Genomic DNA, 57671 nt, shown 5'->3' with positions numbered 1-57671 from the left:
TCAGTGGCAGCTGATAACCTGCGCGAACTCTGAGGCCGCCTGAGGCCCCAGGGTCCCCCGTAATGGACGCGACGAGATGTCGCTTCATCGCTTCGGACCGCCCCGAGGCGGCCGGTATCGGCCTCCGGGCCGAAGCCCGGCGGGCCTGGCGAAGGCCGGTTCTTCCGGGGGCAGCTTCGAAGGCGCAAAGAAAGTGGACGAATGGAAAAGACCCCGATAACGGGCGCCGGGCCGACGCCCGGCGCCCGTGCGCGCAGACGCCGTTCCCGATGGCTCAGCGGGAAGTTCCTGGCGACCTTCCTCGCCGGGGCCACGCTGCTGGGCGGCGGCGCCCTGGTGCTCCCGCAGTTGCAGAAGGCCGACGCCTCCCAGGACGATGCCCCCAGCCGTGGGATGCGGTCGAATCGTCCGGAGATCGACCTCAAGCGCGCCCACCAGGCGGCGGTCGACTACCTGGTTCGCTCCGGCATGACGCGCAGTGCCGCAGAGACGCGGCTGAAGAACCAGGAACGGTCCCGGCAGGTCGCCCGCAAGCTGCGGGCCGAGGCGCCGGGTGACTTCCAGTCGCTGTACATCAACCGCGCCGGCCGGCTGGTGGCGAACGTGGTGACCGAAAGGGGCGCTGCGCTGGCACGCGCTGCCGGAGTGACGCCACACAAGGTGGCTGCCGGCTGGAAAGAGCTGACGGGCATCAAGGAGCAGCTGCTGGCGTCGGTGAAGAACAGCGATGGCCTGAGTGTCGGTATCGATCCGAAGAGCGGCACCGTCAACGTCACCTACTCCTCCGGCTTCTCCGCGAAGGACCTTGCCTCGCTGCGGGCCAAGGCCAAGCAGTACGGCGATCTGGTGACGGTCACCAAGGGCGCGGGCACGCTCCGCACCACCGCAGACGCCAATCCCGGAAGCGGCTTCACCACTGCTTCGGGGGGAAGTTGTACGGTCGGGTGGGGAATCGACATCTCCGCTCTCGACCCAGGAGCCGAGGGAGGATCAGCACACGCCGACGGCTTCATGTCCGCCGGCCACTGCCTCCAGAACAACAAGGGTATTCAGATCAACGGCCAGGACGCCGGTACCGCGTTCAACGTCCACCTCGGGCCGGAGGGCGACTTCGGCATGGTCAGGCTGAATGCCCAGTTCTCCAGCCAGCCAGAACTCGCATTCATCGAGGACCCGGTCACCGGGGTGGACCGTAATCCGATCGTGGGCACCGCCGTCTGCAAGCTCGGAATGACAACCGACTACACGTGCGGAGAGATCACGGAGCTCAGCGCAAGCAGCAGATCCCGGATGGCCGACGGCACTATCGCATCCATCAATGGGCTGATCAGGACAAACCTCTGCGCTCAGGGCGGCGACAGCGGCGGCCCGGTCTTCACGGAAAGCGGCGATTCGGTCATTGCCATCGGAATCGTCCAGGGGGGCCGGGCAGACAAAGATGGCAACTGCGGGGAGAAGCAGAACCCGCCGGTACCGAACAGCACCAATGTCCAGCCGATCGACCCCATCGTTCCGGAAGGCAGCCCGTACCAGCTGAAGCTTGCCGATGACGGGTCACAGGGCGGCAACGGCCGACCGCCGGAGCGCCAGCCCCGGGACCTCGAGCCCGGCCGACCGCCGGAGCGCCAGCCCCGGGACGTCGCCGGCATGCTGGACAACCGACTGGATTACGTCGCCCTCGGCGACTCCTTCTCGGCCGGCACCGGCGCCGGGCCGTACCTGCCCAACGACAAAACGATCACGCCGGTCGGCGGCCTGGAAGTGAACAACCCGCCCGCCTCGGTCAACCACAACAACAACTGCCAGCGCAGTGAGCAGGCCTACGGCCCCCTGACCGCCAAGCTGGACACACTCTACGGAAATGTCACCGTCGGCAACTTCACCTTCGCCGCGTGCGCCGGGGCGATCACACAGAACGTCGTGAACGGGCAGCTGGACGCGCTGAGCCCGGAGACGGAGCTGGTGACGCTCACCATCGGCGGCAACGACATCAGGTTCGCCGACGCGATGAGGGAGTGCGCCAAGCCCGTGGGGTTGTTCTCGGAGAAAGCCTGCTCGGACGCGCTGAACATATCCGAGACGCTCATGATGAACCTGGAGGGGCGGCTGACGGAGACCTACCAAAAGGTCCTGGCCGCCGCACCGAATGCCCGTCTCATCGTCCTCGGATACCCCAAGCTGTTCGATGAGCAAGGCTCGTGCACGCTCACGCAGAACCGCATCAACCCCTTCCCGAACGTGCGCAAGCGCATGAACCATTCCGCCGAGACTCTCAGCCAGGTGGTCCAGAACGCGGTGAAGCAGGCTGGGCGACGAGTCCAGTTCGTGGATCCCCAGCCGGCCTTCGACGGACACGGCGTCTGCTCAGCGGACCCCTTCATAACCGACCCGGGCACCATTGGCCTGCTCCACACCGAAGACTCGTACCACCCCAACGCCAAGGGACATCAAGCGTACGCGTCCCTGCTCAAGGAAGCGGCGGACGACCCCGTCCCGGCGAACACCTACAACCGGGGCTGCTCGGCGATCAATCGCTGCCGCAGCTGAGCCGGTGACCCCGGGCGCAGGGCTCCGCGAGGGGCTCAAGGGCGGCCCGCACCGGGACTGCCCAGGCCGTCGGTATCAACCGGCGGACCGGAAAGCGATGGCGTAACGGGCGCAGCGCGTCCGGGCGGTACACGGCGGCGCCACCGATCTCCGCGGTGGTGCCGCCCGTCGTCTATGGCCCAGGTCATGCGCAGTTCGTGAGGCGCGGGCGGGTCACACGCGGTGGAGAGCCTGCCGCACGATGTCCAGGTTGTACTCGTCGATGTCGACGCTGCTCAGCTCGGCCGGGCTCAGCCAGGCGTACGCCTGGTCGGGCTCGGGCAGCGTGATGTGCCGGGAGAGGGGCCTGACCAGGAAGTTGTCCTGCCAGTTCTTGACCTCGCGCCCGCGATACTCACTCACGAACGACGATTCGCCGACCTTCCGGACGACCTCGCCGAGAAGCCCGGTCTCTTCCTTCAACTCCCGCAGAACGCCGTCCTGGGGGCTCTCCCCCGGTTCGAGCTTCCCGCAGGGCACCCCCCACACACAGGGCAGAAACCGCTCGGTCTCACTACGCCGCACCAGCAGCACACGCCCTTTGCGCATCACTACGGCGGCGGCCAGTCGCTTGTCGCCGGGGATGTCCATGTCCATGGTTCCTCGGTCCCTTGCCGGTCGGAGTCCAAAGGGTTCAGTACCCGCGAAAGTCTCAACCGTACCAGGCTTACGCCCCCCAGTGCGGGCTCAGCGCCTCCACTCGTGGTATAGGAGGCGTTGCCGCTGGGCGTGCTCAATTGCACGGCAACCTCCACCCCGCCGGCGGCGACTCGGAGGCATGACACGCGCAACATCCGTAACGCCCACAACAAGACACCGCCGTCGCCGAATCGCCCGCAAGCCCGTGGTGGGCTCGCTCGCGGCGGGCGTCCTGCTGACCGGTGCGTGGTACGCGACCGCCACGGCGACGCCCGCCGCGAAGGCCGCCGACGACCTCGCCGTCACGAACACCACGGTGAACCTCGCGGCCAAGTTCCCCTATCTGTCGGCGGGTTACAACAACACCCGCGAGTGGACGCGCACAGCGACCGCCGTGGCTCCGAATGGCACCCTCCGGGTGGCCTGGCCCGCGTCCGACGGGATTCACGTCACGCCGCTCACGAAGGCCGGGAAGCGCTCCGGCTCCGACACGGTCGTCAAGGGCGCCAAGGAGGTCGGCGGGCTGGTCGCGCACAACGACGGGTTCGCGCTGGTGACCCGCGTCGCCGACAGCAACAAGTGGAAGGAGACGGCCGCCGCGCTCGTCCGCTACAAGAACGGCAAGCAGGCGTTCCGTACGAAGCTCACGGGCACCGCCTCGAACGACACGGCCCCGCTGCTCGACGGGCAGCTCGCCTGGAACGGGAAGAAGTACGGCGCGTACTTCGTCGTCCACGGCGCGGGCGGCTTCGCCGACGGCCACTTCGGGGACAAGCTGGCGTACGTCAGCGCCAAGGGCGCGAAACTCAACGGCGGTTGGGGCTGGGGCTGCAGCCACAACGAGGGGATCGCGCTGCACGCCGAGCCCACCGGAGCCTTCACCTCCCTCTGCTTCGACGACTGGCGTTCGGGCCTGTTCGTGTCGACCGGCATCGGGGCTCCCGACAACGCGCCGGTCGTGCAGCGCGAGCAGTGCTGGGCGGGCTACTGCGGCGGCACGTTCCCGGGCCGTACCGGCGACCTCGTGAAGTCGTCCACCGGCCGCTATGCCACCGCCTTCGCCTCCCGCGGCGCCGCCTCCGCCGCCAAGAACCCGGACGACGCGAGCGGCCGCGGCTGGACGGTGAAGCCGAAGACGAAGACCCACCAGGTCGCCGTCGCCTTCCTCAAGAACCGCAACTCCCCTGCGGGCAAGCCGACTTACCTCACGAACGCCCCCGGCACCGAGCACGTCAACGTCCGCATCGCCCCGTACGGGAAAGACCGGCTGCTCGTCTCCTGGGAGTCCCTGAAGAACGCCAAGTGCGCGAACGGCACCTGCACGGGCACCTTCACCGGCACGCACCTGCGCCTGATCGACTGGAACGGCAAGTTCAAGACGCCGGACAAGGTCGTCAAGGCCCGTATCACCGGTGACATCGCGACCCTCGCGGACGGCTCCCTCACCTGGGCGTACGCACCCGTCACGCCGTCCTACTCGACGGCGCTCACAGGGGCGTCACCGACCACGAAGACGCTGCGGATCGCCCGTCTGGAGCGCTGAACCGAAAACGCGTGCCGGGGCCGTCGGCCCAGCGGACGCGCACCTCATACGCCCCCTCCACCTCCACGGACACCAGGGCCTGGAGCGGGAGGGGGTCCGGTTCGGCGGTGAGGCGGGCGAGGGCTACGAACAACGTGGGCTCTTCGGTCGTTACGCCCGTCAGGGTGGCTGTGCCCGACAGGCCGAAGGCCGGGACGAGTTCAGCCCGTAGGCCCTCCTCGCCGTCCTGCCGCTCCTCCCCCGTCGACCAACCCGTGACCCGCACCGGGGTTCCGGGAGGCGCGCCCGCCACCAGGTGCGCGCGCACCTCCACCGCGCCGGACGCCACGACCAGACTCGTAACCCGCGCAGAGCCCGCAGCCTCGTGCCGCGAAGCCACCCACCCGTCGCCGACTCCCAACGGCTCGATGCCCGTTCGGCTCGCGTCCTCGTCGACGATCACGCTGTTGTCGTACGTCTCCGAAGGCGCCGTCACCGTCGAGTACGCGAGCCGCGTGTAGTACGGGTCGTAGCGGACGTCCTCACTGCCGTGGTTGTGGAGTCGGACCAGGCCGTCCGAACTGGTCGACTGGAGAAGCCAGTTGGGCGGGCCGACCGGCCGCACCTCGTCCTGCCGTTCCACCGGACCCGGTTCCTCGGGCGCCGTCCACACCTCGTGGTCCGCGGGGAGGAGCAGGCCGAGGAAGCCCTTGCTCGCCCAGTACGGGGACGCCGGGCCCGAATAGCCCTGTAGAACAGTGGAGTTGGGGCCGTGCCAACCGAGGGTGAGCAGGCCCTGGTCGTTCACGGCTCCCCGGTCGAGGAAGTACTTCAGCGCGCCGGAGGCCAGGCGGCGCGTCTCCCCCGGCGGCAGCGGCGTACACCCGGTGAGCGCGCCCAGCCACAGCGGTGCGGTCGTCGCGAAGCGGTAGGTGAGCGAGCGGCCCTGGTGCATGGGGGCGCCGTCGGCGCCGAACAGGCGGGCGTAGTCGGCGAGATGGGTCGACAGCCGGCCGCCGTACAGATCGAGCAGGCGCGTGTCGTCCGCGAGCCAGGCGTGCAGCACCGGGTACAGGTGCATCGCCCAGCCGTTGTAGTAGTCGAACTTGCGGCCGTCGCCGTCGGTGTACCAGCCGTCGCCGACGTACCACTGCTCGATGCGGTCAAGCCCTCGGTCGATCGCCGCCCGCGACGACTCGGCCTCGTAGCCGATCTCCGCCAGGAAGCCGCCGACGGTGACCGGGAACAACTCCCAGTTGCAGGGCCAGGCTTCGGCGGTCAGCGCGTCGCCGAGCCAGGCCGCCGCCCGCTGCCGTACGCCGTCGTCGAGGCGGTCCCACAGGAGCGGGCGGGTCAGGCGCAGGGCGAGAGCGATCGAGGCGGCCTCGACGAGGGGCTGACTGCGGTCCTCGATGCGCGGCCAGACGCCGCCGGTTCCGGCGGCGAGCCCGTCGGCGTACCGCGCGAGGGCCTTCTCGTCGCGCCGGAAGGCCGCCAGCAGGAGCGTACGGGCGTATCCCTCCAGACCGTCGGACAGGCGCCCCGACCAACTCGTGTGCTCGCCGGGCAGGTGGTACAGCGCGCGGTCCTCGGAGGCGTAGGGCTCCACGGCCGCGAGCAGGGAGTCGGCGGCGGCCTCCCAGTGGGCGCGCGTGTAGCCGGTGTACGGGCTGAGGGGGCGGTCGTCGTCGGGGACGCCTGCGATCATGGGTGGTGCTTTCTGTCTAGGCGGGCTTTGGTGAAGTCCGGGTGCAGTATCGCGCCCCTATTGAGGGCCGCAGGCCCCTCAATAGGGGCGCGGGGCTGTATCGATTTGCGGCTCCGCCGCGCGGGCGCGACCAGCCCCAACGCACCCGCAGCCGCGACCCGATCCCAACACCCCACCCCGTGGCGGGGGCCTGGGGCGCAGCCCCAGTTAAGGGCACCGAGCTGAACGCTGAGGTACCTGGGACGCCCCGGTTCCGGTCGGGACGCCCCAGGGTCTTGAGTCACCTCACCAGGCCCCTGGGGACCAGTCGCTGGGCGACCAGCTCATCGCGGACGAGGTCCGCGTAGACGGTCGCGCCGTGCGCGGAGGTGTGAGTGTTGTCCCGCTTCTCGTTGTAGAGGTAGAGCGCCTTGGAGGCCTCCACGCCGAGCGACTCCACCAGGGCCTTGGTCTTGGCGGTCATGTCGATGAGCGGTACGCCGTGCGCGGCGGCCACCGAGCGGGTGACGGCGGGGTGGTCGACGCCGAGGCCGTTGACCAGGAGCGCCGTACCGTTGTTGAGCGTGCCGTCGGCGTTGAACCACCGACGGACGATGGGCGTGAGAAGCACGGGCTTGCCACCCCGTTCGCGTACGCCGGCGACAAGCGTTTCGAGGTTCGTACGGTACGTCGCCTCGTCGGTCTGCTTGTCATTGTGGGCAAGCTGGATGAGAACCAAATCGCCCTTGCGGATCAGCGGCTGAACGGTCGCGAAGAGTGCCGGGTTGTCGAGGTAACTGACCGTACTCTCCCCGGAATCCGCGTAGTTGGCGACCGAGAGCCCCTTGCGGAGGTACTGGGGCAACTGCTGGCCCCAGCCGGAGTACGGGTCGCCGGGCTGGTCGCAGGAGGTGGAGTCGCCGACGACGAAGATCTGGCGCGCGTGCCGCGCGGGGGTGACGCGGATGCCGGCGAGCGCGGGCGCCGAGCCGCCGAGGGCGAGGTCGAGGCCGGGGGTGCCGGCGGGGCCGGTGGGTTCGCCCTCGGGGGTGCGGACGTTCACGGTGAAGCTGCGTGCCACGCGCTCGCCCGCCGCCGTGGCGGTCTCGGGGAGGAGGGTGCGGCGGGTCTCGCCGGTGATGCCGGTACTCGCCTCGGCGTCACCGCCGAGCAGGACGTGTACGTCGTACGTGCCGGGCGCGACGTCGAAGTGACAGGCCGTCGCGGTGCAGTTCTCGAGGCCCCGGCCGTGGGCGCCCGCAGGCGCCGGTGTGGCGGACGAAGCCGGGGTGGCGGACAGAGCGGTGGCTGCGGTCAGCGTGGCCAGCACGGCGATCAGGGTGCGTCTGCGGCGTCTCAACGCGGCTCCTCCAACAGGGCGGCTTCTCCTGGTCGCTGGACGGTACCCCGCGATGGCAAGCGCTTTCTAGAGGTGTGCGGCATCTCGGTTCCGTACCACCGGAGAGAAACCGGCCATGGCTGGAAGGCGCCCTGGCCGGCCCACGTTTCGAAGTGATCGAATCGGGGCCATAAGCGGCACGACAAAAAGGAAGTCATCATGAATTCCACCTCATACCTGGACCTGTACCGGCAGTTCTCCTCGAATATCGACGCAGAGCTGAAAACCAGCATCGAACGGCTCGGCCCCTCCTCGACCGCCATCAAGAATGCGGTCACCGAACTCCTGCAGCACCAGAAGTTCAAGTACCCCCTGCAAGTGCTGCCGCTCCTGGTGCACGGAGCCGAGACAGGAGATCCCGGACCTGCCGTTCCACTGTCCGCGATCCATGTGCTGGGGTGGACTTCCGCGTGCTATCTCGACGACTTGGCGGACGGGCAAGCCGCGAGCGTTTCCGGTGCGCTCGGCAAAAATGAGGCACTGCTCGCCTCGATCATCAGCGGAAACACCCTTCCCCTTCACATCATCCAGGCCCAACAGATTCCCGACTCGGTGCGCGGCGCCCTGACAGCCGAGCTCTTGACCTGCGCAATCGTCTGCACCGAGGGTCAGCTGAGCGATCTGCGCCGAGATGCCGGCGACGCCACACGGGACTCGGTGATCACGACGTACCGAGGTAAATCAGGGGCACCCTTCGCCATGATCACGGCAATGGGCGCGATATTGGCCGGCGCGGAACACGAACGAATAAGGATATGGCGTGAGTTCGGCTATGTCTTCGGCATCCTGTTGCAGCTTCTCAACGACCAGGAGGACATCCTCTCCGGCCGCAATGAAGACCTGCGGAACGGCACCATCACCTATCTCTTCGCCTGCACCCTCGAGAACGCGTCACCTCGATCCAGGAACCGCCTCCTGGACCTGCACGCAGCCGCAAAAAGTTCCGAGGAAGCGAGGTCAGAGCTCACAGCTCTCCTTCTCGCGCCCACCAGTCTTCAGCAGTACGAAGCAGACCTGCGCAGGTTCCGCGACGAAGCCCAGCACCTCCTGACCGAACTGGGTGGCGACGGAAACTACGTACCGGTGCTGCGCCGTCTGGTGGAGGAGTCGGCCGAACTCCTCCTCCACCAGACGGAGTGAGGGCCTACGTCAACTGGCCCGAGTCCACTGCTGGTTCGTCGCCCCGTTGCAGGCGTACGTGATGATCGCGGCGGAGTCGGCGGTCGACGCGCCGTTCACGTCCAGGCACTCGCCGCTGGCGCGGGACTTCAGCGTGACGTAGCCGCCCGACGTGGTCACCGACCACTGCTGAGCGGTGGCGGAGGTGGAGCAGGCCTCCTGGGTGACGTTGGAGGCGTTCTCCCGCAGGCACAGCGAGCTGTGACGGGCCATCAGCTGGACATAGCCGTTGCCGAGGTCCTTGAACCAGAACCGCTGGTTGCCGCCGCCGTTGCAGGTCCACTGCTTGATCTGGGCGCCCGCGAGGATCGACTGGTCGGGGACGTCGGCGCACTTGCCGCTGTGCCGGGCGGCCAGCGTCTCGTACGGGCCGCCCCGACCGGTGATCGTCCCGGCGGCCGTGTCGATGGTGACCTCCGGATACCAGGACATGGACATCGTGGTGGAGTTCGAGAAGGTCAGCGGCAGCCAGACGTACCGCGAGTCGTTGACCGTGCCGCCGAAGGAGTTGCCCCAGCGGTCTCCCATGTAGAGGTAGGAGGTGCCCGAACTGCCCTGCACGGGAAGGACGTACGTGGTCTGCGAGCCGTACGTCGTCGAGTCGCCGATGTTGCGCATCGCCGTCCAGGGACCGGCGAGCGAGGTGGCCGTCGCGTACTGCTGCTGGTTGGGGTTCCAGCCCGTGGCGCCCGAAGTCAGCATGAAATAGACGCCGTTGCGCTTGAAGAGGGCCGGGGCCTCGCGGTGGCCGCCGTGCCAGGGGTCGGCGACCAGGGCGGCGATGCCGGTGTAGTCGCTGGTCAGCCGGTAGATGTGCAGGTCGTAGTTCTCGCGGGCGGCGGACACCATGTAGCCGGTGCCGTCGGTGTCGGTGAAGACCGTGATGTCACGGGACATGTGCTGGTCCAGCGGCCGGAAGCTGCCCTGCCACTCGTAGTCGCCGTCGACGGTGTCCGAGACGGCGACGGCGGCGCGCGCCTCGCTGTAGTCGACGCCGTTCTCCTTGTGCATCCACATCACGTACTTGCCGGTGGCGGCGTTGTACATGACCTTCGGCCGCTCGATGTTGGCGGTCGCCAGCTCCGGGTCGGTGGCCTCGGTCAGGACGTGGTTGCGGAACTCCCAGTTCTTCAGGTCCGTGGAGCGGTAGGCCGACACGTACCGGAAGGTGTTGTCGGAGTTCCGGTTCTCGCCGAACCAGTAGTAGTACGAGCCGACCTTGAGGACTCCGCCGCCGTGCGCGTGCAACGGATTGCCCGAAGTGTCGGTGAACTGCGTGCCGTTGGTGATGGTCTGGGGCGCCGCCTGTGCGGGGCCCGCGGTCGCGAGTGCTCCGGCGACGGCGAGAGCGAGGGCGACGAGGACGGCGCACAGACGCCTCATCCCAGCACGCATTGGTGTGGCACGTCTTATTCCAGTTGTCCCAGCATGTGGCATCTGGACACTCTCCTTCAGGACGGTGAAGTGACGTGCGAAGCCGGTCAGTTGGGGGTCGTCGCCCTCAACCCCGGGCTGGGGTGTCGGCGACGGGGATGCCGAAGTCCGGTGTACCGTCCGGCTTCCAGCGCAGTTTCTGGATGCGGGTGTGGCGGTTGGGGTCGTTCAGCGGGTCGCCGACGATCTCCTTGTACTGGCGGGCGTGGTAGACGAGGACGTCGGTGCGGCCGTCCTCGGCGACGGTGAAGCAGTTGTGGCCCGGCCCGTACTGCTTGGTGGTGTCGTTGCTGGTGAACACCGGGGTCGGGGACTTCGACCAGTTCGCCGGGTTCATGAGGTCGGCGTCGGCGTCCACCGTGAGCAGGCCCATGCAGTAGTTGTGGTCGGTCGCGCTGGCCGAGTACGACATGAAGATGCGGCCGTTGCGCTTGATGAACGACGCGCCCTCGTTGACCTTGAAGCCGATGGTCTCCCAGTCGTACTCCGGTGTGGTGAGCCGCACTTGAGGACCCGTCAGAGTCAGCGGGTCGGCCATCTTCGAGAGCCAGATCGCGGTGTTGTTGTCCATGCCGGGCTCGTGCTGCGCCCAGGAGAGGTAGCGGGTGCCGCGGTGGGTGAAGGTGGTGGCGTCCAGGGAGAAGGTCTCCCAGGCCGTCTTCAGCTGGCCGCGCTCCACCCAGGTGCCCTTGAAGGGGTCTCTGTGGGAGTTCTCCAGGACCCAGATGCGGATCGCCCAGATGTCCTCGGCGGGCGCGGAGGCGAAGTAGATGTACCACTTGCCGTCGATGTGATGGATCTCCGGGGCCCAGATGTGCGCGCCCATGACACCGGTGGCGTGCTTGCGCCAGATGACGGCCTCGTCGGCGGTCGCGATGCCCCGCAGGGTGCGGGAGCGGCGCAGGATGATGCGGTCGTACTCCGGGGACGTGGCCGTGAAGTAGTAGCGGTGGTCGGTGTGACGGTGGATGTGCGGATCGGCGCGGTTGCGGACGAGCGGGTTGACGTACCGGGAGCTCCCGCCGGCGGCGTCCGGGGTGGCGGCCTGGGCAACCTGGGGCACGGCGGTGAGCGCGCCCGCGGCGAGGGCGCCCTTCAGGACGAGTCTGCGGCTCGGGATTTCGGGGCTCTCGTCAAGGCGGCTCATGTCGTTCCCTCACACTGGACCATTCGACATTTCGAACGGTATCTGCGATTCCGAACGCCGAAACGGTAAGGGTGTGTTACGAGGAGGTCAACGGGTCGGGAGGTTAGAAAAAGTCGGACACTTTCTGATTCGAAGTCGGACCCAAGTTTTTGTTATCGCCCCCGCTCTGCTCCCGTCTCCACAGGCGTGAACAAGAACATCCGTGGACGGGCAGCAGGAGCGGGCGCGGCGCTGGCCGTGCTCGCGACAGGGATCATGACGCCGAGCGCGACGGCGGCACCCGCCGCGGCCGACGACGTCACCGCGGCGGTACTGGCGGGCCGCGACGTGACGCTCGACGGCGACACGGTGGTGACCGTGCCGGCCGGGAAGACCACGTACAACGGGGTGTTCCGGGGCGAGGGCACGCTCACCGTGCGCGGCTCCGGCACCCTGATCCTGACCAAGGACAGCGACTTCACACTGCCCAAGTCCCGGCAGCGGCAAGCGGTGCGGACGCAGGGCGGCAACCACCCGTACGTCACCACGGCCAACCCGGACCCGCCCGCGATCACGGTCGAGCGCGGCGCGACCCTGCAGTACGGCAACGGCGGCACCACCGGGCTGATCGGCCACTTCCCGTACAACACCCCGGCGTTCCGGCTCAACCAGGACAACATCCGGGTCGACGGCACCCTGCGGCTCTCCCTGACCAGCGCCTACAACCTGGGCACCATCAGCGGCTCCGGGCTGATCACCCAGCCGAGGTTCCTCTGGGGCACCTGGGACATCTCGGGCACCCACCCCTTCTCCGGGGTGATAGACAACGGCACACAGGCGAACGCCGGACGACCGGAGTACGCGACGTCACTGCCCAACATGCGCAAGGTCCTCAACCAGGGCACCTGGACCGTCGACACCCCGCTGGGCCAGACCGTCACCCAGCGCATGGACTTCTACCAGCGCGAGTACGGCAGCGACATCAACGTCCAGTCCCGGCCGGGCAGCAAGGTCGTCCTCACCGGCCAGTACAGCTGGTCGAACCAGGGCGGCGACACCAACCCCTCTCTCAGCGACCCCGCCCTGAACTGGACGCCCGCACGCAAGAACATCAACAAGCGCGGCACCAACATCAAGGGCGCCAACGTCCAGTGGGGCGACGGCACCACGAACAAGATCTTCATGCCGGGCACCGCCGAGACCGTATACATCAACCTGCTGGCGGCCCGCTCCCGTTCACTGCTCACCTTCAACTACAACGGGCCCGTGACGCTGGGCGCGCCGATCGGCGGCGGCGTCTTCCACGACACCCTGTCCACGCCCGGCGCCGGCGACATCGTCATCAAGGGGACGCAGGGCAACGACGTCACCTTCGCCGCCGTCCAGTACTACAACGGCTCGACGACGGTCGAGAAGGGCGCGGTGCTGCGCCTGGGCAGCGGCAAGTCCGGTGGCGACGGCGGCCTGTACACCAAGGGCGACCTCTACAAGGTCGTCAACAACGGTTCGCTGGTGCTGCGCAACACGACCAAGCCGCTCTCCCTGTCCAGGATCAGCGGCAGCGGCTCCCTCACACAGTCGGGTGCCGCCACGACGACGCTGACCAGCGGCGTGACGTACTCGGGCACGACGACCGTCACGAAGGGCACGCTCGCGCTCGACGGGGCGAGCCTGGCGCGCAGCAAGGGGATCCGGCTCACTTCACCGGGGGCGCGGCTGGATGTGCGCAGGGCGTCCGGAGGGGTGCTGAACCTGAGCTCGTCCCTGTCCGGCAAGGGCAAGGTCGTCGGAGCGGTGACGAATACGGGTACGGGGAAGGTCTCCGGCGGGGTGACGGTGACCGGGGACTACACGCAGGGCGCGGGTGGTCAACTGACCGTGAAGGACCGGGCGTTGAAGGTGGGGGGTGCGCTGCGGCTGGGTGGGAGGCTCGTGGTCGAGCCGGCCTCTGCGACTGCTGCGGCTTCTTCGACTGCTGCGGCTTCTTCGAAGACGGTCACCGTCATCGACCACACCGGCAAGGCGAAGACGAAGGGCACCTTCAAGGGCCTGAAGGAAAACGCCAAGGTCAAGGTGGGCAGGACCGAGTACCGGATCAGCTACCGCGGCGGCGACGGCAACGACGTCGTCCTGACCACCGGCAAGAACACCGCGAGCCCTTCAGCGACCACCCGCGCCGCCCCCCAGGCCTCCGGCGCCGCCCCGAAGTCCGCCACCACCCAGAACGCGAGCAACGAGAGCTCCGTACCGCTCGCGTGGTGGGTGGCCGCGGCGGTTCTGGGAGGGCTGATAGCGCTGATGGTGCCGGTGAGCAGGCGCAGGCGTACGGGGAGGAAGGGTGGGCGACATGCGGCGTGATCCATCGTGGACAAGGTCCCCGCACGTCACCGATGCGACCGGGACGCGCTGTGACCGCCGCGGCCGGGCGGTTCGGCGCCCCGGGGTGCTCGGCTGCGGCCCCGTCTCCCGCTAGGACAACGTTTCGGCGACCACGGACGCCGCTTCCGCGATCAGTTTGTTGTCGTGGACGTCCTCCGCCTTCCCACGGTTCGTCAGGATCGCCATGACGATGGGGGCGGAGTCGGGGGGCCACACGACGGCGATGTCGTTGCGGGCGCCGTAGCCGCTGCCGCTTCCGGTCTTGTCGCCGACCACCCAGCCCTCGGGCACCCCTGCCCGGATGACCTCGTTCCCGGTGGTGTTGGTCTTCAGCCACGTCGCGAGCTGGGCGCGCTCGCGCTTGCGGAGGACGTCTCCGAGCACGTACGCGCGCAGGTCCTTGGCGAGCGCCCGCGGGGTGGTCGTGTCCCGGGTCTCGCCCGGCACCCAGTCGCTCAGGTGGGGCTCGATGCGCTCCATCAGGGTGACCTTGTCGCCCAGCTTCCTGAGGTCCGCCTCGAGACCCTTGGGGCCGCCGAGTGCGTCGAACAGCAGGTTGGCCGCGGTGTTGTCGCTGTAGCGGACGGCGGCGTCACACAGCTCGCGCAGGGTCATCCCGGTCTCGACGTGCTTCTCGGTGATGGGCGAGTTGGCGACCAGGTCGTCACTGGAGTACTTGATCACCTTGTTCATGCCGTTCAGGGAGTACTTCCGCAGCACGGCGCCGGCTTCGAGCGCCTTGAACGTGGAGTGGTAGCCGAACCGCTCGCCGTCCCGGTAGGCCACCTCGCGCCCGGTGCCGGTGTCGATGGCGTAGACACCGAGCCGGGCGTCGAACTTGCGCTCCAGTTCCTTCAATTCGCCGGTGAACGAGGCCGTCGCCGCGATCGAGGTCGTCGTCACGGCGGACCGCGCCGACGACGAGGGCGACGAGGCCGAGGAACCGTCCTGGCCGCAGGCGACGAGCGGGACGACGAGGGCGAGCGCGGCGAGCGCACCGCGAAGGGCGGTACGAGCATGGGCGTGTTGCGGGGTCTGCATGGTCCAACCTCCTGGGTGGTCATGAGTTCGGGGATCACCCTCACCGGCGGGCGGCCATGCGGTCCAATACGCGAACGCGCCGCTCCATGCTGATTCGGCATGAGAACGGGCCATGGATCTGGCATAAGGTTCCGGCTGTGGATCTGGTGGGAGCGTGTCGTGCGTTCGTCAGCGTGAGCGAGCACGGCAGTTTCACCGTCGGGGCGGCCGCCGCCCAGATGTCCCAGTCGGTGGCCAGCCGTCGCGTCGCCGCCCTGGAGGAACGCTTCGGTGAGCCGTTGTTCGAGCGCACGTCACGACGGGCCGTTCTCACCCCCTTCGGCCGGGACATGCTGCCGACGGCCAGGCAACTCGTGCAGGCGGCCGACGTGCTGCTGCACGAGGCGGAGGCCGCCAAGCGCAAGCCATGGCGGCTCGCGGTGCCCGGCATCTGCTCCACGGCCGGTCTCGCCCGCCTCGTCGCCGAGGCACGCGGGCACGGCGTCACCCTCGATCTGCGCGTCGCGGGACCGACGCAGCGCACGGAGCTCCTCCACGCACAGCAAGTGCGGGCCGCGCTGCTCGCGGTACCGCCGGACGACGCGAGGTGGTCCGTGCCGCTCGGGCTCGGCGGTGCCCGGAAACCAGGCGTGAAGCGCGTCTATCTCGAAACACTGCGGGTCGGAAGAGCATCCTCCGGCCCTGCCCGCCGCGTCTGGATTCAGCCGGAGGACGACGTGCCGCACATCCGCGACCCGCTGACGCGCCTGCGCGACGCGGTCGGCCTGCGGCCCGCACAACTCGTCGCCGCACCCGACCTGACGACCGCCGCGGCGGAAGTCCTGTGCTCACGCGACCTGTTGCTGTGCTCCCCCGCCCAAGCCGAGGAACTCGACCTGGCCTGGCGGCCCATCGGCGAGATCACGATCAGCCGGGGCTTCGCCCTCGCCGCCGCCGGAGACGGCAATCCACAGCTCATCGAAGCGCGCCTGGGCGACGCCGTCGCCCGCTGTCTGGGCGCGGGAACCTCAGGAAGGGAAGGGACTTGAGCACCGAGGCACTACTGCACGACCTGCGTGGACAACTGCGCGACGGCGGCCTGCACGGCTGCCTGCTCGTGCGGGACCTGCACACGGGAGAGGAGCTGGGAATCGAGCCGGACGCCCAACTGCCGTCCGCGTCCCTGGTCAAGGTTCCGCTCGCGCTGGCCACGCTCGAACGCGTCCGACGAGGCGAGCTCGACGGAGCGACGCCCCTCGACGTGCCACCCGGGCGGATCACCACAGCCGGCCCCATCGGGCTGAGCCGGTTTCGCCACCCCGCCCGGATCGCGGTCGACGACCTGCTCTACCTGAGCACCTGCCTGAGTGACAGCCACGCCGCCGACGCGCTGTTCGGCCTCACCCCGCCCGCCCGGGTCGCCGACATCCTCCACGAGCTCGGCCTGCGCGACATCACCGTCCGGCACACCATGAACGAGCTCATGGACACCCCCGTCGAGCGCTTCGACGCCGCCGACGTCCATCTCGCCCACGCCCTCGCCATCGACGCCGGCACCAGCGGCCGCGGACACCGGGTGCCGCAGCTCGACACCACCCGCGCCAACACCGGCAGCGCACGCGCCTGGGCCGAACTGCTCCAGGCCCTGTGGACACCGTCGAAGATCCACCCCGAGGTGGCCGAGCACATACGCGACCTCATGGCCCACAACGTGCTCCGGCACCGGCTCGCCCCTGACTTCAGCTCCGACGCCACCACCTGGTCCTCCAAGACCGGCACGCTCCTGAACCTCCGCCACGAGATCGGTGTCGTCGAGCACTCCGACGGCCAGGCCTTCGCCATCGCCGCCCTTACGGAATCACTCGTTCCAGCCAGTTCCCAGCCCGGTGCCGAGGCCCTCATGGCACAGGTCGCCCGCACACTCCGTGACCACCTGCGACAGCTCTAACGGCGCAGGCCGTCGTCGCCCCACTCCCCGTCTCCGGTTCGTCCGACCAGCGGAGCATTGCCTGCCGCACCGTGATGCCAGGGCGTGACCGGAGCCGCCTGACAAGAAAGTCGGCAGCTCAGACGAGTGCTGCCGTCGTGGGCATGCGTGCCTCCTGTCGTTGATGCTGCTCGGGCTGTTCTGCGTCCCGCCCGCGCCTGCGGGCGTCGGCAGGGTCTTGCGGCCCCGCTCCGGCGGGGAGCCTGCGATGTGGGGGCGGAGCGGGCGCTGTTCACCGCCAGGTGCTGGGAGCTCGGTCTCCGGCACCAGGCAGCGGCTCAAGGGGTGCCGCCGACGACGGGCGGCGGGCACTCGGGCACGCAGACCCACAGCCGGAACAGCCGACCGCGGTAGCGCGCCTCGCCCCAGACCCGGCCAACCATCCCCAACCGCCGGCTGCAGCGCGCGCAGTCGATGGCCATCTGCTGTCGCGGGTTGAGTTGGTCAACACGCGGCAGCCTGGCCGTGGGTGGCGCGCTCACCGCTCGCCCTCCGCGCGCAGTTCCGCCCACACCCGCTTCCCGCCGTGGACCAGCTCACTGCCCCACTCGTGGGCGAGGGCCTCGACGAGAAGCAGGCCGCGGCCGGTCTCGTCGTCCGGGGACGGTGTGCCGAGGGTGGGTCTGGTGCGGGAGGTGTCCGTGACGACGATCCGTGCGGACTCTTCGCCGGTGCGGGTGATGGAGGCGCCGACCAGGTCGCCGGTATGCCCGAGGTCCTGGCCTCGGGCGTGCGGGAACTCGTCGCCGAGTACGAGGCGAAGGAGTCCGCCGAGGCGATCTGCGCGCGGGACGCCGACAAGCTGGAGTGCATGATCCAGGGCATCGAGTACAAGGCCCAGGGCTACGAGAACGCACAGCGGTGGATCGACAACAGCCGCGGCCGACTCACCACGAAGTCGGCCAACGAACTCGCCGACGCGGTACTGGCGACCGGGTCCCTGGACTGGCTGCGCACCGCACTCGGCGAGAGGCAGAGCCGACCTACGCCATGACCGACAGCACCACCCGCGTCCGCGAACTCAACCTCTACCGCCAGTACTTCGACCTCGTCGCCGCGGGCACCAAGACCATCGAGGTACGTGTCCCGCCTCAAACGATCTGACCCCGAATCAGGCCTGTGACGTGCGGTGACCAGTTCGCTTGAGACCTGGAGAGGGTGGGAACCTCGGGTGATGCGGTCCTGGACGAGTGGGTGCCGGACGCTGCCTCAGTTGATCTGGGTCCGGTTGCTCAGCCCTTCCGAATGCCGTCGAGTTGGAAGTGCCAGATAACCGCGATCGGGGAATCGTCCAAAGCCGCGGCCGACGCTTCTGGGCACCAGTGCAACAAGTCCCAGGACATGTAGGCCGGGAGTGGGTCCGGGGCGGTGTCGGGGTCGAGGGAGTGGCGCGGGCGGCGGGGTTCCTCGCAGTGCCGGACCTGGAAGCCCAGTGGGAGGGCTGCGGCGAGGTAGGCGCTGAGCGGGCGGTGGTATTCGGCGAGGAGGGACGGGCGGCCGTCCGGACCGGGACGGCGGGCCAGGGTCGGCCGGAGGTAGGACACCAGCAGGTGGGCATCCGAGATCACAAGGTTCCCGCCAGGGCGCAGGACACGCGCGAACTCGGCCAGCACGGCGGCCAGGTCGGGGACGTGAGTCAGGGCGAGCGCGCAGACGACGGTGTCGACCGCATTGTCGGGAAGCGGCAACTGGTGCAGCTCGGCCTCGTGAAAGTCGACATCTGGCAGACCCTTGCGGGCCTGGGCGAGCATTTCGGGCGAGGCGTCGACGCCGATCACATCGTGGCCGAGTTCATGCAGGTAGGTGGTGTGGCGGCCGGTCCCACAGGCCGCGTCCAACGCCGCGCCAACGGGCAGGCTGTCCAGGATGCGCCGGACAACGGGCTGCTCGACGTCGATCATCTGGTTGCCGGGGGCGTCATAGTGCGGCGCCCACTCCTGGTAGACGTCGGCCGCGCTGATCGTGCCCGGACTCGCCGTGACTCCCTCGGCATGCGCGAGGGCGGGCACATCCAGCAGGGTGCGGATCTCGGCGATCCGGGCCTCGACGAACGCCCGGTCGGCCCTCCCCTCCCTGATGCCACGCAGCAAAGCAGCACCCTCGATGCCCAGCAGATATCCCAGGGGGCTCAGATAGGTCATCCCACGGACGGTACGGACTCATGCTCCGACGGTTCCACCGGTTTTCCGGCGTTTTCCGGCGCTTCGAGCGGCCGTCATCAGTGGACCAGATCACCTGCGACCACTGAGGAATCAGACCAGATCATCTGAGACGGAGACCAGATCGCCAGAGACGGGACAGATGGAGTATGGGCGGAGATCGCGGCGTGGGATGTTCTGTCGCAGCGAAGGTTGAGCGGTGCGGGTCACTTACTTCCGTCGCGCTTGCGGGCGGCGAGGATCGCGACGTCGTCCTCGCATGCACCGTTCGCCAGGCGGGCCAGAAGCGTGTCGAGCATGTCGTCGAGAGGGCCGTCCGCCGGCAGGCTCAACGTCTCGAGCGCCTGCACCGAGATGTCGATGTCTGTGTCACGTCGTTCCACCAGGCCGTCGGTGTAGAGCAGCAGGGTGGTGCCGCGGTCCATTCGTACGGTGAGCGATTCGTAGCCACCGAGTCCGGTGCCGACGGGTGGGCCGGCCGGGAGCCACAGGACCTCGATGTTGCCGTCCGGTCGCACGACGGCGGGTGGCAGATGCCCGGCGCTGGACGCCGTACAGGTGCCCGTACCGGGATCCATGACCGCGAGGAGACAGGTGGCGAGGCGGTCAAGGCCGAGGTGCGCGACCTGGCGGTCGAACTCGCTGAGGATCTTGTCGACGGCTGCGCCGGAAGCGGCGATGGTGCGCAGCAGGGAGCGGTACTGGCTCATGGCGACGGCGGCCTGGAAGCCGTGGCCCATCACATCGCCCATGACCAGCAAGGTGCGGGAGTCCGGCAGGGGAATCGAGTCGTACCAGTCCCCGCCGACGAGGACGCTGCGGCCGGAGGGGAGGTAGCGGGCGGCCACTTCGACAGCGGGGTGGGGGGTGCGGGGTTCGGACAGCAGGGCTCGCTGCAGTTCCAGCGCCATGGTGTGTTCGTAGCTGTAGCGGCGCGCGCTGTCGATGGAGAGGGCGGCCCGGTCGGCCAGCGCCTGGATCGTCACGAGGTCGTCGTCGTCAAAGGGCTGCGATGCGCCGGCCCGGCCCAGAAGGACGACGCCGACCGGGCGGCCTGCCGCAATCAGCGGGGCGATGAGAAACGAGTGGATGCCGGCCGCGCGGAAGATCTTGGTCCGTTCGGGGTCCACGGTCACCTTCTGGAACAGCTCGTCCGAGGCGAGGTTGCCCAGCCATGGCCGCCCGCTGTCCAGGCATTGCCGTGTGGCGACGCCACGGGGAACGTCGACGTACGGTCCTGGTCCGCCCAGCTGACGCAGCACCCATTCCATCCCAGGGGGCGCTGAGCCCCCCGCCTTGCGCAGCCGCAGGAAGCCGGGAGGAGGCACAGGAGCACCGGTGAACTCCTCTTCGACGATTCCCACCGCCGCCATGTCGGCCAGCGAGGGGGCCAGGAAGTCGACCAGCTCCTGGCACGTGGTTTCAATGTCGAGCGTCGTGCCGACGCGCGTGGCCGCGGCATCCAGCAGGGCAAGCCGCTGATGCGCAGTCTCCAGGTCGTCCAGATAGCGGCGCAGATTACTGATCTCCACGCCGATCCCACACAGACACGCATCCCGTCCCGGCAGATCCACCCGGTGATAAACCGCTCGCCAGAGCCTCTGCCCCAGCGGCGAGGACACCCCTGTCGTTCCTGCGATGGCTGCCTCCCGAGGCTGCCCGTCCGCGAGTACCTCGAAGAGGATGTCGTCCGGGCTCTGGAGGTCCGGCAGCACTTCCCCGAGCGTCCGTCCCAGGAACGCAGTGGCGGGCAAGCCGCTGACCCGGACCCATGCCGGGTTGACGTACAGATGGCGCAGCTGCGCGTCGAGAACGACGATGGGGGCCAAGGTCCCCTCTACAAGCTGACGCGCAGGAAGGCCATCACCCTCCGGAAAGTGCCACTGCGGCATGGGCCCCTCACCTTTCACGGATTCCCTCTCGCTGCCTTCACCGGAGCCAATGCATACCCCGTCGATGAAGTGACCTCTCGCGGTGAGGTTGAGTGCCTCCACGAACGTTGAACGCGGGGCGTGCCGCGGTGAACCGCCCGGTGTCGGCAGGTGTGGGCTATCGCAGGGCCGCCGCCACCAGTCCGCGGATCTCCTGGGACGACACGGTTCCACCCCCCACCAGGCGGTCGAAGACCAGTCCGTCCACGCAGGTCAGCAGCGTGACGGTGCGGTCCTCGGCGTCATCGTCTGCGACGCCCTGTGCGGCCAGGAAGTCGCGTACGACTTGGCGCCCTGCGTTCTCGCGCGGCACGAGGATCTCCCGCAGCTCGGGGTGGTGCACGCTCTCGAGGGCGCACGCGTAGCGCGCGAGGGAGCGCCGACGGCCGTCTCCCGTGAGCCGGTGCTCGATGAAGGCGGCGATTCCGGCTGCCAGTTCCTCGGCGTCCCGCGGCACGGGTGCCTGCTCTCCGATCGCCTGTAGTTCTGCCTGGTCAAGGGCGACCATGCGCCGGACCAGTGCGGCGAGCAGTGCCTGGCGGGTGCGGTAGTAGGCGGACGTAGGTGTCCTGACGGGGAGCCGGCTCAGCCCATGGTCTTCGCACCGTCCAGGGACTCGCGGATGATGTCGGCGTGCCCCGCGTGCTGGGAGGTCTCGGCGATCACGTGCAGCAGCACCCGGCGGGCCGACCACTGCTTGCCCGGCGCGAACCACGGCGCCGCCGGCAGCGGGTGCGCCGCGTCGAGGTCGGGCAGGGACGCGACCAGTTCGTCGGTACGGCGAGCCACCTCGGCGTAGTTCTCCAGCACCGCCGCCAGCGTCTCGCCGGGCAGCATCCGGAACTCGTCGGCCCGCCGCGCGAAGTCCTCCTCCGTCATGTTCTCGAAGTCGCCCATCGCCGAGGGGCCGTCCATGATGAAGGAGACCCAGTTCCGCTCGACCGAGGTGACGTGCTTGATCAGGCCGCCGATACACAGCTCGCTGGCCGTGGTCCGCAGCCCGGCCTGCTCGTCGGTCAGGCCGTTGGCGGTGAAGCGCAGGAAGTCGCGGTGCTTGCCCAGGGTCTCCAGCAGGTCGGCGCGCTCTCCGGTGAGGGCCGGGGCGAGGGTGGCGGGGGTGTTCTGGGACATGGCGGGTCTCCGTCTCCGTGGGGTGTGTTCCGCGTTCGTGGACCACGTTAGGAGGGATACAGGTCAGATCCTGACCTAAAGGAACGGGAACATCTAAAGGAGCGGGAACCCGCGGCGACCCTCACACCGGCATCGATCACCCTCACGCCGGGACCGCGCTCACCCCCCCCAGGCCTGCGCGCACAGCGTCCGCTCGACCTCGCCGGTATACACGGCCGCCGCCAGCCACGCGCCCGCGAAACGGCCCGAGTCGGACGGCAGGAGCCGCCCGAACGCGTCCCGCGTGCGGTCCGCCGCGGCGGCGTGCAGCTCGTCGAGGAGGTCCCCCGCCGTGCCGAGCCCCGCGCGGCGCAGCCGGGCCCCGTCGCCCGCCGCGCTCCCCGGGAAGGCCAGCACACGGCGACCTCCCGACACGGCCTGGTGGACCCGTCGGCGCAGCAGATGTAGCGGGGCCTCGTCCACGACCGGAGCCGGAGCGGCGGCCGGCGTCTTTGCGGCGGGCAGGTCGGCGTGCTGGAGCCGGTCGAGACCCAGGTCCACCCGGGCGGCCGGGTCGCTCGGGTGCTCGGTGGCCAGCAGCAGCGCGCGGGGGCGCGGTCCGGGTGTCAGCCGGGCGACGACCCGCAGCCCCCTGCCCCCGGCCGTCGCCAGCAGACGCAGATTGTCGCGGTACGGCAGGGCGGGAGCGTCATGAGCCGTGGCCAGCCGCAGCGGCACGCCCGCGCAGTCGGCCAGCAGGCAGTCGCCCGTCGCCTCCCGGACCGTGCCCATGAGCGTCACGTCGAGGAACAGCAGGTCATGGCCGCCGCCGAGAGCCCGCGCCACCTGGTCGGCGACGGGTACGGCCCACAGCCGGTCGAGCGGCTCGCCGCGCCATGCGGCGCCGGACGCGCGCACCGCCCGTACTCCCGCCCCCGCGCCGAGGCGTCCCGTGGGCGAGACGGTGGCGCCCGACACGGCGAGGCCCGCGCGCGCCAGTTCACGGTGTGTCAGGGACGTGTCGCCGATCCGCACGGCACGGTCGGCGGCGCCGGTCGCGCGGCCGGGGCCGCCGGGCGCCACGTCGGACACCGTGTAGAGGCGGCCCTCGGCGTCGGCGGTCCAGGTGACCGCACCCGCGTACCCGGTGGCCGTGAGCACCGGCTCGGAGAACAGGCCGTACAGCCGCAGGGAGCCGTCCGGGCGGTACGGCTGCCGTGCCGTGCCGCGCAGTCCGGCCAGGTCGGGACCCGTGGCGTGGGGGAGGCGGTGGGCCACGCCCAGGGCGCCACCGAGTGTGTCCGCGAGGTCGGCGAGACGGTACGCCGGGTCGGCGGAACGGGCCGCGCGCACCCCGGTGACCACGGAGACCGCGGCGGCCGAGGCGCGAGGGAGACCCGCGAGGCGTGCGGTGTGCGCGGCGCGCAGCAACTCCGCCTGGAGCACGGCGCCGGCCCCGTCCGTGCCGGCCTCCAGGACGGCGGCCGCCGCGGCGAACACCGCACGGGCGGCGACGCGTTCCTCGGGCCCGGCGGTCTCGGCCTCCTTCTCCTCCTGTATTACCTTCTGCGTCTCCTGAGTCGGTTCTGTCGGTTCTGTCGGTTCCGTCGCGTCGTCGGCCACCGGTGCGGCCGAGGCGGCGGCCGCGCGGTGCAGGCAGTCCGGCGCCAGCAGGCACCCGCAGCGGATGGCGTCCGCGCTGGTCACCGTGGGGCCGGGGGCGTGCAGTTCGAGGTCGGTGTCGTCGTCGACGGCGATTCGCACGGTGTCGCCGTCGCGCACCGCCGGACGGGCGGCGAGCTTGGCGACTCCCGCGTCCAGCCGCTTGCGGAGCCGGGGAGACAGCGCCTCGACCAGCTCGGCGGTGACGGACGGGGCGACCGGAGGCAGCCCCGGGCCGGGGCTCTCCGGGGTCGGGTCCGGGCTCATGTGATCTTCTCCCCTACCCAGCGGGCGAGTTCGAGCGGACTGAGGGCGGCCACGGGCATGCCCGCGGCGACGAGCTGACCGGCGACGCCTGTGGAGTAGCGGGGCCGTCCCGTGTCGTCGAGGCTCGCGCAGCCCAGGACGTGACAGCCCGCCCCGACGAGTGCGCGGACCTCGGCGAGGAGCCCGCCGAGCGGATAGCCCTCCTCGAAGTCGCTGACGACCACGACGAGGGTGCGCGAGGGCACCGTGACCAGCTCGCGGGCGTGCCGCAGGCCCGCCGCGATGTGCGTGCCGCCGCCCACGCTGACCTCCAGCAGCAGCGACAGCGGGTCCTCGACGTGCCCGGTGAGGTCGATGACCTCGGTGGAGAAGGCGAGGAAGTGCGTGGACAGGGTCGGCACCCCGGCCAGTACCGACGCGGTGAGCGCGGCCCAGACCGTGGACGCCTCCATGGACCCTGACACGTCCGTGACCAGGATCAGCCGCCAGTCGGCCGACCGCCGCGCGCGCGTGCGGAACACCGGGTGTTCGGGGATGACCTGGATCGTGCCGTCGGGGGTACGGCGCGCGGTCGCCAGGTTGGCGCGCAGCGTGCGGGGCAGGTCGAGGCCGCCGCCCGGACGTCTGCTGGGGCGCGGCAGGGCCGTACCGTGCAGGGCGGGCCGCAGCCGGGTGGCCAGTTCCCGGGTCAGGGCCTCGACCAGCCGCCGGACCAGCGGGCGCAGTGCCGCCAGCCGGGCCTCGGGCAGGCCGCCCGCGTGGCGCAGCACCGTGCGCAATAGGTCGACCGAAGGGCGCACGCTGTCGGCGTCCAGTTCGGCGAGCACGTCCTTGCGGCCCGACGTGGCGGCCGCCGCCAGCACCTCCTCCCGGATACCCGGACCGAACAGCACCGCCAGTTCCTCCGACCACTCCCGCACGCCGGGATACGGCACCTCCCGGCCACCGCCCGAGCCCGGCCCGCTCAGCTCGCCGCGGCTTCCCTCCCCGCGTCCGCTGCCGTACAGCTCGTCCAGCGCGGTCGCCAACGAGGCGGCCGAGGACGGGAGTTGATCCTTCCTACGGCCCAGGACGAGCCGCCAGCGATCCCCGGGGGCGAGCAGAGCGTCCTCGGCCCGAGGTGCCGCGGTCCCGCCCTCGGACGCGGACCCGGCATCCGCCGGGGCCGGCGCGGGCAGCAGCCCCAGCGTCCGCAGGGTCTCGCGAGCGGCGAGGTCCGCCCGCGTCCAGGCGGCGAGCGCGACCGGGTCGATACCGCCGGTGTCCGCGATGTGCGCCACGTCGAGGCGCTCCTCGACGGCCGCCAGCAGGCGGTCGCGGGCGGCGGGGCTGAGGGCGTCGAAGCCGCCGCGCAGCGCCGGGAGCCGGTCGAGGAACTCCCGGTCGGGCAGCTCCGAGACCCGGTCGAGCAGGGGCTCCAGCGCGGGCGCCGCGGCCTCCAGCAGGGGTCCGGCGGCGGTCAGCAGCCCGCCGAGCCGCGCGGTGAGCGCGGCCCGCGAGTCCGGGTCGACGGCCGAGTCGACCCAGGAGGCCACCCGGTCCCCGAACACCCGCGGATCCTCCTGCCCGAGCAGCACGCGTACGGCCCCGGCAGCACCGCGCATCAGCGGGGAGCCGTCGGCGGCCAGCCGGGCGAGGGCGTCGGTGAGCCGGATACCGCCCAGCACGTCGGCGCGGTGGGCCAGTTCGAGCAGGGCGTGGGCGTCCGCCGGGTCCTCGGAGCCGGTCAGGCCGTCCACCTGGCGTACCGCCGCCGACGTGAGCAGCCCGGCCACGGCCGCCGCCCGCGCCGTACGGTCCTCGTCGTCGCCGAGACCGGGGATGTGACCGGCCCGCAGCCGGTCCAACAGGGCCAGTCCGGCAAGCAGTTCGGGCAGGGTGCCGCCGAGAGGGAGTACCTCGGCGATGTCGGTGAGCCGCTCGTCCGCGAGCGCGGTCAGACCGCTCTCGGCGGCCCCGGCCAGCCCGTCGAGAGCCTGCGCGGCCGTCGGCCCGCCCTCGTCCTCCTCCAGGCGCCGCCGCTCGCGCAGCACCCCTTCGGCGGCCTGGGCGGCGGTGACCCCGCGCACGCCGGCCGCGGTGAGCATGGCCGCCGTCGCGGGCGTCCAGCGCACCTCCCAGCGCGAGGTGACCGCCTCGGCACCCCCCGCGCCGACGACCTCCTTCGCCTCCCCGTACGGCACCCCGCACACCGTCAGCCGGCGCAGCAGCAGCTCGCGGCGCCGGTCGAGGTCGGACCGCAGCGGGTCCAGACGCAGGTCCCGCGCCGCACCGGGCACCCCGTCCGCCGGTCCGGGCAGGCCCAGTTCCGCCGCCTCGGCCTCCACCGCGGGGGCCAGACCGCAGCGCGGCGCGTCCGGTGCGGGCCGCCCGGTGCGGGTGCCGACGAGCACCCTCTCCATCGCCCGCGCCACGGCCCGCCCCCGCCCGTACGGCTCACCCTGCGTCAGGACCGTCTGCACGGCCTCCACCAGCTCACCCCGACCCGCCGCGGGCAGCCCGCGCAGCCGGGCCAGGTCGGAGGCGAGCCGGACGATCTCCCGCGCGTCGGCGGGCCCCGACGGGTGACCGAGGCTCCGCAGCTCGGCACAGACGCGGACGGCCGCCCGCGTCAACGCCTCTTCCAGCGCCTCGGGATCCCCCGCCGCGCGCAGGACCATGTCCTGCCACTCCGGGTCCCGGATGCCCGCCGGATAGCCGGACCGCTCGTCCAGCAGGGCGTAGGTGTAGGGGATGAGGGACGTGGTCCACGCGGGGCGGTTCGCGTCGGCGACCTCCCCGGTCTCCCCAGTCTCCCCGGCCCGTGCGGCCTCCCTGGTCTTCCCGGCCTGTGCGGCCTCCTCCGCGTGCTGCCCCGTCAGCGCCGGGGCGTGAAAGGCCCCGAGCACCACGGCGGCCCGCTCCCCGCCCGCGGTGGCCTCCGCGAGCCGCGCCCGCATCCACCGCTCCCGCCGCAGATCCAGCTCGGGCACGCCGCCCGCCGCGGCCGCGTCCTCGCGCAGCGCCCAGCCGGTGAGCAGGGCAGCCCGGCGCAGGGCCTCCGGCGGGGAGCCCGGCGCGGTGGCCTCGACGAGCCGGTCCCACAGGTCGTCCCCGGGACGGCCGCTCAGCCCGGACCGCAGCGCGGCGGCCAGCCCGGGCCCGCCGTCGCCCGGTGCCGGAGCGGCGGCCCGGCCCTCGCCCCAGGCCCGGTCGGCGAGCGGCAGATCGCAGGCGATCACCGGCACGCCCTGCAGGCCCGCCCAGCGCACGGCGGCCAGCTCGGGCGAGAAGTCCGCGAACGGATAGAACGCCGGTCCCCCGCCGCCGCTCCCGTCACCGGGGGCGGCGGCGAGCGCGACCGGGGCCCGCGTCTCCTCGTGCCCGAGCCACGGCAGCCACTCCTGCATCTCGGCCGGCAGCTCGACGAGCAGCACGTCCGGCTTCGCCTCGTCCAGCAGCGCGGGCATGGCCGCGGCCAGGGACGGCGCGTGATGCCGTACACCGACGAGATAGGGCGCCTCAGGGCTGGTCAAGGCGGCGAGAGCCTCGTCGGGTGAGCCCGGACCGGGGCCGGCCGCGACCGGCGTGAGGCGGGGGGAGAGGGACACGGCCGTCAGCCCTCCAGGACCGTACGGAGGTCCCACAGGGTGCGCCAGGTGGCGGAACCCTGTTCCGCGCGGCGGCGGACGGGACCGTCCCAGTAGCCGCGCAGCCGGGCCGCGTCGGCGGGGTCGTCCTTGCGGACCACGCCCAGGAGGTGCCCCGGCAGCAGGCCGAGCACGTCACGGTCCCCCGGGAAGTAGGCCGCAGCGAGAGCCAGCGCTCCCGCCACGGACACGGCCTCGGCAGTGCTCATCACTGTGGAGGGCCGCTCCACCTCCCAGCCCTCCGCCGACCGGCCCTCGCGTAGATCCCGGAAGGCCGTCACCAGCGCCTCCAGCACCGCGTCGTCGACATGGAACGGCGCCCCGGCCCGCTCCACGGACGCCCGCGCCTGGCTGCGCACCAGCGCCGTCTCGGCGTCGAGGTCCGGGATGGGCCCGACCGTCTCGAAGTTGAAGCGGCGCTTGAGGGCCGCGGACATCTCCGAGACCCCCTTGTCACGCAGGTTGGCCGTGGCGATGAGGTTGAAACCGGGCGCCGCGTGCGCCAACGCGTCCTCCGACCCCGCCAGTTCGGGTACGGAGATACGCCGCTCGGAGAGCAACGACACCAGGGAGTCCTGCACCTCGGGCAGACAGCGGGTGACCTCCTCGACCCGCGCGATACCGCCCCGGCGCATGGCGGTCAGCACCGGCGAGGGCACCAGCGCCTGCGGGCTCGGCCCCTGCGCCAGCAACAGGGCGTAGTTCCAGCCGTACTTGAGCTGGTCCTCCGTGGTGCCCGCGGTGCCCTGCACGACCAGGCCGCTGGTGCCGCACACGGCGGCCGACAGCAGCTCCGACAGCATGGACTTGGCGGTACCGGGCTCGCCGACGAGCAGCAGACCGCGCTCGCCCGCGAGGGTCACCACGCACCGCTCGACCAGGGCCCGGTCGCCCACGAACTTGCCCTCGATCACGAGCCGGCGCGGTGCCCCGTCGGCCGTCTCGGCACCGTCGGGCAGCTTCAGGGCCCGCCCGTCGCTGCCCATGACGAACGTGACGACCGCGCGCGGGGTCAGCCGCCAGGCGGGCGGACGCGGCCCGTCGTCGTACGCGGCGAGGAAGGCCAGCTCGGTGGCGTGCAGATCCTCGCGCGGGACGATCTGGCGGGCCGGGGCGGGGGACAGGGTGGTCGTCATCGGCGCGTGTTCTTCCAGGTACGGGGGGACGGTGGTCATCGGCTGCGGCCCTTGCGGGTGGCGCGGGTGGTGAGTTCCTCGTAGGCCGGGGCGTCACCGGCGCGGACACGGTCCCACGCGCGCGTGAACAGCTCGGGCACGGGCACCAGAGGCACCGCACGGGAGTGCCCGGGCACCGGGTAGAGGCCCTCCTTCCACACCTCGACCGGCAGCGCGGGCGCCTTGAGATCGAGCCAGCCGCACGGCAGGAACAGGGTGCGCCCGGCGCGCGGCCGCTTGGCCTCCACGACCAGGTCCGTGGCCGTGAGTTCGGCACGGGCCTTCTTCATGCGGGCGGGCTTCCAGCCGGTCCAGCGGGTGCAGTTGCGGTCCGTGGGGTCGGGCAGGGCGAGCAACTGGAGGTAGAGCGCCGCCGCGTCCTCGCTCAGACCATGTGCCCCGGCGACCTCCGCCACCAGCTCCGGCACGGTGACCATCGGGTCCTGGGCGTGCCCGACGGGCCCGCCGGGCCGGTCGGATTCCCGGGGGCCGATGCCTGCGGCGAGGGCGCGGGCGAGGTCGTCGCCGAGGAGGGTCCGCAGTGCCCGCAGCCCGCTGCCGCGTCCGGGTCCGGCCAGGCCCTCGACGAGCCCGAACACGGTGTCGTCGGCCCCGGTCAGCCCGGCCGGGCGGACCAGGACCGCCTCCTGATCCTGGTGCCAGGGGCGCAGCACCAGCGCGTCACCCAGGCGCGTCAGACCGTCCGCGCCGGTGCCGCCGGTGGCGGGCATGCCGTACGCCTTGCGCAGTCCGGGCGCGGTCGTGCCCTTCTCCGCCCAGGTGACGTCGAGATCGAGCAGCAGCCCCGGGTCCGTGAGGCGGCGGCGCACCGCGGCGAGCCCCTCGGGCAGGGCGGCGCGCAGCGGATGGCCGTACGGCAGGGTGTAGGCGAGCCCGGCCAGGGAGGCCACGGCGTTCGTCAGCTGGTAGCGGCTGGGCAGCGCCCGCACGTCGTCGGGGACGAGGTCGCCGTTCTTGCCGGTCCGCTGGACGGTGGTGCGGCTGATCCAGGGCGTGCGGGTCGGGTTGAGCACGTCCTCGACCGAGCCGATGGACACCCCGGCGAGTTCGACATCGGCGGCGATGTCCTCGGGGAGCCGGACGAACCCGCCGAACCGCTCCTCCCACACACGTCCCGCGGCCGCCGTGTCCGGACCGGCGGTCCACAGGTCACCCGGGCTGTCGGGCAGCAGGGCACCGACGAGGGCAGGTCCGTCGCCGAGCCGGAAGGATGCCAGCATGCCGTCGCCGAAGGCCTTCTGGCGGGGCTTCAGCCCGATCGTCGCGAGCGCGTCCGTGGCCACCTCCTCCGGCTGGCCGGCCAGCAGCAGCGCCGACTGCACGGGACCGAGCGCGCCGCCGGTCGCGGCGGTGAGCGCGTCCGGCGCGTCCGGCTGCCAGGGGGCGGCGCCCTTGTCCCGGATCAGCTTGGTGACGGCGGTCAGCGCGGTCGCGGGGAACACCGCCGGGTGCGCGGTCTCCCGTTCCAGCACAAAGTGGGCGATCGCGCCGAACGCGCCGGACGGATCGTGGTCCAGGGCCAGCCAGTGCACGCGCCCGTTCGCCCGGTCCACCTGCTGGCAGCCGAGCACTACGACGGTACGGCCGTCCCGGCGCAGCACCTGGCCGAGGCGCTCGTGGTTGTCCTGCGGCTCGCTCAGCACGATCTCCCGCAGCGCGGCGCCGTCGGCCGCGGCCAGCCGCCCGTCCGCGATCACCTCGAACAGCACCAGGAGGGCCTCCCGGTGAGCGTCGGACACGACCGGGGAGGCGGCGCGGTAGGCGAGCGGCCGCAGCACGTCGAGCAGAGAAGGCCACAGCACCCCGATGGCCGGAATGGTGAACTCGTCACTCCGCCAGCCCTCGGCGGCCCCCGTCGTGCGGGAGCGCTCGGGCAGCGGCCTGCCGTCGGCGGGCTTGCCGGACAGCACGTGGTTCACGGCGCGGATCTGCCGGACGGCGTTCCACACTTGCCCGCCGCCCCACCAGCCCTGCTGACGGGCGAGGCCCTTGGTGGCCTCCCGTAGCGTCTTGTCGTCGGCGTGCCGGGGGCTGTAGTCGAGATACATGCCCGCGACGCGCTGCCGTTCCAGGGGCTTCTGCTCCACCGGCGAGGCCACGAACGCGGCGGTCGACTCCGCGAGCCGCAGCACCGCCCGCACCAGGGCGGAGACACCGGTGAGCAGGTGCGGCTCGGTGAGATCCGGCAGGCAACGGGAGACCGTCCCGCGCAGTACCTCGTCGGAGCTGGGAAGGGCAGGGGCGGCCGGGGCGGGGTTTCCAGCCCCAGCGGGATTCCCCGCCGTAGCAGCCTCGGCCGCCTTGGCCGCGGCCCACCGCACGGCATGCTCGGCGAGCGCCTCCGCCCCGGCGTGCAGCACCGTGGCAGCCTGCTCGTCGGTCAGTGCCCGCAGGACCGCGGACGCCGCCTCGTCCCGTGGCCGCATCGCGTGCCAGAAGTCGACCGGCGGGACGAGCCGCGTGCCGGCGGCGAACTGGCCGCCCCGCTCCAGCGGGGTGACGCGCCCCGACTCCCCGAGCTCGGAGGCGCCCTGGGCCGTGTAGAAGGCGATCCCCCGGTGCAGGCTGACGACGACGGGTTCGGCCCCTCCGGGGAGCCGCAGCGCGCCGACCGGCACGCCCCGCGCGACGCCGTCGCGGCCCTTCGGCAGGGAGACCGTGCGTCCGTCCGGTGTGCCGGCGGTGGTGCGGGCCTCGGCGCCCTCGCCCTCCTCGCGCACCCAGCGCCCGAGGACCGTGCCGTCCGTGCCGAACGGGCTGTGCTCCAGACCGGGCTGGAGCGGCAGCACCGCACAGTGCTGCTGGAGCAGGGCGGCGTCCTCGCGGATGCCCGTCTGCAGGAACGCGGGCAGCGAGGCGCGCCCGTGCGTGCCGGTGGCGGGGTCGTACTCCAGCCACACGTGCTTGCGTCCCTGCCGGCCCTCACGCCAGTACGAGGTGCCGTCGCCGAGGATGCGGCGGCTCGGCGGCAGGACGGTGTCGCCGGTGTGCAACGTGCGCCCGCCGGTGGCCCGGCCGCCTCCGGGCAGCGGGATCGACGGTTCGCCTGCGTCGTTGGCGCCGTACCAGTGGGCGAGCTGTTCGCCGCCGAGGGAGAAGGTGTCGGCCGGGCGGGCCGACCAGTAGCCCAACTGCTTGCTGCCGTCCCGCCATGTCACCAGCAGTTCGCCGTCGGTGAAGCGGAACGACGGACGCTGCCAGCGGTCCAGGCCGTCGGGCAGCCGCAGATCGTGTTCGAGGAGGATGCCCTCCGGGCCGACGACGATCACCTTGTGCTTGCGGGCCAGGATCAGCGCGGGCCAGGCCTCCTCGACACGCAGGTTGTCGTCGCGGTCGCGCTTGGTCTCGGCGTCCAGCCGCCCGAGCGCCTCCTCCAGGGCGGGCCAGCCCAGTTCGTCCGGGATGCCGGCGCGCAGCGTACGGCCGAGCAGCGGCGCGACCTCGTGCGCGGCGACCTTGGCGACGGCGGCGGGGCTGATCCGGTCCGCGATGGTGCGGAACGGGCGCAGCTTGTCCAGCGCCGCGTGCGCGGAGGGCAGACCGGCCGCGGCGGTCAGCTCCTCGGCCGCGTCCTCCAGCCACTCGCGCAGCACGTCGGCGAGTACGGGATGCCCTGCCAGCCCTTCCAGCAGTGGCGCGTCGGGCCGGTGGCCGCTGAGGGTGCCGACGGACACATACAGCAGCCGGCGGTGGCGCGGGTCCGCCGCGATGGCTGTCAGCTCGCGCCGCCCCGGCGCGGTGTCCTTCAGCCACTGGCTCAGGGGGAGGAAGACGTTCTGGCCGACGCCGGGCAACGTCAGCGGCACGCCCTCCGTCAGGCACAGGTCGAGGAGGTCCAGGTCGGCTCCGGCGTGCCAGCGGCCGGTGAAGAGGTCCACGGGCCGTCCGTCGTCACGCAGCCGCGAGGCCATTCGCTCGACGAGCGCCATCGTGGCCGGCGACCGGCCGCTGACCGAGGAGCCGTGCTTGCGGTGCAGGGACCAGCGGCTGAGCCAGTCCGCCGCGTCGACGTCGGAATCGGCCTCTGCGGTGAGGAGCAGATCCGCGCCGCACTCGGTGAGGAGCGCCAGCCAGAACTCGTCGTCCTGTGTGGAGCGGCCCAGGCCGGACGGCATGATCTCCAGAAGCCGGGTGCGCACGGCGGGCTGCTGCTCGGCCAGCAGCACCAACGTCGCCCGGTAGGTGTTCCAGAAGGACGCGGGCGCCCGGACCGCCGCCGGCGAGGCGATCAGGTCGGCGACCAGCGCGCACTCCTCGGCGATCCGGTCCAGGCCCGCTGCCTTGATCAGCCCGCGCGCGTCCTGCGGCAGCGAGGCGTAAGGCGGCATGCCGGCCGCGCACCGCTCCACCGTGAGCTGGCGGAACTGGGACCAGGCCTCGGCGGGGCTGAGGCGTGCCGCGAGAGCCTTGACGTGCTCCTTGAGTGCCTTCACGGTCAGCGCCCCGGCGAACGCGAACTCCAGGAAGACGGCCCGCTGCCGCTCCTCGTCCACGACCAGCGCGTGCACCCGCTCGGCCTCGCGGGCCTTGCCGAAGAACGCGGCGGCGTACGTGGTGTTCTCGTGCTGGAGGAAGACGCGGGCGGCCTGCTCGTAGAAGGTGGGCAGGAAGTGCGGCACGGACCGGCCGAGCCGTTCACCGAGCGCCTCGAAGCCCTCCTTGGCGGTGCCGGGGCGGGACTTGGCCTGCCGCGAGAGCCGCTCGACGTCCTTGACGAGGGCCAGCGCGTGATGGCCGTTCGCCGGGTCGTTGACCAGCGCCCAGGCGGGGAAGCCGAGCGTCTCCCGGCGTACCTGTCCGACCTCGGGCGTCTCCGGCTCCCGGACCAGGCCGAGGAAGTCCAGGGCCAGGTCCTCCGCCTCGCCGAGCGTGCCCGGCACCAGCCGCACGATCTTCCGCTCGTCCAGCGCGGGATGCGTGTACGTGCGCGCGGTGAGGACGTCGGCGTCCTCGCGGCCGGTGGTGCCCGGCGGCAGGACCGCGCCGGCGTCGAGCAGTACCGCGGAAGTGGTCTCGTCGTACGTCGTCATGCCGCCTGCTCCTCGTCCTCGATGTTCCGCCCGGCGTACAGCGAGGCCGCCATGCGCATGCCCTCCGACCAGGCCACCGGTCCGACCTGACCGACCTTGAGGGCCTGGCCGGCCGGGTCGGTGAAGGTCAGGGGACCGGTCTCGGTCTCCTCGTAGCCTTCGTAGTCGCCGATCCACACCCGGGCCTCGACGCCCCGGCCGTCCTCCAGGACGGAGCAGACGGCGTTCCCGCCGCGCACGCGATAGCCGAGCTGGGCCGCCCTGCCGTGCAGGAAACGCAGTTCCTTGAAGGCGCCGCCCGCGTACTCCTCGACGGAGGTGCCCTCGGTGTCGAGCGCGGCGGGCCGCTGCCAGACCTCGCGGAACAGTTGCTGGGCGCGCTGCTCGACGCCGAGTTCGACGGCGAACTCCCGCAGGTCCTCCAGGTCTTCGAGGAGCACCGGGTGCGGAAGGCGGACCATGCCGGGGGTGATGCGGACGGTGTCGCCGTCGAGGTCGACCAGGCCGAGGCCGCGCTCGGGGTCGGCGTCCCGCAGGAATCCGGCCACTTCGCCGTCCTCCCCGGTGACGACGAGGTCGCGCAGTGCCGCCTGCCACGCCGGGTCGGGCCACACCCGCGCGAGGACGGCGAACGGCACCGGAAGGGAGCGCACCATCCAGCGCTCCACGTCGGTCAGGCACCGGTGTTCGTGCCGTTCCAGCCATTCGACGAGCTGACGCAGGCCCATCACGGCCGGATCGTCGGCGATTTTGGGCGGCACGGACTTCAACCGCCTCCCCGCCGCGTTGCGGCACACCACCTTGCCGTCCTCTAGGGCAACTTCATAGTCGCCGGCCGACACCCACCCCATGTGTGCCTCCTGCACCCGCAGCGATCAAGTGACCGGAACTCTAGATCAGGCCACTGACAACAGGTCCCGACGGGAGACGATGTGGCTGATGCTGTGCGAACTGGCAACGCCCTTGCCCGCCTTCACCGCGGGCCGGACCGTCCTGCTCGGTCGCGAGCCCACGATCCATCAGTGCTCCACAGCTCGACGGCTGTTACGCGTCCGTCGTCGCCGCGCTCCGCTGCGGATGCGGTCACAGCAGACCGTGCCCTGCGCGACCGGCTGCCTGTGATGTTGGATAGCCGGGAGCTGGAGAGCATCCGGTACGCGATCCTCCCCCACTGCCTTAAGGGCGTGGGAGGTACCCCCAGCCGAGGCGTGAGAGGAGCCCAACGGTGGCCGAAGACCTGTCCGCGGTGGCGCGCTTCCTGTACGAGGCGGGGACGTTGAAGCAGACCAAGCGCACCGGCTGGTGGATGGCCGGCGTACGCGACCCGGAGTCGGTGGCAGAGCACTCCTGGCGTACAGCTCTGCTTGCGACGATCATCGCGAAGCTCGAAGGCGCCGATCCCGCGCGGGCCGCGTACCTCGCAGTGTGGCACGACTCCCAGGAGACGCGGACCGGTGACGTGAACCACCTCGGAAAGAAGTACGCCACCGAGGCAAACCCACAGGCGGTCACCGCCGACCAGGTCGCCGGCATGCCCGAGATCCTGGCCTCGGCCGTACGAGAACTCGTCGCCGAGTACGAGGCGAAGGAGTCCGCCGAGGCGATCTGCGCCCGGGACGCCGACAAGCTGGAGTGCATGATCCAGGGCATCGAGTACAAGGCCCAGGGCTACGAGAACGCACAGCGGTGGATCGACAACAGCCGCAGCCGGCTCACCACGAAGTCGGCCAACGAACTCGCCGACGCGGTGCTGGCGACCGGGTCCCTGGACTGGCTGCGTACGGCACTCGGTGAGAGGCAGAGCTGACCTACGCCATGACCGACAGCACCGCCCGCGTCCGCGAACTCAACCTCTACCGCCAGTACTTCGACCTCGTCGCCGCGGGCACCAAGACCATCGAGGTGCGGGTGAAATACCCGCACCTCGCCGACCTCGCCGCAGGCGATGTCATCCGCTTCCGCATCAAGGGCACCGACGAGACCTGCGAGGTCAAGGTCAAACGGGTCACCGAGTACCCCGACTTCGAGACCCTGCTCGACGGCGAGGGACCCGCCAACGTCAACCCGACCGCCACCCGCGACCAACAGCTCGCCAACATCCGCGCCATCTACCCGCCGGAAAAGGAAAGGCTCGGCGCCCTCGCTATCGAAATCGAAGGCGCCACTCCGTAAGCGCGAGTACGGAGGACGCCGTGCGTGGTCGTGCTCGGCGCCCTCCGCTGTCCGTCGTCGGTCTTTGCGCTATGACCAGGGCAGGACCAGGGCGCCCCAGGCGACGACGGGGCCGAGGGCGACGATTCCGCCGGTGTAGCCGATGACCTGGCGGTAGAAGCGGCGGGTGTCCACTCCGCGGGCGTTGCTGAGGACGAGTGCGCCGTTGGTGGAGAAGGGAGAGGTGTCGACGATGGTCGTGGAGACGGCGAGCGCGGCGATCAGTCCGGCGGCGCTGAGGTGGCTGGAGAGCAGCAGCGGTACGGCGATGGGGATGATCGCTGTGAGAATCGCGGTGGAGGAGGCGAAGGCGGAGGTGATGGCCACGGTGAAGCACAGCAGCAGGGCGACGACGACCGGGGCGCCGAGGCCCGCCGCGTGTCCGGAGATCTCCTCGATGATGCCGGCCTTCTCCAGCATGGCGATGTACGTCATCATGCCCGCGACCAGAAGCAGGGTGGACCAGCTGACGCCGTCCACGGCCTTCTCCTGCCGCTTCATGTCCACCAGGGCCAGCAGCGCGCCGGCAGCCAGCGCAAGGAAGCCGATCTCCAACTGGAAGCCGAGCGCGCCGACGACGAGGGCCACCAGACAGGCGAGGGTGAGCCACTGCCGCCAGTCGGGCCTGCCGGAGACAGCGAGGTCCTCGTCGTCGGCTGCCTCCGCGGCGCCCTCGACCAGCGGGGCGGGACGCTTGGCGAGCAGGGCGTAGGTGATGATCGAGAGCACCAGGTTGATCACGAAGCTGGCGCTGAACAGCGCCACTGCGGAGACCTGCAGATCGGTCTTGTCGACGAGGCCGAGCACCAGCGCACCGGAGACGGCCAGCGGGGAGAACGCGCCCGCGTGCCCGCCGCTGATCACCATCATGCCGACGACCAGAGGGTTGAGCTTGTAGCGGTAGGCGAAGTTCATGCCGATCGGCGCGAGGATCGCGACCGCGGCCGGGGTGAACGTACCGAACGCCGTCAGCAGGGCGGCCACCAGGAACAGCACCCAGGGGATGAGCTCTACCTTGCCGCGTACCAGCCGCACCCCCGCCGCGACGAGCCAGTCGATGGTGCCGTTGCGGCGGGCGACGGAGAACAGGTAGGTGACTCCGACGATGGTGACGAAGAGCTTCGCCGGGAACCCCTCGAAGATCTCGTCCTCGGTGAGGCCGAGCGAGGCGGTGCCGACCGCGAAGGTGGCGACGAAGGCGAGGATGCCCAGGTTGATCGGCAGCACGGTGCCGACCACGAACATCACCAGCAGCGCGCCTATGGAGATCACTTCAGCAGACATCTTTGTCCTTGGGGCGAGGGAACGGGGGGCGCGCCACGAGGGCGCGAGGGTATCCCGGTGCGGACGGCTGGGAGCCGGCCTGACCGAGGTGATGTTCGTCGTGGCTCAGGCGGCTTGCGGGCTGCCTGCTTCCGGTACGTAGATTCGGGCGTCGGCGAGCAGACGGGCCGCGCGCTGCACGGTGACCCGGTGCGGCAGGCCGTCCCTCACATCGGTGCAGCGGACCGCGACGACGCCGGCGGGCGTGCCGAGGCGCAACCACTCGTCGGTCGGGCCGCCCGTGGTCCGAGAGACCACGGACCCCTGCAGCAGCCCGGCCGCCGCGACGGCGACGGCAGAGGTCAGGCCGATCGCGGAGTGCGGGGCGTTCATGGTGAGCATGCGCACCGACACGTCGTAGTCCTCGGCACCGATCGACTCACCGAGGGTGGTGGTGTACGGCACCGGCGGCCCGACCAGGCCCACCTTGGGCACCGCGTCGCCCGGTTCCCCGCCCGGCTGGAGCAGCCCCATCAGGGGTGCGGCGGTATGACGGACGGTGCGCAGCCAGGGGACGTCTGCGCTCATCCGCTCCAGTGACTCGGCACCGGTACGCCCGGCACTGGCGGCGTCGACAAGGACGACCGGAGCTCCTGCGGTCACCATGCTCACGCGTACCGGCTCGGCGGCGCCGACCCGCAGGTCCTGGGCGGCCTGGCCGGTGGGGAGCAGTAAGGCAGTGGTACCGGCGGGGTTGCGGAAGGTGAGGCCGACCGCGACCCCGCCGGCACGGGTGCCCGGTACCGTCTGGCGGCCGAAGTGGTGCACCACGCCTCCGGGGGTGTCGACGGTCCCTTCGAGGACCGCGCCGGTATTGGTGTTGCGCATCACCACGCGCGTCCGGTCGCCGGTGACCGGAACCATTCCTTTGCTCACCGCGTACAGGGCGACGCCGGTGGCGCAGTTGCCGCAGTTGCTCGTCCACTCCACCGAACCCGTCCCGATGCCGACTTGGGCGAACAGGTAGTCGACGTCGACGCCAGGCTGGGACGAGGCGCTGACCACGGCTGCTTTCGAGGTGGTGGGGGTCGCCCCGCCCACCCCGTCCAGTTCCACGGGGTCGGTGGCGCCGTAAGCGGCGACCAGCAGCCTTTCGAGGTCGCCACGGTCGGCAGGGACTTCGACCTGGTTGAACAGCCAGCACTTGCTTGTGCCGCCACGTACCAGGGTCGCGGGAATGTGCACGTCTGAGGCTCTTCCTGGGTCAACGGAGGGGAGGGAAAAGGGCCGAGAAGCGGTTACGGGCGCATTGCGGGCCGGTGAACCGCTCGGCGATTGCGGAGACCTTCGCAGAGGCATGACTTCGGAACAATCGCAGTTCGCTTCACCTGGGTTTAGCTCAGCTAAAGTCGACGGCATGCTCAACGTGCGTCGCCTGCTGCTGCTCACCGAGGCCACCGAACGCGGTTCACTCACTGCCGCGGCGGAAGCCCTCGGCATGACCACCTCCGCCGCCTCCCAGCAGATGTCCCTGCTGGAGCAGGAGGCAGGGCAGCCCCTCATCGAGCGGCTGCCACGCGGTATCCGCCCCACCCCGGCGGGTGCCGCGCTGGCCGAACGCGGTCAGGCCATCCGCCGGGAGCTCCGTGCCGCCCAGGCCGACCTGGACTCCTTCACCGCCCTCGACCAGGGCACCTTGCGGCTCGGTTCCTTCCCCACGGCGAGCGCGTCCCTGCTGCCGCTGGCGCTCACGCGTTTCCGACGCCGCCACGCCGGCATCCGCATCGAGGTACGCGCCGGAGTCCTCGCGGAGCTCAGGGAGATGCTGCACACCGGCGAGGTGGAGCAGGGGCTGCTCTGGGACTACGAATGGAACCGCTTCGACGATCCGGCGCTCGCCCTCACCCACCTGCTGGACGACCCCACGGTGCTGGTCGTCCCTGCCGACTCACCCCTGCGCACACATCCCTCCGTGCGCCTCGGCGACCTCGCCGACCAGGAGTGGATCATCCGCGCCGACAACCACCCCGTCGCCGACGTCCTGCGCCGAAGCTGTCGCCAGGCGGGATTCGAGCCGCGCATCGCCTACTCATCGCACGACTATCAGGAGGCGCAGGCCATGGTCGCCGCCGGTCTCGGCATCGCGCTCGCACCCCGCCTGGCCCTCACCAGCCGACGCAGCGACGTACGCCTCCTGCCGTTCGCCTCCGACGTCCCGGCCCCCACCCGCCGCATCCTCCTCGCACGCGCCGCAGCACGCCCCGCCACCCCACCCGCCCAGGCGATGGCCCGCGTCCTGCGCACGGTGGCGCAGCGATTCACCGCCCCAGGCCTGCACCGGGCCCAACTCGGGGCGGTCCGGCGGGGCTGACGGTGCGGCCACGAGCTGCGCCTCCAAGCAGCGGTTCGCACTGGTCGTCGAGCAACACCCGGCGCCGCGGGTCTGAGTGCATGCCGGCCACCGAATGATGTCGCCCGTGTGCCGCTCGCATCCTGCTCTGCCCGCTGGGCAAGACGCGGTTGTGGGGGAGGACCAGAGAAGATCTCCGTCCTCACTCACGGTCACGGAGCTCGACGCCGAGCAGGCAAGCCGAGGTTCACCGGTCCGTGGGGGACGAGGGAAGGGACACCGGAATACCGCCTCTCCCTCACAGCGGAGATCGGTTTCACGCTGTTGCAGGTCGTTTCCCGTTGCGCAGGGCTCGCGCTCCTGCCATCTCCGCCTGCGGCTCCCCAGGAGCATCTGGCCGTTCGGCCCGCCCGGTGTCGGCAGGTGTGGGCGATCGCAGGGCCGCCGCCACCAGTCCGCGGATCTCCTGGGACGACACGCTTCCCCCGTTGACCAGGCGGTCGAAGACCAGTCCGTCCACGCAGGTCAGCAGCGTGACAGTACGGTCCTCGGCGTCATCGTCTGCGACGCCCTGTGCGGCCAGGAAGTCGCGTACGACCTGTCGTCCGGCGTTCTCGCGCGGCACGAGGATCTCCCGCAGCTCGGGGTGGTGCACGCTCTCGAGGGCGCACGCGTAGCGCGCGAGGGAGCGCCGACGGCCGTCTCCCGTGAGCCGGTGCTCGATGAAGGCGGCGATTCCGGCTGCCAGTTCCTCGGCGTCCCGCGGCACGGGTGCCTGTTCTCCGATCGCCTGTAGTTCTGCCTGGTCGAGGGCGACCATGCGCCGGACCAGCGCGGCGAGCAGTGCCTGGCGGGTGCGGTAGTAGGCGGACAACGAGGTCGTGCTCCCCGGTGGCGGGCCCGTCGAGGTGACCCGGTGTTTCGTCGTCACCTACACCCACCGCCCTGATCAGGCGTGGACGTCGAGGGTTTCCGAGCGGGACGACGAGGTGTGTCGTCCGGGCACCGAGATCGACGGTCTGGTACGCCTCGCGCGGACGCGCATCTCCAGCATGTATGCCGAGGACCTGACGCGAGCCGGAGTACAGAAGGCTCTCGACCCCACCGGACGGCGCTCCTTCGACGTCAAGAGCGTGGTGCGCGAGGGGGACACGATGACCGTCTCCGCCGTCGTCTCGAGCTCGGGGGCAGCAGTCGACCAGTGCTACCGCTTCACCCGGCCCACCCCCGGCGACGACGGCCAAGGTTCCGCAACAGCGGTTCCGACGTCTTCGTGCTGACCCTGCGGCCATGGCACCTGAACAACGACACGCCGTCGGTCAGCTGGGTGGCCAGCGCGTCATCCGTGTACACCACGTCAAGCCAGACCGGGTCGGCGGACGTCACGCGCCGCTGCCCCTGGCCGGTCAGGGTCCAGAACTCCGGCACGTAGGGGTGGCGCGGAACGGTCTCGAACACCTTCCGCCATGTGGGGTCGGTGAGTTGGCCGCTGGCCTCCAGGTCGTCAGCCAGTGCCGCGCAGCTGCGCGGCACTGACCGAGTACACCACCCAGATGAAGGGAGCCGTGGGCTTCCTTGCCGGCGGCGGTCACCTGCGAGGAGGAGGGCACCACCATGTCACAGCTGGGTCAGCAGTAGAGGCGGCGCAGGTAGGGCCAGGTCTGCTGGCCGACCTTGCCGTCCTCGGCCAGGTTGATGTCGCAGGCGTGGTTGACGACGCCCTGCAACTTCTTTGCCGCTGCCTGGGACTTGCGGCCGAAGATGCCGTCGATGGTCCCCGGATCGTAGCCCTGGTACTGGAGGAGGCACTGGGCTTCCTTGCCGGCGGCGGTCACCTGCGAGGAGGAGGGGACGACAGTGTTGCCGTTGTAGTAACCGGCAGAGAGCCGGCCACTGTCGCTCATGCTCACGTTGCACGGGTAGGCCGCGGCAGCGGCGGCGCCGGTCTCGGCCGCGGCGGCGACGCCGCCGGTGGCCGTACCGCCCAGCACGATGAGGGAGGCGAGCACGGTCGCGGTGCGCCTGCGGGTTGCGGTGAGTGCCACGGAAGACTCCTGGAAAAGGTGTGGTCGCGGGTGCGAAAGGGGGGCATGTCGCCTTGGAAGGCGCTGCCCGAGTCGCTGGCCCCTCGGGGCCGGCAACTCGTGGTGCAGCTCCGTCAGTTACGTCAGCAGCTGGAGGCGGTGTCGATGCGGATCCCGGTCACCGTGAAGGCACTACTGAAGTACTGGAAGTGGTTCGGAGGCACGCACTTGTAGGACGTCGCACCGGTGCTATTGCGGATGTAGCGCAGGTAGACCCGGTCGTCGTTGCGCGTGTTGGTGACGTGGTCGGCGCCTCGGCTCCGGGAGCCGAGATCCTGGTAGGAGGTGGTGACGTCCTGGTACGCGGCCGTGGGGTCTTTGTCGCCCCAGTCGCTGGAGGTCAGATAGAAGCAGACGCGCGGCCAGTCGCACCCTCTGTAGGAATCAGCCGAAGCGGTGGGCGCCATGGCCAACGTGGTGGTGGCGAGGGCAGCGGCCGCCGTCCCCACGACGGCCATGCGCTTGGTCGTCCTGCGGTTCACTCGTACACGCACAAGGAATCAGCTCCCCGTTTCGCCCTGGTGGGTACATGCCGGTCAGACACACCTGACTGTCTCCTGAACACAGCTGCCACGGGTACCTGAAACAGTTCAGGTTGCGCGTCACACCAATGATCAGCTAACGGCCCCTTGCGGCCGACCTGCGACCAACCAGAACGATCCGCTGGACGGACCGAGAACGACACAGGCCGTGCCGGTGAACTCCGCAGCCAGATCGAGGATTTAACGTCGCACTTCGCGGGCTGGAATCGGCACAGCCGACGGCCGCCACTCTCGCCTGATCAACCCGAACACCCACGAGTCGGACACCTCGCCGTTCACCACGCAGTCTTCCCGCAACGTCCCTTCACGCATGAATCCGATTTTCTCCAGGACCCGGGCAGATGCCACGTTGCGCGTATCGGTCTCGGCCTGAACTCGATTCAGGTCCAGTGTGTCGAATGCCCACTGCAGCAAGGCGTGTGCGGCCTCCGTCGCATAGCCGTGGCCCCACATCGCCTCGTCGAGGACATAGCCCAACGACGCGCTGCGGTAGTCCGGGTTCCATCCGGTCAGACCGCACCAGCCGACGAAGGCCCCATCAGAAGCACGGTCGATGGCCACCCGCGCCCCGGTGCCTTCGTCCGCCATCTTCCGGCACATCGCGATGAAGCGCTCGGCGCGGGCCCGTTCGTTCCACGGCGGGGAGTCCCAGTAGCGCATCACGTAGGTGCTGCTGTGCAGCGCGAAGAGGGGGTCCGCGTCGGCGTCGGTGAAGGCGCGCAGTCGCAGGCGAGCGGTGTCCAGCATGGGGGTGGCCAAAGTCATGCGGACCATCTTGTGTCCTCACGGGGCGGGCAGAAAACCGAATATCCGATCCCGGCCCGGCCCTCACGACCAAGGCACCGCCTACCAGCAGATCGTGCATGCGACGACCCGGGGCACCAACGAGCATCTGGCCGTTCGGGCCCGCCCGGTGTCGGCAGTGTGTGGGCTATCGCAGGGCTGCCGCCACCAGCCCGCGGATCTCCTGGGACGACACGCTTCCCCCGTTGACCAGGCGGTCGAAGACCAGCCCGTCCACGCAGGTCACCAGCGTGACGGTGCGGTCCTCGGCGTCCGTGACGCCTTGTTCGGCCAGGAAGTCGCGTACGACTTGGCGCCCCGCGTTCTCGCGCGGTACGAGGATCTCCCGCAGCTCGGGGTTGTGCACGCTCATGCCAACTGGACACCGCCTGGCCTGGGCTGACGGTCCCGGGCCCCCAGGAGGGGGCTTCAGTCGATGACCGCCGTGGCCTCCACCTCCACCAGATGCTCGGGAACATCCAGTGCCGCGACGCCGATCAGCGTGGCCGGCGCCATCGGCGTGACGCCGAGCTTTGCCGAGGCCCGGTCGATGCCCTCCAGGAGCAGGGGCATCTTGTCGGGGGTCCAGTCGACGACGTACACGGTCAGCTTTGCCACGTCGGCGAAGGTCGCGCCGGCCTCGGTCAGGGCGGTGCCGACGTTGAGGTAGGCCCGCTCGACCTGGGCGGCGAGGTCGCCTTCGCCGACTGTGACCCCGTCGGCATCCCAGGCGACCTGCCCGGCGATGTAGACCAGCTTCGAACCGGTCGCGATCGACACCTGCCGGTAGACGGGGATTTGCGGAAGTCCGCTGGGGTTCAGCAGTTTGACGGCCATGCTGCTCGCCTCCTTGTCGTGAGAGCCCGAGGGTTCGTGCTCTCTTGTAGTTACTCAGGAACCGTAGGAGAGTGAGCGCTGACATGGAAGAACGCACTTTTCAGTGACTGGGGAACCAAATGGAGACCAAGCAGTTCACGGGCTCACCCGAGGACGCGGACCTGATGCGCGCGGACTCTCTGGCGCGGGAGATCTTCTCGGACGTCGCCAACAAGTGGGCGTTGCTGATCATCGAGTTCCTCGGTGACCGTACCCTGCGCTTCAGCGAGCTGCGGAACGAGGTCGAGGGCATCAGCCACAAGATGCTCACCCAGAACCTGCGCATGCTGGAGCGCAACGGCCTGGTCGAGCGGTGCGTGCACCCCACCGTGCCGCCACGAGTCGAGTACACGCTCACCGAGGCCGGCCAGGGCCTGCGAGCCACGATCGACGGAATGTGCGACTGGACCCACCGGTACCTCGCCCATATCGAGGCCTCCCGCCGCAGCTTCGACGCCTGAGGGTCGGTCACTCAGGCCGACCAGCTCCGCTCCTCAACTCGCCCTGAGCGCCTCCGAGATCGACGCGATCGCCTCCGGCCCCACCCGGCAGCACCCGCCGACCAGCCGGGCACCGGCCTCCTGCCAGCCGCGTACCTCCTCGGTCGCGAAGGTGGAGCTGCCCGCCCAGGTGCGGGCCTCGGCGTCCCAGGTCTCGCCGCTGTTCGGGTAGACGACGACTGGCTTGCCGGTGACACGGGCGGCGATCTCGATCGCGCCGTCGACGTCCTCGGGGGCACAGCAGTTCACGCCGACCGCGATCACCTCGTCGGCGTCGGCGGCCAGGGCGAACGCCTCCTCCAGCGGCTGCCCGGCGCGGGTGCGGTCGCCTGCCACGCTGTACGACAGCCAGGCCGGCACCCCCAGCCCGCGTACCGCCCTCAGCAGCGCCTCGGCCTCGTCGGCGTCCGGCACCGTCTCCAGTGCCAGGACGTCCGGCCCGACGTATGCCAGTGCCTCCAGGCGGGGCCGGTGGAAGGCCTCCAGTTCGGCCACGCTCAGGCCGTACCGGCCGCGGTACTCGGAGCCGTCCGCGAGCATCGCGCCGTACGGCCCGACCGAGGCCGCCACGTACAGCGGCCGCGTTACGCCCTTCGCGCGCGCCTCCTGGGTCGCGTCCAGGGCCAACTCGATGCTCAGGGCCATGAGTTCGGCCGCCCGCTCCCGCTTGATCCCGCGCTTCGCGAAGCCCTCGAAGGTGGCCTGGTAGCTGGAGGTGATCGCGACGTTCGCGCCCGCCAGGAAGTACGCGAGGTGCGCCTCGGTGATCGCCTCGGGCCGCTCCGCGAGCAGCCGCGCCGACCAGAGTTCGTCGCTCAGGTCGTGTCCGGCGGACTCCAGTTGGTTGGACATGCCGCCGTCGAGCACGAGCGTCCCCGCGGCGAGGGCGTCGGCGAGGAGAGGAGCGGAGAAGGGGGCGTCACTGGTCATGCAACGACGCTAACCGAAGCGGGCACAAACACCCCTGTGTGTCCAGTACATGAACAGATCGACCACGATGTGAGATCGAGGGATACGATCACAACCCTCATCTCCCCCTCTCCCCACGGACGCTCCATGCCTGCCGCAGACACCACCGACGCCGCCGAGCCCGTACCCCCGTCGCCGGCCGACGAGACCCCGGCGTCCATACGCCCCAAGGGCTTCGGTCTCGCCGCCGCCACCGCCCTCGTCATGGGCAACATCATCGGCGGCGGCATCTTCGCCCTCCCCGCCACCGTCGCCCCGTACGGCACGATCAGCCTGCTCGCCTTCCTCGTCCTGTCCATGGGCGCGGTGCTGCTCGCACTGCTCTTCGGGAAACTCGCACGCCGCAGCCCCGTCACCGGCGGCCTGTACGTGTACCCGCGCGACGCGTTCGGTGAGTTCGCCGGCTTCCTGTCGGCCTGGTCGTACTGGACGATGACCTGGGTCAGCATCGCCGCGCTCGCCGTCGCGACCGTCGGATACGCCGACGTGCTGCTGCCGCTGGGCGACAACAAGGTGCTGCAGGCGGCGGTGGCGATGGCCGCGCTGTGGCTGCCCGCCGCCGCGAACTTCGCCGGTACCCGCTGGGTCGGCGGCGTGCAGATCGTCTCGACGATCCTGAAGTTCGTACCGCTGCTCCTCGTCTCCACCGTCGGCCTCTTCTTCATCGACACCGACAACTTCGGCCCCTTCAACGCCTCCGGCGAGAGCGTGCCCGGCGCTCTCGCCGCCTCCGCCGCGCTGCTCCTCTACAGCTTCCTCGGCGTCGAGTCGGCCGCGATGAGCGCGGGCGAGGTCCGCGACCCGGAGCGCACGGTGGGCCGCGCGAGCGTCCTGGGCACGCTCGGCTCCGCGCTCGTGTATCTGCTCGGCATGGTCGCGGTCTTCGGCCTCGTACCGCACGGTGAACTCGCCGAGTCCGGGGCGCCGTTCGCCGACGCCGTCGACGCGATGGCCGGCGGCCACTGGGGCGGCACGCTCATCGCCGCCGTCGCCGTCGCCTCGATGGTCGGCTGCCTCAACGGCTGGATCCTGATGAGCGCCCAGATGCCGTACGCCGCCGCCCGCGACGGGCTCTTCCCCGCGCCCTTCGCCCGCGTCGGCAAGGGCGGCGTCCCCGGCTTCGGCGTACTGGCCTGCGCGGTCCTCGGCACACTGCTGATCGCCCTCAACTACACGGCGGGGCCCGACACCACCTTCCGTGTCCTCGTCCTCATCACGACCTTCACCGGCTGCGTGCCGTACCTGCTGTCGGCGGCGGCCCAGCTGTACTGGCTCGCGCAGGGCAGCCGTGAGCGGGTACGTCCTGCGGGGCTGGCCCGCGATCTGATCGTGGCCGTTCTCTCCTTCGCCTTCTCGTTCTGGCTGATCGCGGGGGCGGGGTACGCGGCGGTCTACCAGGGGGTGTTGTTCCTGTTCGCGGGGATCCCGGTGTACGTGTGGCTTCGGGGACGCCCCGCTGGGTGAGGCGGTTTCGAAGCTGCGGGTTCGTTGTGGTTGCTCGCTCCCCCACTCTCGGCTTCTCTCCCGCAAGTGAGAGGCCCCCAACTGCGGCCACAATGCGCGCAGTTGGGGGCGTTGCCCGTGCCGGACGGGGAGGCCGGTACTGGGGTCATGCGGTGCTGCCCTTGCCCCTCGCAGGGCCCCGGAGCGGCAGCCATCGATGATGGCGCCAGGCGCTGTCCGGCGGATCATGTGGCCTTCTGGCCGGTCGCTCGTCGGTTCGGGTATGGGTCGGGGGATCTGACGAGCGGCGAGTGGTCGCTTCTGGAGCCGCATCTGCCGCCGTCGGGCGGTCGCTCCTGGCCCCGCTCCTCGTTGCCGATGTCGAAGGCAACGGAGCCGATCTGCCTGACCTGGTCGAAGTCGCCGCCCTCCCCGTGCGCGTGGGGCGGCCCGAGACCAGTAGGGCCGGGGGTGGCTGCGCCCCGCGGTCTACGCCGTACTGCCGGCCTGCCGACTCTCACCTCGGCGCCTGCTCGTCTCTGGTCGTCGCGTGGGACGGCTGTCAGCCGAAGTCGTCGGGGACGATGCGGAGTTTTTGTGCGATGCGGGCGAGGGCCTTCTGGTCGGTCGTGTTGAGCGAGTCGAGGACGATGCGGCGTACGGAGCGCAGGTGTGTGGGCGCTGCCAGGTGCACGATGTCGAAGCCGGCGTCGGTGAGTTCGGCGAGGGTGTAACGCCCGTCGGCCGGGTCGGGTGTCCGCAGGACCCAGCCGCGCTGTTCACAGCGTTTGGTGACGTTGGACAGGCGGGAGAGCGACCCGCTGGCGAGGAAGGCGAGCTCTCCCATCCGCAGCTTGCGCTGCGGGGCCTCGGAGAGGTGGCTGAGCACGAGGTACTCGAACAGGGTGAGGCCGTGTTCCTGCCGCAGCGGCGACTCCAGCTTGGCGGGCAGCAGCAGGACAAGGGAGATCAGCCCCGTCCATGCCGCCTTCTCCTGCTCGTCGAGCCATCGCAGCTCCTCATCCTCATCGTTCTCGTGTTCGCCCGTGCCGCTCATGGGCCCTCCCGCACTACTCATGGATCTTCCCGCCTCCGACGAAGCCCGCCATCGCTTCACGCTTGAAGTCATTGCGTGCTAGTCTCACTTTACGCGTGAACTCATGCGAGAGGAAACGCACCCCTATGAACAGGAAGAGGGAACATCATGAGCACCGTCACCTTCGGCGTCGTTCCGGGCTACGGCGAGAAGCTGCACGAGGCCTACGGCTACAGCGGGGCCGTCCGCGTCGGCGACCGGGTCGAGACCTCCGGTCAGGCCGGGGTGGATGACGACCTGGTCATCCCCGACTCGCTGGAAGACGAGATCATCCAGGCTTTCGACAACGTGGAGCGCACGCTCGCCACGGTCGGCGCGACGTGGAAGGACGTCATCCACGTCAACTCGTACCACAAGGTCGCACCGGGAGATGACGCCATCGGCGATGACGTCAACGCGGTCATGGCCGAGCAGTTCCGCCGTCGCCTCGACGGCCGCGCGCCGATCTGGACCGAGACCGGCGTCACGGTCCTCGGCCTCGCCAGCATGCGCGTGGAGATCCGCGTCACCGCCATCGTCGGCGCCGGGAACTGAACCATCACCTCCAGCGACCGAACCGTAGTCACCAAGGACTGAACCGCGCCTCTTCGCTGCAGGCGATCACCTCGAAACCGGGGCGGCGGCCTGCCGCGCGCCCGTCCTGATCACTCGACCGGGCGCGCCAGAAGCGCTGCCGACTATCGCCTCGGCGCCCGAGTGCCTTCTCGTTCTGATGTCCGCGGAAACGGGCCCTGAGCGGTACTTCCTCGGGACGAGGCGAGCCGACGACAGACACCTCGTAAGAATGCACAGCGCAGCGAAAGCGGCAGTCAGCACCCCGCGGTTTACGCCGTACTGCCGACAGACGTACGTGCGCCGGGTTCGCCGTGTACGGAGGTGAGCCCGGCGGCGCCCTCCCCCGGTTGTCCGATTCCCTGTGTGCCACCCGGCGGTCCGGTCAGATCTGGTTCATTCCGCCGTCGACGTAGAGATTGGCGCCGTAGACGAAGCTGCTGTCCGACGAGGCGAGGAAGGTCACGGCGGCGGCGATCTCGTCCGGGTCGGCGACCCGCTTGGGGGGCAGGCCGGCCGCGACGGCCTCCATCATCTCCCCGGCGCGATCGCCGAAAGCCGCGTCCCACAACGGGGTGTTCACCGGGCCCGGCGAGATCGCGTTGACCCGGACACCCCGGCTGCCGAGCTCGTCGGCCCAGGCGCGGGCGTATGCCCGCACGGCCGCCTTCGATGCTCCGTAGGCGCTCATGCCCGCGGCGCCTCCCTCGGCGGCGGTGGAGGCGGTGAGGATCACCGAGGCGCCGTCGTTGAGCAGCGGGAGGGCCTTCTGCACAGTGAGGAAGGTGCCCTTGACGTTGATGTCGAAGACCGCGTCGTGGATGTCCTCGGTGAGCTCGTCCAACGGCGCGATGTGATTGATGGCCGCGTTGGCGAACAGCACGTCCAGGCCCTGCCCGTGCTCCCGCACGCGCTTGTACAGGCGGTCCACGTCGGCCGCGACACTGACGTCACCGGACACCGCGGTGGCGTTGCCGATGGCGGCGACGGCCTTCTCCAGCTCGGTCTCGCGCCGGCCGGTGATGAACACGTGCGCGCCCTCGGCCGCAAGCCGCTTCGCAGTCGCCAGGCCGATCCCGGTGCTGCCGCCGGTGACGACTGCGGTCTTGTCCTCAAGCTGCCCCATGAATATGACCTCCACAAATTTCGGTACCGATCGGTACTGAACGAGACTGTAACACCTTCCGAACCGACCAGTACAGAAGAGGTACGATCGATCGCATGGAGAAACGGCAGAAGGCGCCGATCGGCCGGCCGAGAGGTTTCGACACCGACGAAGCCCTCGAACACGCCATGCGGGTCTTCTGGGAACAGGGCTACGAAGGCGCCAGCCTCACCGACCTGACCAGCGCCATGGGCATCACCCGCACCAGCATGTACGCGGCCTTCGGCAACAAGGAGGACCTGTTCCGCAAGGCCCTGGAGCGCTACACCGAGGGCCCCGCCTCGTACGGAGCCCGGGCCATGCAAGAACCGACCGCCCGACAGGTGGCCACCGCGTTCCTGGGCGGCTCCGTCCGGGCCACCACCCGCCCCGGCTGCCCCACCGGATGCCTCGGCGTCCAAGGGTCCCTCGCCGCCGGCGACCCGGGACGCAACGCCCGCGACGATCTCATCGTCTGGCGCAACGAGCACACCTCCCTCCTCCGCGACCGGTTCGAGCAAGCCGTCGAGGAAGGCGACCTGCCCCCGGGCACCGAGCCCGGCCTACTCGCCCGTTACCTCATGACCGTGGCCAACGGCATCGCCGTCCAGGCCGCCAGCGGCGCCACCCGCGACGACCTCCAGCAGGTGGCCGACATGGCCCTGCGAAGCTGGCCACCAGCCACGGGCCCGACTCAGCCGAGCGGCTGAGCCGGCACTGCCCGCTTCGCCGGCTCGGGCAGTGACGGCTCCTCGGTCCAACTCGCGTCCTGCGACCGACTCTCCGCAACGATCAACCTTCGTTGTGACGGAACAGGACGGTGCGGATGGCTTCCGCCCCTGCTGAGCGAAGGCGCCCAGCAGGTGCGGGCTGACCGAGGGCGAGATGGAGAGCATCAGTTCCCCACGGTCCTCACCGTCCTCGCACAGGGCGTGGTCCTCGACGAGCAGGATGGTGTCCGGCCCGAAAGCCCTCCATGGACCTTGCGGTGGCCCGGTTGGGACTGCTCCCGCTCCAGCGCCGTACTGACCACCGTCGCGCACGGGCCGTCGAAGACGGTCAACGAGGCGGGGCATCGCTCTGCGGCCCTGCCGCGACGTGGAGTTCGGCCGACTCAATCGCCAGCGCCAGTCGATGCACCCGTATTCGGCGAACGCGGCGCCGAGCGGGGTGGGGTGGGGTGGCCGTCGCGGCTGTCATCCTCTTCTGGAGGAGCTACACCTTCTACATAAGGCGCGTGAAGAAGGGACAACCGTAGCCCCAACGGGTTGGTCCGGCCATCCGCCCACAACGGCGAGTGTCGTCACACCGCCAAGCCGCGCACCTGCCTGAACGAGCGGCCTCCCGAAGGGCGCGGCTGCGCCGGCCGGGCCTTGGCTAATCTGCACGGGTGACCACCGACCTGACCCTTCTGCCGCGCGTCGCCTATCGCGGGCAGGAGGTCACTGCGCCCCGGCTCCGCGGCCTCCTCGCGCTGCTCGCGGGCGACTTGCGCACGGGCTGCAGCATCGAGCGGCTCGTGGAAGGGCTGTGGCTGCCGGACGAGTTGCCGGAGCGGCCGGGCAAGGCGGTGCAGGTCCTGGTGTCCAGGGCGCGGGCGCAGTTGGGCGCCGACGTCGTCGTCAGCACGCCGACCGGATACCGGCTCACCCTCGCCGAGGACCAGGTCGACAGCTCCGCCCTGCTGCTGCAGGCCGCCGCGAGCGCGGACCGGGCCAGGGCCGGGGACCACGCGGGATCGCTGACCGCGGCCGAGGCCGGGCTCGCGCTGTGGGAGGGCACCCCTGATGGGGGCGGCGACAGCGACGACCCCGTAGCCGCGTTAAGAGCCGAGCGCGCCCCCGTCCGCGCCGCGCTCGTACGCGCGCAGGCGCTCGCGCTCGCCCGGCTCGGGCGGCACGCGGAGGCGGCCGGGCCGCTGGCCGTGGCCGCCGCGGAGCGTCCGCGCGACGAGGAGGTGCTCGCCGAGCTGCTGCGCGGCGAGGCGGCGACAGCGGGCCCGTCCGCCGCGCTGACGCGGTACGAGGCGTACCGGCGTGAGCTGCGCGAGACGCTCGGTACGGATCCGGGGCTTCAACTCAAGGCCGTACAGCAGGAGTTGCTGCGGGGCGAGGCGCCCACGGTCCGGCACGGCGTGCCGCACGAGCCGAACCCGCTGCTGGGAAGGGACGAGGACATCGCGGCGGTGCAGCGGCTGCTGCGTGCCTCCCGCGCCGTCACCGTGGTCGGCCCCGGCGGCCTCGGCAAGACCCGGCTCGCGTACGCCGTCAGCCGCCGGGCCGAGCAGCGCGTGGTGCATTTCGTGCCGCTCGCCGGCGTCACCACGGACGAGGACGTGGCCGCGGAGGTGGCCTCCGCGCTCGGCGCGGGCGAGGGGCGGGCCGGCGCCATGAGCGGCCACGTCCCTGCCGACCCGGTGTCCGGCATCCTCGGCGTGCTCGGCTCCGGGCCCGCGCTGCTGGTCCTGGACAACTGCGAGCAGGTCATCGGGGGCGCCGCCGACCTCGTACGGGCCCTGGTCTCGTCCTCGAAGGACCTGCGGTTGCTCGCCACCAGCCGGGCTCCGCTGGGCCTCACCTCGGAGGCGGTGTACGCGCTGCCCGAGCTCGGTCTCGACACCTCGGTCGAGCTGTTCACACAGCGGGCCCGCGCCGCCCGGCCCGGCGTGGAGCTGCCGCCGGACGCGGTGGCCGAGCTGTGCCGCCACCTCGACGGGCTGCCGCTCGCCGTGGAGCTGGCCGCGGCACGGGCGCGCGTGCTTTCGGTGCCGGAGATCGCCCGCCGCCTCGGCGACCGGTTCGCGCTGCTGCGCGGCGGGGTGCGGGACATGCCGGAGCGCCACCGCACGCTGCACGCGGTCGTGGAGTGGAGCTGGAACCTCCTCGACGAGGAGGCCAGGGCAGCGATGCGTACGCTGTCCGTCTTCCCCGGCGGCTTCTCCGGTGAAGCGGCGGAGCATGTGCTCGGCGAGGACGCACTGTTCCTGCTGGAGCAGTTGACCGATCAGTCGCTGCTCACCGTCGCCGAGACCCCGGCCGGCGTGCGGTTCCGGATGCTGGAGACCGTACGGGAGTTCAGTGCGGCCCGGTGCGCGGAGGCAGGTGAGGAGGACGAGGCCATCGGCCGGTTCCTCGCCTGGGCGCGGGACTTCGGGGTCGCGCACCACGACTGGCTCTTCCGCTCGGAACTGCTGACCGCCTGGGAGCGGATCAGGGCCGAGCAGGACAACCTCGTACTGGCCCTGCGGCACGCCCTGGCCCGTACGGACGGCCCCACCACCGCCGCCCTCACCGCCGTCCTCGCCGCCCTGTGGTCCATCGGCTCCAACTACCCCCGTCTCGTCACCCTCGCCGCGGACACCGGCCCGCCGCTGTCTCACTACTACCCCGAGCCCGAATACGTCGAAGTCGCCCGCGCCGCCGCGGTGATGTGCACGACGAACCTGTTCATGGGCTACGGCCCGGTCGCCGTACGCCATCTCGTCACCCTCAGGCGGCTGCCCCCGGCCCCGCCGGACACGCTGGTGCGGGCCATTGCGACAGTGCTGAGCACGGTCCCCGAGATGCTGCCTCCCGACTACGACGTGCTGCAGAGGCTCTGCGACAGCGAGCAGCCGCTGCTCTCCGGCATCGCAGAGTGCGTCGCCACCTACGTCTGGGAGTCGGAGCACGACATCGACCGCGCGCTCGCCTCGGCTCGCCGGATCACCGCCGCACTGGCGCCGGTCGACACCCCGTTCCTTCAGGTCATGGGCCACGCCCGGCTGAGCGAGCTGTGCTTGCAGACGGAGCGGGGCGAGGAAGCGTACGGGCACCTCAAAGCGACGCTCGAGGCGCTGCCGCGGCTCGGCGACGAGCACGACATCATCGGCGTCCGCTGGAGCCTCGTCCTCGCCTGCCTGCAGCGCGGCGACCCCGACGAGGCCGAGTACTGGCTGCGGCAGGCGGAGGGCGCCAACACCACGCAGCAGGACAACTACGGTATGGACCTCCTCGGGCGCGCCGAGATCGCGCTCGCCCGCGGACTGACGGAGGTCGGGCTCGGCTTGTGGCGCAGCGCCGTGCAGCCTCTGCCCGCAGTCGGCTCGATACACGGCGGCGACCCCTTCTTCGACCGGTGGGTGCTGCAGATCCTGGCGGTGGCGGTGACGGCGCACGCGCACGCCGGCCGTCTCGAGCTGGTCGCGGAGCCGGTCGACCGGCTGCGGCAGAGGCTGCGGACCCTGCTCTCCGGTCCGCCCGGCTCGCCCATGGAGTTCGCGGTGTTCGGGACGGTGCTGCACGCGCTCGGCATGGCGGGGCTCGCGTCCGGCGACGCCACCGCCGTACGGATGATCGCGCTGGCCCAACGGCTGCGGGTGATGCGCGATTTCCAGCCGACGATGTCGGCGGACCGCGCTCGGAAGGCGGCCGAGGAGGCCGACAGGGCGGCGTACGCCGACGCGGTGTCGGAGTACGCCGCCCTGGGGCGGGACGAGCTGCGGGAGGCAGCCCGCGCAATCATCTCGGCTACTTCGGGTCGCGGTTGAACAGCGCCGTCGACCAGCGGTAGCCGAGTGCGGTCAGGCCGACGCACCAGGCGATCGCGATCCACCCGTTGTTGCCGATCTCGGTGCCGAGCAGCAGGCCTCGCAGGGTCTCGATGGCCGGCGTGAAGGGCTGGTACTCGGCGATCGGCTGGAACCAGCCCGGGATCGCGTCGATGGGGACGAAGGCGCTGGAGATGAGCGGGAGAAGGATCAGCGGATATGTCATGTTGCTGGCCGCCTCGGGGTTCGGGCTGGCCATGCCCATCCCGACCGCGATCCAGGTGAGCGCCAGGGTGAACAGCGCGATCAGTCCGAACGCCGCGAGCCACTCCAGTGCCGTGGCGTCCGTGGACCTGAAGCCGATGGCCACGGCGATGGCACCGACGAGGACCAGGCTGGCAAGCACCTGCAGCACGCTGCCGACGACGTGTCCGACGAGCAGCGAGCCGCGGTAGAGCGCCATCGTGCGGAAGCGGGCGATGAGGCCCTCGGTCATGTCCATGGAGACGGAGATCGCGGCCCCGATCACGGTGGAGCCGACGGTCATCAGCAGCAGGCCCGGGACGAGATAGGCGATGTACGCGGAGCGGTCCGCGCCGCCGCCTCCGATGCCCGCGCTCATCACGCCTCCGAAGACGTAGACGAAGAGCAGCAGCAGCATGATCGGCGTGAGCAGCAGGTTCAGAGTCATGGACGGGTAGCGCCGTACGTGGAGCAGGTTGCGGCGCAGCATCGTGTTCGAGTCACGTACGGCGAGGGAGAGGGCGCTCATCGGACGGTCTCCTTGGGCTGGGTGGTCTGGTTGGGGACGTTGGCGGTGCCGGTCAGGGCGAAGAACACGTCGTCGAGGTCGGGGGTGTGCACGGTCAGCTCGTCCGCCTCGATGCCGGCCGAGTCCAGCCAGTCGAGAATGGCGCGCAGCTCGCGCTGGCTGCCGTCGCTGGGGATCTGCAGCGCCAGCGCCTCGTCGTCCCGGGTCACCTCGCGCAGCGCGACGGCGGCGGACTGATAGACGGCCGGGTCGGAGAACCGCAGCCGCACGTGCCCGCCCGGGATGAGCCGCTTCAGCTCGCCGGCACTGCCCTCGGCGGCGATCTTGCCGTCGTTCAGCACCGCGATGCGGTCCGCGAGCTCGTCGGCTTCCTCCAGGTACTGGGTGGTGAGGAAGACGGTGACGCCGCCGGAGACCAACTCGCGGATGATCCCCCACATGTTGTGGCGGCTGCGCGGGTCCAGGCCGGTGGTCGGCTCGTCGAGGAAGATGATCCGCGGGTTGCCGACCAGGGTCATGGCGATGTCGAGGCGGCGGCTCATGCCGCCGGAGTAGGTGGAGGCGGGCTTCTTCGCGGCCTCCACCAGGTCGAAGCGCTCAAGGAGTTCGGCGGTGGTGCGGCGGCCCTCGCTGCGGGAGAGGTGGTGCAGGTCCGCCATGAGGAGCATGTTCTCCTCGCCGGTGATCAGGCGGTCGACGGCGGAGAACTGGCCGGTGACGCCGATCGCGGCCCGCACGGCCTGCGGGTCGGTGGCCAGGTCGTGGCCGCCGACGTGCAGGTCGCCGGCGTCGGCGGTGATGAGGGTGGAGAGGATCTTGACGGCGGTGGTCTTGCCGGCACCGTTCGGACCGAGCAGGGAGAACACGGTGCCGGCCGGCACTGCCAGATCGATGCCGTCGAGGACCGTCTTGTCCCCGTAGGCTTTGCGCAGCCCCTTGGCCGCGATGGCGGGAGAGTGCGATGTCGTTGTCGTCATGACGGAGAGGTTGCGGCAGGGCGCATTCAGCGTGGTTTCAGGATGCTTTCAGCACCCTGAAACCGCGGTTGGGCCCGGCAACCGGCCGCCCTGGTTCGTCGAACTGGCCCGCCGGACACGGCCTCAGCGGGGCGCGCCGTCCCACAGGTCAGTGCGGTGGGAGCCGACCAGCGCACCGATCCGGCCGAGGACCTCCCCCACGGGCAGCGGATCGAGCCGACGACCGTCCCGCAGGCGCACCGCGACCAGATCATCGGCCGCCTCCTTGGCACCGATCACCGCCTGGTACGGCACGAGGCGGGCCTCCCGGATACGGGCGCCCAGGCTGCCGCGTTCGGGTTCGGCGATCTCGGCCCGCAGTCCGCGGTGGGCGCAACGCTCCGCGAGCGCGACGGCGTTCGGCAACTCGGCGGCGGAGACGGGCAGGATGACCACTTGGGTCGGCGCGAGCCAGGCCGGGAAGGCGCCGCCGTGCTCCTCGATGAGATGCGCTACGGCCCGTTCCACGCTGCCGATGATGCTGCGGTGGACCATGACGGGCCGGTGTTTCGCGCCGTCCGCACCGATGTAGTGCAGGTCGAACCGCTCCGGCTGGTGGAAGTCGACCTGGACGGTGGACAGGGTGGACTCCCGGCCCGCGCCGTCGACGACCTGGACGTCGATCTTCGGACCGTAGAAGGCGGCCTCGCCCTCGACGGCCTCGTACGGCAGACCCGACCGCTCCAGCACCTCGGTGAGGAGGGCGGTGGACCGCTGCCACAGCTCGGGGGCGGCGACGTACTTCCCACCGGGGCCGGGGAGGGACAGCCGGTAGCGCGCCGGGCTGATGCCGAGCGCCTCGTAGGCCCGGCGGATCATCTCCAGGGCGGCCTGTGCCTCCTCCGCCACCTGGTCCAGGGTGCAGAAGATGTGCGCGTCGTTGAGTTGGATGGCCCGTACGCGGGTCAGCCCGCCGAGTACGCCGGACAGCTCGGAGCGGTACATGCCGCCCAACTCGGCCATGCGCAGGGGCAGTTCGCGGTAGCTGTGCGAGCGGGAGCGGTAGATGACCGCGTGATGGGGACAGAGGCTGGGCCGCAGCACGACCTGCTCCCCGCCCAGTTCCATCGGCGGGAACATGTCGTCGCTGTAGTGCGACCAGTGCCCCGAGATCTCGTACAGCTCCCGCTTGCCGAGCACCGGCGAGTACACATGCCGGTAGCCCGCCTTTCGCTCGGCGGTACGGATGTACTCCTCCAGGGCGTGCCGTACGACCGCGCCGTCGGGCAACCAGTACGGCAGCCCCGCCCCGATCAGCGGGTCGGTGTCGAACAGGCCGAGCTCACGGCCGAGTTTGCGGTGGTCGTTCATGGCGGTCTCCTCGCGGTTGGCTCCGGGCGAGTGACCGCACAAGCCGAAGCCCCGGGGCACTCGCCCCGGGGCTTCGGACTCAGACATCGGTCAGCGCGCCGGGACACTCTCCGGCGTCGTCGTCATGTGGGCGCGCTTCATGAGAGGGACGGTAGCAAGGGGGTGGGCGCGGTCGCCCGGATTTTTGCCGCCGGTGCGCTGGTGCGACCGGTCTCGCGGGGACCCCTCCCGGCGTCCCTGCTCGGTCTCGGCGGCGGATGGATCGCGGACGCCGAACTGCGGTTTCTCG

The 57671-nt window shown here is 70.7% G+C and carries 46 protein-coding genes and 3 pseudogenes; 17 read left to right on the top strand and 32 right to left on the bottom strand.

Features of this window, described 5'->3' with window-relative positions:
- The first annotated feature begins 348 nt into the window (after nt 1–348).
- Nucleotides 349–2547, top strand: coding sequence for a GDSL-type esterase/lipase family protein (locus IEZ21_RS22490; RefSeq protein WP_189323721.1), 2199 nt, complete (start codon nt 349–351; stop codon nt 2545–2547).
- A gap of 213 nt (nt 2548–2760) precedes the next feature.
- Here IEZ21_RS22490 and IEZ21_RS22485 read toward each other — a convergent pair whose 3' ends face one another.
- Nucleotides 2761–3183 (bottom strand): NUDIX hydrolase, encoded by a 423-nt coding sequence (locus IEZ21_RS22485; RefSeq protein WP_373302272.1) that lies wholly within the window; start codon nt 3181–3183, stop codon nt 2761–2763.
- Between the two features lie 181 nt (nt 3184–3364).
- Between IEZ21_RS22485 and IEZ21_RS22480 the strand changes: the two genes are divergently transcribed.
- Nucleotides 3365–4768: a hypothetical protein gene (locus IEZ21_RS22480; RefSeq protein WP_189323720.1), complete on the top strand. Its 1404-nt coding sequence runs from the start codon at nt 3365–3367 to the stop codon at nt 4766–4768.
- Here IEZ21_RS22480 and IEZ21_RS22475 read toward each other — a convergent pair.
- The gene (locus IEZ21_RS22475) at nt 4713–6455 is read right to left on the bottom strand and encodes a DUF2264 domain-containing protein (RefSeq protein ID WP_189323719.1); all 1743 of its coding nucleotides are present in this window, start codon (nt 6453–6455) and stop codon (nt 4713–4715) included. The genes IEZ21_RS22480 and IEZ21_RS22475 overlap by 56 nt on opposite strands.
- A 280-nt stretch (nt 6456–6735) precedes the next feature.
- Nucleotides 6736–7794: a rhamnogalacturonan acetylesterase gene (locus tag IEZ21_RS22470; protein ID WP_246568024.1), complete on the bottom strand. Its 1059-nt coding sequence runs from the start codon at nt 7792–7794 to the stop codon at nt 6736–6738.
- Between the two features lie 198 nt (nt 7795–7992).
- Between IEZ21_RS22470 and IEZ21_RS22465 the strand changes: the two genes are divergently transcribed.
- Entirely contained in the window at nt 7993–8973 is a 981-nt protein-coding gene (locus tag IEZ21_RS22465) for a polyprenyl synthetase family protein (RefSeq protein WP_189323718.1), read from the top strand.
- A 9-nt stretch (nt 8974–8982) separates the two neighbouring features.
- Here the strand turns inward: IEZ21_RS22465 and IEZ21_RS22460 are convergent, their stop codons facing one another.
- Together IEZ21_RS22460 and IEZ21_RS22455 are read right to left on the bottom strand one after the other, a co-directional pair.
- Nucleotides 8983–10395, bottom strand: coding sequence for an RICIN domain-containing protein (locus tag IEZ21_RS22460; protein WP_189323717.1), 1413 nt, complete (start codon nt 10393–10395; stop codon nt 8983–8985).
- Between the two features lie 118 nt (nt 10396–10513).
- Entirely contained in the window at nt 10514–11593 is a 1080-nt protein-coding gene (locus IEZ21_RS22455) for a glycoside hydrolase family 43 protein (protein ID WP_189323716.1), read from the bottom strand.
- Nucleotides 11594–11848: 255 nt separating this feature from the next.
- Between IEZ21_RS22455 and IEZ21_RS22450 the strand changes: the two genes are divergently transcribed.
- Entirely contained in the window at nt 11849–13930 is a 2082-nt protein-coding gene (locus IEZ21_RS22450) for an autotransporter outer membrane beta-barrel domain-containing protein (protein WP_189323875.1), read from the top strand.
- A 111-nt stretch (nt 13931–14041) separates the two neighbouring features.
- Here the strand turns inward: IEZ21_RS22450 and bla are convergent, their stop codons facing one another.
- Nucleotides 14042–14992 carry a class A beta-lactamase gene (gene bla / locus IEZ21_RS22445; protein WP_189323715.1) on the bottom strand — a complete coding sequence of 317 codons (951 nt, stop codon included), beginning with the start codon at nt 14990–14992 and terminating at the stop codon, nt 14042–14044.
- A gap of 137 nt (nt 14993–15129) precedes the next feature.
- On the opposite strand from bla, the gene IEZ21_RS22440 reads away from it, so the two are divergent.
- Nucleotides 15130–16020: a LysR family transcriptional regulator gene (locus IEZ21_RS22440; RefSeq protein WP_246568023.1), complete on the top strand. Its 891-nt coding sequence runs from the start codon at nt 15130–15132 to the stop codon at nt 16018–16020.
- Entirely contained in the window at nt 16017–16919 is a 903-nt protein-coding gene (locus tag IEZ21_RS22435; RefSeq protein WP_189323713.1) for a serine hydrolase, read from the top strand. Before IEZ21_RS22440 ends, IEZ21_RS22435 begins: the two co-directional genes overlap by 4 nt.
- A 317-nt stretch (nt 16920–17236) precedes the next feature.
- On the opposite strand, the gene IEZ21_RS22430 is transcribed toward IEZ21_RS22435, so the two are convergent.
- The gene (locus IEZ21_RS22430) at nt 17237–17440 is read right to left on the bottom strand and encodes a hypothetical protein (protein WP_189323712.1); all 204 of its coding nucleotides are present in this window, start codon (nt 17438–17440) and stop codon (nt 17237–17239) included.
- A gap of 44 nt (nt 17441–17484) precedes the next feature.
- Here IEZ21_RS22430 and IEZ21_RS22425 point away from each other — a divergent pair, with 44 nt between their 5' ends.
- Both IEZ21_RS22425 and IEZ21_RS22420 read left to right on the top strand, forming a co-directional pair.
- Nucleotides 17485–17952 carry an HD domain-containing protein gene (locus IEZ21_RS22425; RefSeq protein ID WP_246568021.1) on the top strand — a complete coding sequence of 156 codons (468 nt, stop codon included), beginning with the start codon at nt 17485–17487 and terminating at the stop codon, nt 17950–17952.
- Nucleotides 17949–18044: pseudogene (locus tag IEZ21_RS22420) on the top strand (ASCH domain-containing protein); the annotation flags it as partial. The gene IEZ21_RS22425 and the pseudogene IEZ21_RS22420, both read left to right, overlap by 4 nt.
- A 146-nt stretch (nt 18045–18190) precedes the next feature.
- Here IEZ21_RS22420 and IEZ21_RS22415 read toward each other — a convergent pair.
- From IEZ21_RS22415 to IEZ21_RS22375, 9 genes are all read right to left on the bottom strand, one after another.
- Nucleotides 18191–19099: a class I SAM-dependent methyltransferase gene (locus IEZ21_RS22415; RefSeq protein ID WP_189323711.1), complete on the bottom strand. Its 909-nt coding sequence runs from the start codon at nt 19097–19099 to the stop codon at nt 18191–18193.
- 224 nt (nt 19100–19323) lie between these two features.
- Nucleotides 19324–21009 carry a SpoIIE family protein phosphatase gene (locus IEZ21_RS22410; protein WP_281399472.1) on the bottom strand — a complete coding sequence of 562 codons (1686 nt, stop codon included), beginning with the start codon at nt 21007–21009 and terminating at the stop codon, nt 19324–19326.
- A 157-nt stretch (nt 21010–21166) separates the two neighbouring features.
- Nucleotides 21167–21637 (bottom strand): TetR/AcrR family transcriptional regulator, encoded by a 471-nt coding sequence (locus IEZ21_RS22405; RefSeq protein ID WP_189323874.1) that lies wholly within the window; start codon nt 21635–21637, stop codon nt 21167–21169.
- Entirely contained in the window at nt 21634–22179 is a 546-nt protein-coding gene (locus tag IEZ21_RS22400; protein WP_189323709.1) for a DinB family protein, read from the bottom strand. Before IEZ21_RS22400 ends, IEZ21_RS22405 begins: the two co-directional genes overlap by 4 nt.
- Before the next feature lie 159 nt (nt 22180–22338).
- The gene (locus IEZ21_RS22395; protein ID WP_189323708.1) at nt 22339–24087 is read right to left on the bottom strand and encodes a hypothetical protein; all 1749 of its coding nucleotides are present in this window, start codon (nt 24085–24087) and stop codon (nt 22339–22341) included.
- On the bottom strand, nt 24084–27677 hold the full coding sequence (locus IEZ21_RS22390; protein WP_189323707.1) for a vWA domain-containing protein: 3594 nt from the start codon (nt 27675–27677) through the stop codon (nt 24084–24086). The genes IEZ21_RS22395 and IEZ21_RS22390 overlap by 4 nt, the downstream gene beginning before the upstream one ends.
- A gap of 5 nt (nt 27678–27682) precedes the next feature.
- Nucleotides 27683–28852 (bottom strand): ATP-binding protein, encoded by a 1170-nt coding sequence (locus IEZ21_RS22385; protein WP_189323873.1) that lies wholly within the window; start codon nt 28850–28852, stop codon nt 27683–27685.
- A 35-nt stretch (nt 28853–28887) separates the two neighbouring features.
- A complete protein-coding gene (locus tag IEZ21_RS22380; RefSeq protein WP_189323706.1) occupies nt 28888–33942 on the bottom strand; it encodes a hypothetical protein in 5055 nt (1684 codons plus the stop codon).
- Complete coding sequence (locus IEZ21_RS22375) at nt 33939–34793, bottom strand: DUF4132 domain-containing protein (RefSeq protein ID WP_189323705.1); 855 nt, start codon at nt 34791–34793, stop codon at nt 33939–33941. Before IEZ21_RS22375 ends, IEZ21_RS22380 begins: the two co-directional genes overlap by 4 nt.
- A 374-nt stretch (nt 34794–35167) precedes the next feature.
- Between IEZ21_RS22375 and IEZ21_RS22370 the strand changes: the two genes are divergently transcribed.
- Together IEZ21_RS22370 and IEZ21_RS22365 are read left to right on the top strand one after the other, a co-directional pair.
- Nucleotides 35168–35749 carry an HD domain-containing protein gene (locus IEZ21_RS22370; protein ID WP_189323704.1) on the top strand — a complete coding sequence of 194 codons (582 nt, stop codon included), beginning with the start codon at nt 35168–35170 and terminating at the stop codon, nt 35747–35749.
- An 8-nt stretch (nt 35750–35757) separates the two neighbouring features.
- Entirely contained in the window at nt 35758–36114 is a 357-nt protein-coding gene (locus IEZ21_RS22365) for an ASCH domain-containing protein (RefSeq protein ID WP_189323703.1), read from the top strand.
- Between the two features lie 69 nt (nt 36115–36183).
- Here IEZ21_RS22365 and IEZ21_RS22360 read toward each other — a convergent pair whose 3' ends face one another.
- Together IEZ21_RS22360 and IEZ21_RS22355 are read right to left on the bottom strand one after the other, a co-directional pair.
- Entirely contained in the window at nt 36184–37437 is a 1254-nt protein-coding gene (locus IEZ21_RS22360) for an SLC13 family permease (protein ID WP_246568019.1), read from the bottom strand.
- A 105-nt stretch (nt 37438–37542) separates the two neighbouring features.
- On the bottom strand, nt 37543–38661 hold the full coding sequence (locus IEZ21_RS22355) for a PrpF domain-containing protein (protein WP_189323702.1): 1119 nt from the start codon (nt 38659–38661) through the stop codon (nt 37543–37545).
- A 172-nt stretch (nt 38662–38833) separates the two neighbouring features.
- Here IEZ21_RS22355 and IEZ21_RS22350 point away from each other — a divergent pair, with 172 nt between their 5' ends.
- Entirely contained in the window at nt 38834–39787 is a 954-nt protein-coding gene (locus IEZ21_RS22350) for a LysR family transcriptional regulator (RefSeq protein WP_033329326.1), read from the top strand.
- A gap of 412 nt (nt 39788–40199) precedes the next feature.
- Here IEZ21_RS22350 and IEZ21_RS22345 read toward each other — a convergent pair.
- Nucleotides 40200–40697 (bottom strand): annotated as a pseudogene (locus IEZ21_RS22345) (TetR/AcrR family transcriptional regulator); the annotation flags it as partial.
- Here IEZ21_RS22345 and IEZ21_RS22340 point away from each other — a divergent pair.
- Nucleotides 40648–41046 (top strand): hypothetical protein, encoded by a 399-nt coding sequence (locus tag IEZ21_RS22340; RefSeq protein ID WP_189323895.1) that lies wholly within the window; start codon nt 40648–40650, stop codon nt 41044–41046. The pseudogene IEZ21_RS22345 and the gene IEZ21_RS22340 overlap by 50 nt on opposite strands.
- On the opposite strand, the gene IEZ21_RS22335 is transcribed toward IEZ21_RS22340, so the two are convergent.
- From IEZ21_RS22335 to IEZ21_RS22310, 6 genes and pseudogenes are all read right to left on the bottom strand, one after another.
- Nucleotides 40979–41299, bottom strand: a complete 321-nt coding sequence (locus IEZ21_RS22335) for a hypothetical protein (protein WP_189323700.1) — start codon at nt 41297–41299, stop codon at nt 40979–40981. The two genes, IEZ21_RS22340 and IEZ21_RS22335, sit on opposite strands and share 68 nt — an antisense overlap.
- 95 nt (nt 41300–41394) lie before the next feature.
- Nucleotides 41395–41811, bottom strand: a complete 417-nt coding sequence (locus IEZ21_RS22330; RefSeq protein WP_189323699.1) for a peptidoglycan-binding domain-containing protein — start codon at nt 41809–41811, stop codon at nt 41395–41397.
- Nucleotides 41812–41933: 122 nt separating this feature from the next.
- Nucleotides 41934–42344, bottom strand: coding sequence for a hypothetical protein (locus tag IEZ21_RS22325; protein WP_189323698.1), 411 nt, complete (start codon nt 42342–42344; stop codon nt 41934–41936).
- 228 nt (nt 42345–42572) lie between these two features.
- Nucleotides 42573–43157: a GNAT family N-acetyltransferase gene (locus IEZ21_RS22320; RefSeq protein ID WP_189323871.1), complete on the bottom strand. Its 585-nt coding sequence runs from the start codon at nt 43155–43157 to the stop codon at nt 42573–42575.
- Between the two features lie 166 nt (nt 43158–43323).
- A pseudogene (locus tag IEZ21_RS22315) lies at nt 43324–43545 on the bottom strand (TetR family transcriptional regulator C-terminal domain-containing protein); the annotation flags it as partial.
- A gap of 59 nt (nt 43546–43604) precedes the next feature.
- On the bottom strand, nt 43605–44012 hold the full coding sequence (locus IEZ21_RS22310) for a RidA family protein (RefSeq protein WP_189323697.1): 408 nt from the start codon (nt 44010–44012) through the stop codon (nt 43605–43607).
- A 119-nt stretch (nt 44013–44131) separates the two neighbouring features.
- Here IEZ21_RS22310 and IEZ21_RS22305 point away from each other — a divergent pair, with 119 nt between their 5' ends.
- Nucleotides 44132–44512: a winged helix-turn-helix transcriptional regulator gene (locus IEZ21_RS22305; RefSeq protein ID WP_189323696.1), complete on the top strand. Its 381-nt coding sequence runs from the start codon at nt 44132–44134 to the stop codon at nt 44510–44512.
- 33 nt (nt 44513–44545) lie between these two features.
- Here IEZ21_RS22305 and mmuM read toward each other — a convergent pair whose 3' ends face one another.
- Nucleotides 44546–45481, bottom strand: a complete 936-nt coding sequence (gene mmuM, locus IEZ21_RS22300; RefSeq protein WP_189323695.1) for a homocysteine S-methyltransferase — start codon at nt 45479–45481, stop codon at nt 44546–44548.
- A 126-nt stretch (nt 45482–45607) separates the two neighbouring features.
- Between mmuM and IEZ21_RS22295 the strand changes: the two genes are divergently transcribed.
- The gene (locus tag IEZ21_RS22295) at nt 45608–46984 is read left to right on the top strand and encodes an amino acid permease (protein ID WP_189323694.1); all 1377 of its coding nucleotides are present in this window, start codon (nt 45608–45610) and stop codon (nt 46982–46984) included.
- 541 nt (nt 46985–47525) lie between these two features.
- Here the strand turns inward: IEZ21_RS22295 and IEZ21_RS22290 are convergent.
- Nucleotides 47526–48041, bottom strand: coding sequence for a MarR family winged helix-turn-helix transcriptional regulator (locus tag IEZ21_RS22290; RefSeq protein ID WP_189323693.1), 516 nt, complete (start codon nt 48039–48041; stop codon nt 47526–47528).
- Nucleotides 48042–48167: 126 nt separating this feature from the next.
- Between IEZ21_RS22290 and IEZ21_RS22285 the strand changes: the two genes are divergently transcribed.
- The gene (locus tag IEZ21_RS22285; protein WP_189323692.1) at nt 48168–48593 is read left to right on the top strand and encodes a Rid family hydrolase; all 426 of its coding nucleotides are present in this window, start codon (nt 48168–48170) and stop codon (nt 48591–48593) included.
- A gap of 403 nt (nt 48594–48996) precedes the next feature.
- Here IEZ21_RS22285 and IEZ21_RS22280 read toward each other — a convergent pair whose 3' ends face one another.
- Complete coding sequence (locus tag IEZ21_RS22280; RefSeq protein ID WP_189323691.1) at nt 48997–49737, bottom strand: SDR family NAD(P)-dependent oxidoreductase; 741 nt, start codon at nt 49735–49737, stop codon at nt 48997–48999.
- Between the two features lie 95 nt (nt 49738–49832).
- Here IEZ21_RS22280 and IEZ21_RS22275 point away from each other — a divergent pair, with 95 nt between their 5' ends.
- Together IEZ21_RS22275 and IEZ21_RS22270 are read left to right on the top strand one after the other, a co-directional pair.
- A complete protein-coding gene (locus tag IEZ21_RS22275) occupies nt 49833–50465 on the top strand; it encodes a TetR/AcrR family transcriptional regulator (RefSeq protein WP_189323690.1) in 633 nt (210 codons plus the stop codon).
- A 680-nt stretch (nt 50466–51145) separates the two neighbouring features.
- Nucleotides 51146–54283, top strand: a complete 3138-nt coding sequence (locus tag IEZ21_RS22270; protein WP_189323689.1) for an ATP-binding protein — start codon at nt 51146–51148, stop codon at nt 54281–54283.
- Here the strand turns inward: IEZ21_RS22270 and IEZ21_RS22265 are convergent.
- The 4 genes from IEZ21_RS22265 to IEZ21_RS47035 all read right to left on the bottom strand — a co-directional run.
- Nucleotides 54264–55055: an ABC transporter permease gene (locus IEZ21_RS22265; RefSeq protein ID WP_189323688.1), complete on the bottom strand. Its 792-nt coding sequence runs from the start codon at nt 55053–55055 to the stop codon at nt 54264–54266. The two genes, IEZ21_RS22270 and IEZ21_RS22265, sit on opposite strands and share 20 nt — an antisense overlap.
- The gene (locus IEZ21_RS22260; RefSeq protein ID WP_189323687.1) at nt 55052–56032 is read right to left on the bottom strand and encodes an ATP-binding cassette domain-containing protein; all 981 of its coding nucleotides are present in this window, start codon (nt 56030–56032) and stop codon (nt 55052–55054) included. Before IEZ21_RS22260 ends, IEZ21_RS22265 begins: the two co-directional genes overlap by 4 nt.
- A 123-nt stretch (nt 56033–56155) precedes the next feature.
- Nucleotides 56156–57469: a threonine--tRNA ligase gene (gene thrS, locus IEZ21_RS22255; RefSeq protein WP_373302270.1), complete on the bottom strand. Its 1314-nt coding sequence runs from the start codon at nt 57467–57469 to the stop codon at nt 56156–56158.
- A 3-nt stretch (nt 57470–57472) separates the two neighbouring features.
- The coding region (locus IEZ21_RS47035) for a hypothetical protein (protein ID WP_213089337.1) at nt 57473–57671 on the bottom strand (199 nt) is incomplete at its 5' end.

This window comes from Streptomyces flaveus (genome assembly GCF_014647675.1).
Taxonomy (GTDB): domain Bacteria; phylum Actinomycetota; class Actinomycetes; order Streptomycetales; family Streptomycetaceae; genus Streptomyces; species Streptomyces flaveus.
The sequence above is the reverse complement of the archived record's forward strand: the minus strand, read 5'-3'. Positions and strand labels throughout refer to the sequence as shown.

Coding starts and splice junctions, on each gene's coding strand:
- IEZ21_RS22485 (WP_373302272.1), bottom strand. CDS start 3,183: ATGGACATGGACATCCCCGGCGACAAGCGACTGGCCGCCGCCGTAGTG.
- IEZ21_RS22480 (WP_189323720.1), top strand. CDS start 3,365: ATGACACGCGCAACATCCGTAACGCCCACAACAAGACACCGCCGTCGC.
- IEZ21_RS22475 (WP_189323719.1), bottom strand. CDS start 6,455: ATGATCGCAGGCGTCCCCGACGACGACCGCCCCCTCAGCCCGTACACC.
- IEZ21_RS22465 (WP_189323718.1), top strand. CDS start 7,993: ATGAATTCCACCTCATACCTGGACCTGTACCGGCAGTTCTCCTCGAAT.
- IEZ21_RS22460 (WP_189323717.1), bottom strand. CDS start 10,395: ATGAGGCGTCTGTGCGCCGTCCTCGTCGCCCTCGCTCTCGCCGTCGCC.
- IEZ21_RS22455 (WP_189323716.1), bottom strand. CDS start 11,593: ATGAGCCGCCTTGACGAGAGCCCCGAAATCCCGAGCCGCAGACTCGTC.
- IEZ21_RS22450 (WP_189323875.1), top strand. CDS start 11,849: ATGACGCCGAGCGCGACGGCGGCACCCGCCGCGGCCGACGACGTCACC.
- bla (WP_189323715.1), bottom strand. CDS start 14,992: ATGCAGACCCCGCAACACGCCCATGCTCGTACCGCCCTTCGCGGTGCG.
- IEZ21_RS22415 (WP_189323711.1), bottom strand. CDS start 19,099: ATGACCTATCTGAGCCCCCTGGGATATCTGCTGGGCATCGAGGGTGCT.
- IEZ21_RS22410 (WP_281399472.1), bottom strand. CDS start 21,009: ATGCCGCAGTGGCACTTTCCGGAGGGTGATGGCCTTCCTGCGCGTCAG.
- IEZ21_RS22400 (WP_189323709.1), bottom strand. CDS start 22,179: ATGTCCCAGAACACCCCCGCCACCCTCGCCCCGGCCCTCACCGGAGAG.
- IEZ21_RS22395 (WP_189323708.1), bottom strand. CDS start 24,087: ATGAGCCCGGACCCGACCCCGGAGAGCCCCGGCCCGGGGCTGCCTCCG.
- IEZ21_RS22385 (WP_189323873.1), bottom strand. CDS start 28,852: ATGACGACCACCCTGTCCCCCGCCCCGGCCCGCCAGATCGTCCCGCGC.
- IEZ21_RS22380 (WP_189323706.1), bottom strand. CDS start 33,942: ATGACGACGTACGACGAGACCACTTCCGCGGTACTGCTCGACGCCGGC.
- IEZ21_RS22375 (WP_189323705.1), bottom strand. CDS start 34,793: ATGGGGTGGGTGTCGGCCGGCGACTATGAAGTTGCCCTAGAGGACGGC.
- IEZ21_RS22365 (WP_189323703.1), top strand. CDS start 35,758: ATGACCGACAGCACCGCCCGCGTCCGCGAACTCAACCTCTACCGCCAG.
- IEZ21_RS22360 (WP_246568019.1), bottom strand. CDS start 37,437: ATGTCTGCTGAAGTGATCTCCATAGGCGCGCTGCTGGTGATGTTCGTG.
- IEZ21_RS22350 (WP_033329326.1), top strand. CDS start 38,834: ATGCTCAACGTGCGTCGCCTGCTGCTGCTCACCGAGGCCACCGAACGC.
- IEZ21_RS22320 (WP_189323871.1), bottom strand. CDS start 43,157: ATGACTTTGGCCACCCCCATGCTGGACACCGCTCGCCTGCGACTGCGC.
- IEZ21_RS22310 (WP_189323697.1), bottom strand. CDS start 44,012: ATGGCCGTCAAACTGCTGAACCCCAGCGGACTTCCGCAAATCCCCGTC.
- IEZ21_RS22305 (WP_189323696.1), top strand. CDS start 44,132: ATGGAGACCAAGCAGTTCACGGGCTCACCCGAGGACGCGGACCTGATG.
- mmuM (WP_189323695.1), bottom strand. CDS start 45,481: ATGACCAGTGACGCCCCCTTCTCCGCTCCTCTCCTCGCCGACGCCCTC.
- IEZ21_RS22295 (WP_189323694.1), top strand. CDS start 45,608: ATGCCTGCCGCAGACACCACCGACGCCGCCGAGCCCGTACCCCCGTCG.
- IEZ21_RS22290 (WP_189323693.1), bottom strand. CDS start 48,041: ATGAGTAGTGCGGGAGGGCCCATGAGCGGCACGGGCGAACACGAGAAC.
- IEZ21_RS22285 (WP_189323692.1), top strand. CDS start 48,168: ATGAGCACCGTCACCTTCGGCGTCGTTCCGGGCTACGGCGAGAAGCTG.
- IEZ21_RS22280 (WP_189323691.1), bottom strand. CDS start 49,737: ATGGGGCAGCTTGAGGACAAGACCGCAGTCGTCACCGGCGGCAGCACC.
- IEZ21_RS22275 (WP_189323690.1), top strand. CDS start 49,833: ATGGAGAAACGGCAGAAGGCGCCGATCGGCCGGCCGAGAGGTTTCGAC.
- IEZ21_RS22265 (WP_189323688.1), bottom strand. CDS start 55,055: ATGAGCGCCCTCTCCCTCGCCGTACGTGACTCGAACACGATGCTGCGC.
- IEZ21_RS22260 (WP_189323687.1), bottom strand. CDS start 56,032: ATGACGACAACGACATCGCACTCTCCCGCCATCGCGGCCAAGGGGCTG.
- thrS (WP_373302270.1), bottom strand. CDS start 57,469: ATGTCTGAGTCCGAAGCCCCGGGGCGAGTGCCCCGGGGCTTCGGCTTG.